Consider the following 56,932-nt stretch of genomic DNA (forward strand, 5'->3'; position numbering starts at 1 on the left):
CCATGCGGGAGGCATCCGCATCCCGTTTGCCCGGTGAGGCCGGCGGGCCCGCCGCCCATAACCATTCCAATCCGGCGGCCCACGCACCGTGGCAATCATCGCTCGTACCCCACAGCGCGCACTATCTGAGCCATATTCGAAGGAGGGTGACATGATTTCACAACACTGGCGTAGGCTCGGCAGCTGGCTGCCGGCGGCGCTGACAGCCGGCCTGATGGCCGCGTGCGGCGGTGGCGGGGGCTCCGACGGCGCCTCGTCGCCGGCCGGCACGGCAAACATTGCCGCCGCGACCATGCGCGTGCATTTCCACCGTACCCAGAACGACACGGCCGACTGGGGTGTGTACTCGTGGAGCGGCCCGCTCGCGCCGAAAACGGCATGGCCCGGCGATCGCATCAAGTTCGCCAGCAGCGACGGCTTCGGCGCCTATGTTGACATCCCGCTCAATGTGTCGGCGGGCAAGCTGGATTTCCTCGTCATCGACGGCAACGGCAACAAGAACTGCGGCAGCGACCAGCACGCGACGTTCAAATCCGACATCGCCAGCAAGGGCCAGGAAGTCTGGATGCTCGAGGGTGACTGCACGGTGTACGACCAGCAGCCGGCGATCAGCGTCGGCAGCCTGGGGCAGGCCAGGGCCATGTGGCTCGATACCACCACCATCGCCTGGCCCAGCGCGCCGGCCAGCGGTGCCAGCTACCAGCTCTATTACGCGGCCAACGGCGGCATCAGCGCGAAGGCCGAAGGCGTCACCGGGGCGGATGGCGCGGTCGCGCTGCAGGTCGCCGGCGGCCTGTCCGACGCGCTCAAGAGCAAGTATCCCTACCTCGCCAGCGCCACCGCGCTGACGCTGGCCGACGGCTCGGCTGCCACGCTGAAGCCGCGCCTCAAGGGCCAGCTCGTCGTCGCCCAGTTCGACGCGAGCGGCAAGGTGGTCCAGGCCACCTCGCTGCAGGCCGCAGGCGTGCTCGACGCGCTCTATGCGACGGCGGCCCGGGGCAAGACGCTGGGCGTGAGCTTCGGCGCCGGCAATGCGCCGACCTTCGCGCTGTGGGCGCCGACGGCCAAGTCGGTCAAGCTCAATGTATTCCCCGAGAGCGGCGCCGCCGTCAGCGTGGACATGGTGGAAGACGGCAGCAGCGGTGTGTGGAGCTACACCGCCGCCGACGCGAGCTGGAGCAACGCGGCCTACTATACCTACACCGTGAACGTGTTCTCGCGCGCCGCCAGCAACACGGTAGTCAGCAACACGGTGACCGACCCGTATTCGCTCAGCCTCAACGCCAACAGCCAGCGGAGCTTCGTCGCCAACTTGGCCGATGCGAGCCTGAAACCCACGGGTTGGGACGGCCATGCGGTGCCGGCGCTCGACGCGCCCGAGGACATCGCGATCTACGAGCTGCACGTGCGCGACTTCAGCATCAACGATGCGACCGTGCCGGCGGCCCATCAGGGCAAGTACCTGGCGTTCACCGACAGCACCAGCAACGGCATGAAGCACCTCAAGCTGCTGCAGCAATCCGGGCTCACGCACGTTCAGCTGTTGCCGGTGTACGACATCGCCTCGGTCAACGAGGCCGGCTGCACCTCGCCCAGCGTGCCCAATGCGGCGGCCGACTCCGACCAGCAGCAGGCCGCCGTCTCGGCCGCCAAGGATACGGACTGCTTCAACTGGGGCTATGACCCGTACCACTACACGGCGCCGGAAGGCAGCTACGCGAGCGATGCCGGCAACGGCCGCGTGCGCGTCAAGGAATTCCGCCAGATGGTGAAGGCGCTGCACGACGCCGGCCTGCGCGTGACGATGGACGTGGTCTACAACCACACCTTCGCCGCCGGCCAGGACGACAAGTCGGTGCTCGACAAGGTGGTGCCGGGCTACTACTACCGCCTCGACAACCAGGGTGCGATCTTCAACTCCACCTGCTGCGCCAATACCGCCGCCGAGAACGCGATGATGGCCAAGCTGATGATCGACTCGGTGAAGACCTGGGCGACGCAATACCAGGTCGACGGCTTCCGTTTCGACATCATGGGCCACCTGCCGCTCGACGCGATGCTGCAATTGCGCAGCGACACCGATGCCGCCGCCGGCCGCTCGCTGTATTACTACGGCGAAGGCTGGAATTTCGGCGAGGTCGCCAACGACGCACGCTTCAAGCATGCGGCGCAGGATAATATGGCCGGCACCGGCTACGGCACCTTCAACGATCGCCTGCGTGACGCGATCCGTGGCGGCGGCTGCTGCGACACCGGGGCCAGCCTGTTCAGGGGCCAGGGCTTCGCCAACGGCGTCTACCTCGACCCGAACGGCCAGAGCACGCAGACCAGGGACGACCTGCTGCACCTGACGGACCTGGTCAAGCTCGGCATGGCCGGCACGCTGCGCGACTACGTGCTGACCGACAAGGACGGCGCCGCGAAGAAGGGCAGCGAGCTTGCCTACTTCGACCTGAAAGCCGGCTACACGGCCGACCCGCAGGAGTCGATCAACTACATCGAGGCGCACGACAACCAGACGCTGTTCGACATCAACGCCTACAAGCTGCCGCAAACCACCAGCAAGGCCGACCGGGTGCGCGTGCAGAACCTCGGCACGGCGATCCTGACGCTGTCGCAAGGCATCCCGTTCTACCATGCCGGGCAGGAGCTGCTGCGCTCGAAATCGCTGGACCGCGACAGCTACAACTCGGGCGACTGGTTCAACCGGCTGTTCTGGGACTATTCCGCCAACAACTTCGGCGTGGGCCTGCCGGTGGCCGACAAGAACAGCGACAGCTGGGACCTGATGCGGCCGCTGCTGACCAACCCGCTGCTGCAGATGGGGGCGGGCGAGATCGTCACCAGCCGCGATGTGTTCCGCGACTTCCTGGCCGTCCGCAAGAGCTCGACGCTGTTCCGCCTGCGTAGCGGCAGCGACGTGATCAACCGTGTCGCGTTCCATAACAACGGCCCGTCGCAGGTGCCCGGCGTGGTGGTCGAAAGCATCGACGGCAGCGGCTACGCCGGCGCCGTCTGGAGCAGCGTGGTGGTGGTTGCCAACGCCGACAAGGCCGCCCACACGCTGAACGTGGATGCGCTGAAGGCCAGGACCTACAGCCTGCACCCGGTGCTGGCAGCCGGCAGCGATGCGGTGGTGAAGGGCGCCAGCCTGAGCAACGGCAGCATCAGCATCCCGGCACGCAGCGTGGCGGTGTTCGTCGCCAACTGATAGCCACTGTTTGATAACCCCTGTCGAGAGGGGCTGGCCAGCGCCAGCCCCGGTCGATCCCGTCTTGACCGCCCCTCGTGGGCGTTTTTTTTTGGGGTAGCGGCGCCAGCCGGGCCACGCGCCTAGAGCTTGTCGAGCGGAATCTTCAGGTAGGCCACGCCATTGGCCTCGGGCAATGGAAAGTGCCCGGCGCGGATATTGATCTGGATCGCCGGCAGCATCAGCACCGGCATGTCGAGCGTACGGTCGCGTGCACTGCGCATGGCGACGAACTCGTCCTCGCCGATGCCGTCACGCAGGTGGATGTTGGCCGCGCGCTGCTCGGCCACCGTGGCCTGCCATTGCGGGCTGCGGCCGTTCGGCGGATAGTCGTGGCACATGTAGAGGCGCGTTTCGGGTGGCAGCGACAGCAGCCGGCGCACCGAGCGGTACAGGGTATGCGCGTTGCCGCCGGGGAAATCGCAGCGGGCCGAGCCGACATCGGGCAGGAACAGCGTATCGCCGATGAACACGGCATCCTCGACCCGGTATGCAACATCGGCGGCGGTATGGCCCGGCACGGCCATCGCCGTGAATTCGAGCTCGCCGACCTGAAACCGCTCATCGTCGTGGAACAGATGATCAAATGCCGAGCCATCTGCGATAAAGTCATCGCCGAGATTGAACAGCGCCTTGAAGGCGCGTTGCACGGTATGGATCGGCTCGCCGATGCCAACGCGGCCACCACGCGGGCCTTGAGCCACTGTGCGGCGGACAGGTGGTCGGCATGCGCATGGGTTTCGAGTATCCAGTCGACCGTGAGGCGCTGCTCGCCGACGGCATCGACGATGCGCTGCGCCATCTCGCTATGCGTGCGGCCCGACTTGGGGTTGTAGTCGAGCACCGGGTCGATCACCGCCGCATGGCCGCCTGGCTGATCGTAGACGAGGTAGCTGATGGTGCAGGTGGCCGGGTCGAAGAAGGCGTCGATATGCGCGGGCATGCTATGTCCTCCGGACTTCAATTTATAATCCAGTGTAATGTCAGCCCACCCTCTCCATCCATCACGCCGCACGCCATCGGGCGCCACGGCCGACGCGCCACCGCGCCGCTAGACCCATGATCCTGCCAAGCTGGTTACGCCATTACCGCCGCGCCGACTGGCCTCACGACCTGGTCGCGAGCGCCACGCTGGTCATTTTCCTGGTGCCGCAGGGGCTCGCTTACGCGCTGCTGGCCGGCCTGCCGGCCCAGGCGGGGCTCTACGCGAGCATCGTGCCGGTGCTGTTCTATGCCTTGCTCGGCACCAGCGCGACGCTCTCGGTCGGGCCCGCAGCCTTGCCCTCGCTGATGACCACGGCCGCGCTGGCCAGCGTCGCCGCGCCCAGTGCGGCCGGCTATGCCGCGCTCGCGGCGGCGATCGCGCTGGTCTCCGGCGTGCTGCGGCTGGCGTTCGGCTGGCTGCGCTTCGGCTTTCTCGCCAACTTCCTGTCGCAATCGGTGGTCGGCGGTTTTGTCAGCGGCTCGGCACTGCTCATCCTGCTGGCGCAGCTGCCGCATCTGCTCGGCGTGGAAAGCCACGCCGCTACCGCCATGGGCATCGTGCAAGGGCTGTGGCGCCATGCCGACGCATTCAACCTGACCGCACTGTGGCTGTCCTTGGCCGCGCTGGCCCTGCTGTATGCCTGCAAGCTCGGGCTCAAGCCGCTGCTGGTACGCGCCGGCCTGTCGCCACAGGTGGCCGATCTGGTCGCCAAGGCGTCGCCGATGGCCGTGGTGGCGCTCGCCGGCGGCGTGGTGGCCTGGTTCGGCCTGCCGGTCAAACAGGTCGGCACGCTGGCGCCGGGGCTGCCGCCGCTGCGCTGGCCGGATGCCGACTGGTCGGCGCTGGCCTCGATCTGGCCTGCCGTGCTGGCGATCAGCGTGGTCGGCTTCATCGATAGCTACTCGATCGCACAGACACTGGCGCTGCGCCGCCGCGAGTCGGTCGATGCCAACCGCGAGCTGCTCGCGCTCGGCCTAGCCAACACCGCAGCCGGGCTGACCGCCGGCTTTCCGGTATCGGCCAGCTTCGGCCGCTCGGCCGCCAACGAGCTGGCCGGCGCCAGAACCCAGCTGGCGGGCATCCTGGCGGCGCTGTGGATGGCGCTGATCCTGCTGCTGGCGACATGGCTGTTCGCCACGCTGCCGCTGGCGGTGCTGGCCTGTACCATCGTGATCGCCGTGCTGCAGCTCATCGACCTGTCCATCCTCAAGCTGGCCTGGCGCTACGATCGGCGCGAGGCGCTGGTGTATGCCGGCACCGGGCTCGGGGTACTGGCCTTCGGCGTCGTCGATGCCCTGCTGCTCGGCGTCGGCCTGTCCTTGCTGCTGTTCATCTGGCGCACCAGCCAGCCGCACCTGGCCGAGCTCGGGCGCGTGCCGGGCAGCGAGCACTACCGCAACATCCTGCGCCATCGCGCGGAGACGACGCCGCAGATCCTGGCGGTGCGCGTGGACGAGAGCCTGTATTTCGCCAATATCGGCATCGTGCGCGCGCAGCTCGCCGCCATGCTCAACGGCCAGCCGCAGGCACGCCATCTGCTGCTGGTGCTGTCGGCGGTCAACACCATCGATATCTCCGCGCTGCAAGGGCTGAGGGAGCTCAACCGGGGCCTGCGCGAGCAAGGCGTGACGCTGAATCTGGCCGAGGTCAAGGGCCCGGTGATGGATCAGCTCAAGCAGAGCGGCTTTCTCGCCGAGCTGGCCGGGCATGCCTTTCTCTCCACCCATGTGGCGATGACCGCGCTCGGCAGTGCGCATCCGCACGATTACGCGATCTGAAGCCGCCCGCTAGCCAAGCTCGCGCGCGACGGCCTGGAAGGCGTTGATCAAGGCCGCATCGAAGCGCGTATCGAGCCCGCCGTTGACCTCGAACACTGCGCGCAGCACGCCCCGCCGATAATCCTCGCCGGCCAGCCCGCTGACCCGCTCGTACACCAGGTCGGCGCAGGCGAGCATCTGCGCGCCGGGATGCAGGGGCCGGCGCTGCGGGTCGGGCGGAAAGCCCTTGCCGTTGGCCCACTGGTGGTGTTGACGCACGATCAGCGCCGCCTCTTCGCAGTCTGGCGCCACGGTCAGCAGCCATTCGGCCGCCCGCGCGGGATGGCCGATGTAGCCGAGCCAGTCGCCGGAGCCGGGCAGCGGCGTGCCGCCGAGCACGCGCTCCGGCGCGGCCAGCAGGCCCACGTCGTGCCAGTGCACAGCGAGCGTCAGCGCATCGGGGTGGCAGGCGCGCCGGTAGCGTTGGTTCAACGCCAGCACCAGCTTGAGCTGATAGGCCACGCGGTCGTGCCAGGCAGGGTGGCGCTCGGCCAGGGCGGCGGCGAGCTGTCGGCCGAGCACCAACGCGCGCGCCTGGCTGTCGGGGAGCGGTGACGCCATCTGCGCCGACTCGTCGGCCAGCCCGAGCCATTCATCGTGGGCGGCCGTGAGTATCTCGCGTGCCGCATCGTCGGCCTCGGGCTGGGCCTTGGCCCGCGCCAGCTGCTCGATCAACTCGATCAGCGCGAGCCGCCGCCCTTCGTCGAAGCTGCGCCGGTCAGCGAGTGCCTGCATCATCTCGCCGACCTGGTCCATGCTCTGCAGCAGCGCCTCCGCCACCAGCGCCGAGCACTCGAAGGTGCGCACGCGCAGGCATTGCAGCACGTCCTCCAGCCGATGCACGAATTCGGCGATGCGGTTGGCGCGGCAGTAGGCGAAATCCCCCTTGATCGTGTGCATGTGGCGGAACGCGCTCGCCACCAGGTCGACGGCACCGGGCAGGCGCACGAGCTGGTGCAGGTCGTGTTCGAGCAGCGGCAGGTGTTCCCTGACCTCGTCTATGGCGTCCGGCAGCAGTTCGTAATCGACGTCTTGGTCTTCCATGTCTGGGCTTTTCAGGCAAAAAACGGTGGTTGGATGCGCCCGCAGTGGCTGGCGGGCAACGCGGCATGGCAAGCCAAGTGCCGTGCCGGCTGGCGCAGCGCCATGCCAGCACGGCGGCGGGCCCGGGCGAAACAGTCTGGGGCGATTTCCATGCATCCTTTCACGCTACGGGTGGCCGGCGGCCGGTTACGGGTTCAGCGCCGGTATCCACATTTCCACGATGCCGGGCGTGGTCTTGTCGGCGAGCCGCTCCAGGCGTTGCACGCGCGGCACGATGCCCTGGCTCTCCAGCTCCTGGCCTAGCCACACCGCCATCGTGCTGGCCGCCTCGCGGTCACTGTCATAGTAGTAGCGCACCTCGGCCGCGCTGACGGGCACCGTCACCTTTTCACTGCCAGGCACCTTGTAGCCCCGCTTGCGCAGCTTGTCGATGATGGCCTTGACGCGCGGCTGGTCGCGCGCTGCCACATATTGCACGTAAACCGTGGTCCTGGCGTTGAGCTGTTCGTCCGACAGCTGGCGGGCCTCCTGCCAGCTCTCGCGCGTCGCGTCCGGCGTCGCGCTGTCGCGCATCAGGCCATCGAGCAGGCGGGCGGAAATCTCCGGCGGAAACGTCGACAGGATCACGGCGCGCATCTGCCGCACATCATGTTCCTCGCTCGAAAAGATCTGCGCCTTGTTCTTCAGCAGGAAATCGCCAAGCCGGAGCTGCCAGTCGCGCTCATCCTTGATGCGTTGCAGCTCCAGCTCCTTGTCCTTCTGCGTCTGTGCCACCGCCTCGGCCTTGGCCTTCTCGATCTCGGCGATCTTGAACTGCGAATAGGAGAACACCGTCGTCATCGCCGATGCCGCAAAGGTCAGGATCGCCGCCGAGTGTTTGGTGAACAGGCCCTCGCGCGGCGCGGGGGATGGGGCATCGTCGCTCACGGCGGTCTCCTTCTTGCGCCGAAATCAACAGGCGGTCGGGCCCGATCGGCACAGGCTCTGATTGAGTTCTAGACCAGATGCCGCCCAGCTGCCCGCCGGCCGCATACGTCATGGCCTATACTGGGGAACCAGCCCGGCGACAGCGCGTCACACCCGTCGTCATGGCCACGGGCAGCCCCGCCGCTGCCCGCCGGCAAGCCCCCTATCCAACAGGAGATTCACCATGTCGCTGACTTTCTACGCGGGCTCGGGCTCGCCCTTTTCCTGGCGCGTGTGGCTGGCGCTGGAGCACAAACGCGTGGCCTACAGCCTGAGCATGCTGAGCTTCTCGGAGGGCGACCTGCAACGACCAAGTTTTCTCGCGCTCAATCCGCGCGGCAAGGTGCCGACCATTGTCGACGGCGATTTCGTGCTGTTCGAATCGGCGGCCATCGTCGAATACCTCGACGAGGCCTACCCCGACACGCCGCTGTTCCCCGGCGACGCTAAGCAGCGCGCCACGGTGCGGCGGCTGGTGCAGGAGGTCGACAACTATCTCGACCAGGCCGTCGAGTCCGTGCTGGGCGAGCTGCTGTGGAAACAGGGGCTGCCCGACCAGGTCAAGGTGGATGCCGGCTGCGCGGCGATACGCAAGGAGCTCGCCTATTTCGAGCGCTGCCTGAGCCAGGACTTCCTCGCCGGCCCCTTGTCGGCGGCTGATTTCGCACTGTATTCGATCCTCGCGCTGGCGCTGCGCGTCGAGCAGAAGCGCCATCCCGACCTCGGCGTGAGCGCGGCCATGGGCCCACGGCTCAAGGCATGGAAGGCGCGCATCGAGGCGCTGCCGTATTTTGCCGCGACCTACCCGCCGCACTGGCGCGAGGCTTGATCATGACCGATGCACAGGCAGTACTCGATTTCTGGTTCGGCCCGGCCGCTGAGCCCGGCTACGGCCAGGCCCGGCCACAGTGGTTCCGCAAGGATGCGGCGTTCGACGCGGAGATCCGCCGCCGCTTCGGCGAGCTGCATCGCCAGGCCGTGGCGGGCGAGCTCGACGGCTGGGAGGCCGGGCCGACAACGCTGTTGGCGCTGATCGTCGTGCTCGACCAGTTCTCGCGCAACCTGTTCCGCGACGATGCGCGGGCCTTCGCCGCCGATGCGGCCGCGCGAGCCGCCGCCGAAAAGATGCTGGAACGGGGCTGGGACAGCGCACTGCTGCCGGTGCAGCGCGCTTTCGTCTACCTGCCTTTCGAGCATGCCGAAGACCTGGCCGCCCAGGCGCGCTCGGTGGCGCTGTTCAGGCAACTGGCGGCCGAGCCGGGCGACGACGGCTACCTCGATTTCGCGCTGCGGCACCAGGCCGTGATCGAGCGTTTTGGCCGCTTCCCGCATCGCAACCACGCCCTGGGCCGGCAATCGAGTGCTACGGAGCTGGCCTTCCTGGCCGAGCCCGGCTCGTCGTTCTGACAGTGCGGCGGTGTCGCATCAGGCCGGGCAGGGCTCCCTGCCATGGCACGCCAGGCGCCGGCTCAAGGCCCGCCAGTGCGCAAGGCGGGTGAGCGCATTTTCGATGCGCTGGACGATACGGCCTGCCGTTACGAAAAGCTGCAATGAGCACCGAAAGGAAAAAGCCGTGCCGCCCAAGACGGGAATCGGGCAGCACGGCTGGGCGACGCACGCCGGGGCGCGTGCGCTTACAACGCTTTGAGGCGCTTGGCCTGGGTCAGGTAGAAATTGCGCAGGTAGTCGTTGGACGTCAGGTTGCGCAGGAAGTCACCGCTGCCGATCACGTCCCAGTGGTCCGCCTGCATGAAGCCCAGGTAGTTCCACTTACCCTTCACCGCCGTACCGTTGTAGTCGACCAGCGGCGCGCCGAATGGCGCTTTCATGCTGTAGGTGTTGACCACGCCATCGTTCTGCAGCCATGCGCTGCCATAGTTGCGGTAGGCGCCCATGCCAGCCGCGAACGGCGCCAGCACAAGGTTGGTGCTCAGGTCCGGCAGCTGGTTGCCGGTGAACAGCTCCCTGAAAGTGGTGCCGCTGGTGTAGGAGAAGTAATAGACCTCGGGCGAGGTTTTCACCCACTGGTTCAGCGCCGCAGCACCCTCCGGGCTCAGGTCGTACAGCGCGACATCCTTGCTGCGCCAGATCGGCGAAGACCACACGCGGTTCCAGTAACTGGCCTGGGTTTCGCCCGGCTGGCGCTTGAGGCCCCACTGATCGAGCTTGAAGTCGTAGGGCAGGCCCTCCGCGCCGGATGCGCCAAGGAAGGCCGCCACGCCCTTGAGCAAGGTCTTGGCGAACTCGTTGAAGTTGGTCAGCCTGCCAAAGGTCGTGCCATTGTTGGCGCCCGCTATCGTGGTGTTCGAGCGGACCCAGTCCTTGCCACCCATGAACAGCTCTGCCGTACCGTTGCCGGTGGCCGTGCGCTCGTCGGCCGAGCCGTTGCGCAGCAGCTCGATCAGCAGATTGGAGGTCTGCGCGCCCTGGCTGTGCGAGATCAGGTGAATGCGGTGGGTGCTGTCCCACTGCGGGTCGAGCGCCGAGTAGCAACGGCCATATCGGGCATGACCATGTTTGGCGGCATGGGCGGCACCGTAGTCCACGCACCCGCCCTTGATCTGATAGTAGGCCTCGACGGCGCGATCCCAGTTCGAGCTGGTCGGGCCCATGGCCACCGTGTAGGTCATGTAACCCTGGCCCTTCAGGTATTCCTGCAGGTCGAGCGTGCCGCCCCAGTGCTTGTAGCCGAACACCTCGTCGCGGCCCCAGCCACCAAAACCGTGCACCAGCACGATGGGATCATCATTTGCCGCCTGCGCCACCGGCACGATCAGCGCGCCCGCCACCAGTAATGCATTCAACCATTTGTTCATGTTCACTCCTCCTGACCTTGATGTGTTCTCTTCGATAATGTTGTTATGACGCTCTCGACTTGCGCGAAAGTGAACACAGCTTAATCAGGTTAGAGTATTAACTCAAGACAAAACGAACAAATATTGACTTTGTTTTCGCTTATTAATCATCGCGTTACGGTGTTTGCATGCGAAATATTACATAAATGTGTCGGCGACCTCTCCCCGTTCGCACTCGGCGCGCTCGGGAAAACCCATTGAATATCAAGCTCATGTTTAGTGCCATTGCTCTAATTTTTTAATGGGAGGCCACCTTCCAGACGTGCCGTCAAACGCATGCCAATCCGTCGCCGTCAGCGCGACAGCCTGCATACGGCAGCCGGATCGTTTTCGCACATCGGGGCCGGCACGGCTTGGCAACCGCCGTGCCTCGACGCACTGGCGTCATATGCATATGCAAAAGCATTCTTTGTTGATGGCGCATGATCGGTTACAGTGGCGGACTGGAAATTTGCGAGGTGTGGCGCTGTCGCACTAAGCACTTGTTAATTTGGACTTAATTGGCGGAACGCTTGCCCCGTATGACCCTGATCAGTGACACGAGGCTGACTCACCTCAAGCAATTGGAAGCAGAGTCGATTCATATCATTCGCGAAGTCGCGGCCGAATTCGAAAACCCAGTGATGCTGTATTCGATCGGCAAGGACTCGGCAGTCATGCTGCACCTCGCGCTCAAGGCCTTCTATCCGGGCAAGCCGCCGTTCCCGCTGATGCACGTGGACACCACCTGGAAGTTCCAGGAGATGATCAAGTTCCGTGACGAAATGGCGAAGAAGCACGACTGGAAGCTGATCGTGCATGTGAACGAAGAAGGCGTGAAGGCCGGCATCAACCCCTTCACCGCCGGCTCCGCCAAGCACACCGACGTGATGAAGACCGAGGGCCTGAAGCAGGCGCTCAACAAGTACAAGTTCGACGCGGCCTTCGGTGGCGCGCGCCGCGACGAGGAAAAGTCACGCGCCAAGGAGCGCGTCTACTCCTTCCGCGACAAGAACCACCGCTGGGACCCGAAAAACCAGCGCCCCGAGCTGTGGAACATCTACAACTCCAAGATCGACAAGGGCGAGAGCATCCGCGTCTTCCCGCTGTCGAACTGGACCGAGCTCGACATCTGGCAATACATCTACCTCGAGAACATCGACATCGTGCCACTGTATTTCTCGGCCGAGCGCCCGGTGATCGAGCGCGATGGCACGCTGATCATGATCGACGACGATCGCATCCTGCAGTACCTGAGCGCGGAAGAAAAAGCCCGCATCCAGAACAAATCGGTGCGCTTCCGCACGCTGGGCTGTTACCCGCTCACCGGCGCCGTCGAATCGACCGCCGCGACGCTGCCCGAGATCATCCAGGAAATGCTGCTGACCAAGACCTCCGAACGCCAGGGCCGCGTGATCGACCACGACTCGGCCGGCTCGATGGAGAAAAAGAAGATGGAAGGCTATTTCTAGCCCAGCGCGGATCGGGCTCTAGCCCGACCCACGGTAGCCCGGATGGCGCGTAGCGGAGTCCGGGTTCGCAAGCAAACAAGTGAGCAATGCCCGGAAGCAAGCCTAGCGCCCCCATCCGGGCACCCCAGCCGGACCAAAGACACATGGCACACCAATCCGACCTGATCGCCAACGACATCCTGGCGTACCTGAAGCAGCACGAGAACAAGGATCTGCTGCGCTTCATCACCTGCGGCAACGTGGACGACGGCAAGTCGACACTGATCGGCCGCATGCTGCACGACTCGAAGCTGATCTTCGAAGACCAGCTCGCCGCGATCCAGCGCGACTCGCAGAAGTACAACACCACCGACGAAGAAATCGACCTGGCCTTGCTGGTGGACGGCCTGCAGGCCGAGCGCGAGCAGGGCATCACGATCGACGTGGCCTACCGCTACTTCTCGACCGACCGCCGCAAGTTCATCATCGCCGACTGCCCGGGCCACGAGCAGTACACGCGCAATATGGCGACCGGCGCCTCGACCAGCAACCTCGCCATCATCCTGATCGACGCGCGCCGTGGCGTGCAGACGCAGACGCGCCGCCACAGCTACATCGTCAGCCTGCTCGGCATCAAGCACGTGATCGTCGCGATCAACAAGATGGATCTGGTCGACTTCAGCGAAGACATCTACAACGCCATCCGCGCCGAGTACCTGCAGTTCGCCGAGCAGCTCGCCATCCCCGACATCCATTTCGTGCCGATCTCGGCGCTGCGCGGCGATAACGTCGTCAATGCGTCGACGCAGGCGCCGTGGTATCAGGGCCCGACGCTGATGTCGCTGCTCGAAACGGTCGAAGTCGACCAGGACGTGCACCTGAACGCCTTCCGCCTGCCGGTGCAGTACGTCAACCGCCCGAACCTCGATTTCCGCGGCTTCTGCGGCACCGTCGCCGCCGGTGAAATCCACCCGGGCGATACCGTGGTGGCGCTGCCCTCGGGCAAGTCGAGCAAGGTCCGCGCCGTGGTCACCGCCGATGGCGAGCTGCCGCGCGCCTTTGTCGGCCAGGCCGTGACGCTGACGCTCGAAGACGAAATCGACGTGTCGCGCGGCGACATGATCGTCAAGGCCAACGAGACGCAGCCCAATGTGTCGAATGCCTTCGACGCTCATATCGTGTGGATGAACGAAACCCCGCTGCAGGTCGGCAAGGAATACGCCTTCAAGCTCGCCGGCAAGCAGGTATTCGGGCGTATCGAGCGCATCCTGCATCGCGTCGACGTCAACTCGCTGGCCGAGTCCGATGCCGAACAGCTCGCGCTCAACGAGATCGGCCTGTGCCGCATCAACGTCAACGCGCCGGTGGTGTTCGACTCCTACCGCGAGAGCCGTGGCACCGGCAGCCTCATCGTGATCGACCGCCTTTCCAATGCCACGGCGGGTGCCGGCATGATCAGCGCCGCCGCGACAGCCACCGCCGCATCGGCCGACCTCGATGAGCTCGCCCGCCTGCGCGCGTTCGAAGTCGAGCTCAATGCCCTGGTACGCAGGTACTTCCCGCACTGGGAGGCAAAGGATATCGCCAAACGGCTGTAAGCCTGTCCCGCCGCACCGACGCCCGCCCGGACAACCGCGCGGGCGTTGGCTTTTGGGCGTTCAGAAACAATTCAGTTTGATTACGGATAATAGGCCCCATACCAACACAACCCTGTCCCGATTTCGACAGGAAGGAGAACAGCATGAACAAGTCAGCCATGATTGGCGCCCTGGTGGGCGCAGGCGTGGTCCTCGCGGGCGGCTCGGTCGCCGGCTACGCGGTGATGAAGCAGGCCGAACCCAAGTTTGCCGATGTCCTGGCCGTTTCCCCGGTCAAGGAAACCGTCAAGACACCGACCGAACAGTGCCGCAACGTCAACGTGACGCACAGGAAGCCGGTCAAGGATGAGAACCGCATCGCCGGCACCGTGCTCGGCGGCGTGCTCGGTGGCGTGCTCGGCCACCAGGTCGGCAACGGCCGCGGCAATGATGTCGCTACCGTCGTCGGTGCGGCGGCAGGCGGCTACGCCGGCAACCAGGTGCAAAAGAACATGCAGCACAACGACACCTACTCGACCAGCGAGAAGCGCTGCAAGACCGTCGATGAAAGCAGCGAGAAGGTCGTCGGCTACAACGTGAAGTACAAGCTCGACGGGCAGATCGACACCATCCACATGGATCACGACCCGGGCAGCCGCATTCCGGTCAAGGATGGCCAGCTGGTACTCAGCAAGAACGAGGCCGAGGTCGTCCAGAAGTAAGATCGAGGCCCCCGCCCACCGCGGTGATGGCCTGCACGCCAATACCGGCGCGCCTTCCCGAGGCGGCGGGAGCCGCGCCGGTATTGCTTTTCAGCGCCGCACGAGCCAGGTCAGCGCGCCCTCGCCAGCCGCCCGGCCGGTTGCGAAACAGGCTGTCAGCAAGTAGCCACCTGTCGGCGCCTCCCAGTCCAGCATTTCACCGGCGCAGAATGTGCCCGGCAGCGCGTTGAGCATCAGCCCGGCATCGAGCGCCTCGAAGCGCACACCGCCGGCGCTGCTGATGGCCTCGTCGAGCGGCCGGGTGGCGCGCAGCGTGACGGGCAGCGCCTTGATCGCGGCCGCCAGGCGCTCGGGGTGGGCAAAATCCTCTTTCGACACACATTCGCGCAGCAGCCCGACCTTCACACCAGTCAGCCCGAGCCGGCTCTGCAAGTGGCTCGCCAGCGAGCGCGAGCCTCGCGGATGAGCGACTTCGGCCAGCACGCGCGCGGCATCCCAGGCCGGCAGCAGGTCGAGCTCGATCGTGGCCGAGCCTTCGGCCGCGATGCGGTCGCGCAGTGCCGCGGAAAAGGCGTAGACCAGGCTGCCCTCGATACCGGTTGCGGTCACCACGAATTCACCCTGGCGGTAGCGACGCTCACCGGCCAGGTCGGGTAAGGCAAGCGCAACATTCTTGAGCGGCGCGCCGGCGAACTTGTCGCAAAAGAAGGGGCTCCAGCCCACATCGAAGCCGCAGTTGGCGGGCATGAGCGGTGCGATGTCGACGCCGCGCGCCGCGAGCAGCGGCACCCAGCCACCGTCGGAGCCCAACTGCCGCCAGCTGCCGCCGCCGAGCGCGAGCACCGTCACATCGGCATGGACAGTCGATTCGCCTTTGCCGGCGGCGAAACGCAGCGCACCGTCGTCGGCCCAGCCCAGCCAGCGGTGCCGCACATGGATACTCACGCCAGCCGTCCGCAGCCGGTGCAGCCAGGCGCGCAGCAGCGGCGCCGCCTTCATCTCGGTCGGGAACACGCGGCCCGATGAGCCGACGAAGGTCTCGATGCCGAGCGCGTGGATCCACGCGCGCAGCCGTTCGGCAGAAAAGCGCTCGAGCAAGGGTGCCAGTTGCGGCGCACGCTCGCCATAGCGGCCGATGAACGGCGCCTGCGGCTCGGCATGCGTGATGTTCATGCCGCCGACACCAGCCATCAGGAACTTGCGCCCGACAGACGGCATGGCGTCGTACACCTCGACCGCTACCCCGCCCTGGCTCAGCACCTCGGCCGCCATCAGGCCGGCCGGCCCGGCGCCGATGACGACGGCGTGCGGACGGGGAGTGGAGTCGCCGCTCATCGTGCGCAAATCAGGCGTTGTAGCCAAGGTTGGGCGCCAGATCGCGCTCGGCCTGCGCCAAGCTGACCTCGCGCCGCTCGGCATACGCCTCGACCTGATCCTTGTCGACCTTGCCGACCGCAAAGTACTGGCTCTGCGGGTGGCTGAAATAGAAGCCGCTGACGGCCGCCGTCGGCAGCATCGCGTAACCTTCGGTCAGCGTCATGCCGATGCTGTTGGCGTCGAGCAGGCGGAATAGATCGCTCTTCGCCGTATGGTCCGGGCAGGCCGGGTAGCCCGGCGCCGGGCGGATGCCGACGTATTTCTCGTCGATCAGCTCGTCATTGCTCAATGTTTCATCGCCGACATAGCCCCACAGCTCGGTGCGCACCTTGGCGTGCATCAGCTCGGCGAACGCCTCGGCGAAACGGTCAGCCAGCGCCTTGCACATGATCGCGCTGTAATCGTCGTTGGCGGCCTCGAAGCGCGCCACGTGCGGCTCGATGCCCAAGCCCGCGGTGACGGCGAAGGCGCCGAGGTAATCCTGCTTGACCGACGATTTCGGTGCGACAAAGTCGGCCAGACACCAGTTCGGCTTACCCTCGGCCTTGGCGTTCTGCTGGCGCAACGTGTGCCAGGTCATCAGCCTGGCACCGGTCGCCGGGTCGTAGACTTCGATGTCTTCACCATGCACCGAATTGGCCGGGAACAGCCCAACCACGCCGTTCGCCGTGAGCCACTTCTCGTCGATGATCTGCTTCAGCATCTTCTGCGCGTCGGCGAACAGGTTGCGCGCCGTCTCGCCGACGATCTCGTCCTGCAGGATGCGCGGGTATTTGCCGAACAGCTCCCAGGCATTGAAGAACGGGCTCCAGTCGATGTAGTCGGCAATTTCGGCCAGCGGATAGTTTTCGAACTTGATCGTGCCGAGCTGCTTCGGCTTCGGCGGCGTGTAGTTCGCCCAATCAACCTTGAACGCATTGTCGCGCGCCTTGTTCAGCGGCAGCAGCGGCGCCTTCTCGCGGTTGGCGTGGATGGTGCGGATGTTTTCGTACTCGGCCGCAACCTTCTTCACGAACTCGGGCTTCAACTCGTCCGACAACAGGTTGGCGCACACGCCAACGGCACGCGACGCATCCGGCACATAGACCGCCGGGCCTTGATAGTTCGGCGCAATCTTCACTGCCGTGTGCACCTTCGAGGTCGTCGCGCCGCCGATCAGCAGCGGGATGTCGAAACCCTGCCGCTCCATCTCCTTCGCCATATGCGCCATTTCTTCGAGCGACGGCGTGATCAGGCCGGAGAGGCCGATGATGTCGGCGTTATGCTCGCGCGCCGCATCGAGAATCTTCTGTGCCGGCACCATGACGCCGAGGTCGAACACCTGGTAGTTGTTGCAACGCAGGACCACTCCGACGATATTCTTGCCGATGTCGTGCACATCGCCCTTCACTGTTGCCATCACGATGCGGCCCTTGGCCGGCGCATCCTTTAGCCCGAGGCGGATCTTCTCTTCCTCGATGAACGGCTCCAGATGCGCCACGGCCGCCTTCATCACGCGCGCCGACTTCACCACCTGCGGCAGGAACATCTTGCCCGAGCCGAACAGGTCGCCGACATGGTTCATGCCGTTCATCAGCGGGCCTTCGATCACATTGATCGGCCGCGGCACGGACAGGCGCGCCTCTTCGGTATCCTCGACGATATAGGTCGTGATGCCTTTCACCAAGGCATGCGTGATGCGCTCCTGCAGCGTGCCCGATCGCCAAGTCAGATCCTCACCTTGAGCTTGCGTCGCATCGCCCTTGAACTTCTCGGCCAATGCGATCAAGTGTTCGGTCGCATCGCTACCATCCTTTGGCGTGCGGTTCAGCACCACATCCTCGATGCGCTCGCGCAGCTCTTCCGGCACTTCCTCGTACACTTCGAGCGCGCCGGCGTTGACGATACCCATCGTCATGCCCTGCTTGATCGCGTGGTACAGGAACACCGCGTGGATCGCCTCGCGCACCTTGTTGTTGCCACGGAACGAGAAGCTCACGTTCGACACACCGCCCGAAATCTTCGCGTGCGGCAGGTTCTGCTTGATCCAGCCCGTCGCGCGGATGAAGTCGAGGCCGTACAGCGCGTGCTCCTCGATGCCGGTGGCGATCGCGAACACGTTCGGGTCGAAGATGATGTCTTCCGGTGGGAAGCCGACTTCGTTGACGAGGATGTCGTAAGAGCGCTTGCAGATCTCGGTCTTGCGCTCGTAGGTGTCGGCCTGGCCCGTCTCGTCGAAGGCCATCACGATCACCGCCGCGCCGTAGCGGCGCACCAGCCTGGCTTGATGCACGAAGGCGTCCTTGCCTTCCTTGAGCGAGATCGAGTTGACGATGCCCTTGCCCTGCACGCACTTGAGGCCGGCTTCGATCACGCTCCACTTCGAGCTGTCGATCATGATCGGCACGCGCGAAATATCCGGCTCGGCGGCGATCAGGTTCAGGAACGTCACCATGGCCTTGTGGGCGTCGAGCATGCCCTCATCCATATTGATGTCGATCACCTGTGCGCCGTTCTCGACCTGCTGCCGCGCCACTTCGAGCGCAGCCGGGTAGTCACCAGCCAGGATCAGCTTGGCAAACGCACGCGAGCCCGTCACGTTGGTACGCTCGCCGACGTTCACGAACAGGTCGCCATCGCCGATATTGAACGGCTCCAGGCCGGACAGGCGCGCCTTGTGCTCGATTGCCGGCAGCTGGCGCGGCGAGATCATCGCCAGCGTGTCGGCCATCGCGCGGATGTGGTCCGGCGTGGTGCCGCAGCAGCCGCCGACGATGTTGACGAAGCCGGACTCGGCCCATTCCTTCACCTGCACCGCCATATCCTGTGGCGTCAGGTCATAGCCGCCGAAGGCGTTCGGCAGGCCCGCGTTGGCGTGAACCGACACAAAAGCGCTGGAAACGCGCGCGATTTCCTCAACGTAAGGGCGCAGCAGATCCGGCCCCAGCGCGCAGTTCAGGCCCATCGACAGCGGCTCGGCGTGCGACAGCGAGTTGTAGAAGGCTTCGGTCGTCTGGCCCGTCAGCGTGCGGCCCGATTGGTCGGTAATTGTGCCCGAGATCATGATCGGCAGCTCGATACCGTGATCGTCGAAATACTGCTTGATCGCGAACACGGCCGCCTTGGCGTTCAAGGTGTCGAAAATTGTCTCGACCAGCAGCAGGTCGGCGCCGCCATCGACCAGGCCGCGAATCGCTTCGGTGTAGGCCGTCACCAGCTCATCGAAGCTGATGTTGCGGAAGCCGGGGTCGTTGACATCGGGGCTGATCGAGCAGGTGCGGTTGGTCGGCCCAAGCACGCCGGCGCAGAAGCGCGGCTTCGATGGATTCTTTGCTGTTTCCGCCTCGCACAGCTGCTTCACCAGCTTCGCCGATTCGAAATTCAGCTCGTAGACCAGTTCCTCCATGTCGTAATCGGCCATTGCGACCGATGTACCGTTGAAGGAGTTGGTTTCGATGATGTCCGCGCCCGCATCGAGATAGGCCTGGTGGATCTCGGCGATGATCTTGGGCTGCGTCAGCACCAGCAGATCGTTGTTGCCCTTGAGGTCGGAGGGCCAGTCCTTGAAGCGCTCGCCGCGGTAGGCCGCCTCGTCCAGCCTGTAGCGCTGGATCATCGTGCCCATGCCACCATCGAGGATCAGGATGCGGTCGGCAAGCAGGTGTTTCAGTTCAACAGTGCGGTTCACGGGCATGGCGGCGGGCTCGAGTGTTGCAAATGGATGAAAGCCGATGATTTTAGCATGTGGCGGCACGTCCCTGCCGCGATCGCGGCCCGGCGCCCGCCAACCAGTCGGACAATATCGTTTCGATACCGCTCAACTCCGCGCCGGGCGCCGATAAGCGGCAATTGACAGGGGGGGGCCCGTGTACCATGCTTTTAGCAAAGAAGGCCTATTGGAGATCGATCATGGAACTGTACGGCCAATGGCCCTGGCTGGCTGCCACGCTTTGCCTGCTGCTGATTGTCGGGCTGCTCTACCGCAAGCGTCGGGGACAGGGCGATCACTATGGCGCCATGAGCAAACTCGATCTGGTGGCCGAGGCCGAGATCCTGCTCCACTACCAACGCTATGCCGAGGCCGGCAAGCTGCTCAAGGTCGAAATCGACAAGCACCCAGGCAATCTCGATGCCAAGCTGCTGATGCTCAAGGTACTGGCCAAGCAGAACATGCGCATCGAATTCGAATTGCTGGCCCGCGATGTCTATCCGCAGCTGATCGAATCGAACCTGCTCGCCTGGGAAAAAGTCGCCAAGCGCGGGCGCAAGCTCGACCCGGCCAACCCGCTGTACCAGCCGCACGCCATCGAACAGCACGCATGATCGTCTACCTGCATGGCTTCATGTCCGGGCCCGGCTCGTACAAGGCCATGCAGTTTCGTGACTACATGCGCCAGCAGGCGCGGGAACACGAATACGCCTGCCCCAAGCTGCCGCCCTACCCGGGCCAGGCCATCCAACAGCTCGAGGGCTGGCTCGCCACGCTGGCGGCGCCTCTCTGCCTGATCGGCAGCTCGCTCGGCGGCTACTACGCGCTCTGGCTGGCAGAAAAATTCGCCTGCAGGGCCGTGCTGGTCAACCCGGCCATCCGCCCCTACGACGATCTCGCCCGCTACCTGGGCCCGCAGGTCAGCCCCTACACCGACGAGGCCTTCACGCTGGCACCGTGCCACATCGACGAACTGAAGGCGATCGACGTGCCGCACATCACGCATCCCGAGCGCTACTGGCTGCTCAGCCAGACCGGGGATGAGGTGCTCGACTATCGTCTGGGCGTGGAAAAGCTCGCGGGCGCTCGGCAAACCGTCATCGACGACGGCGACCACAGCTTTCAAGGGTTTGAGGCATTCATTCCCGCGATTGACGCCTTCGCCCACACCTAAGCGATTGATCTTGCATGAAACCTGGCCCTTGCACTATTCATAAGAAAACCATCATGTAAGTGCATGAGCCGCGGATGGAGTGGCGAGGTATGGCAGACAATCAAGTACAGGTCGATGTCTCGGTGTTCATGGCATCGTCCATCCATGACATGAAGAATTCGCTGAGCCTGCTCAGCGGCATGCTGGAGAAGTTTCTCGGTGATCTGTCACCGCAGACCTTCGACGGATATTCGCAGATGGCGCAGATGCTGTACGAGGTCCAGCGCGTCAACGGCAACCTGATCCAGCTGCTCACGCTCTACAAGCTCGGCAATGAGCTCTACCCATTCGATGCCGCCCCGCACGAGATGTCGGGTTTCGTTGCCGACGTGGTGGCGCAGAACGAGGCGCTGTTTGCATCGAAGTCGATCACCCTGACGATCGATGTCCCCGAGGAGCTCGTCTGGCACTTCGACGAAGACCTGGTCGCCGGCGCCATCAACCAGGCCATGAACAACGCGGCCAACTATACGCATGACCGCATCGCCCTGATCGTGCGCCAGTCCGGCGACGATATCGAAATACGCGTCGAGGACAACGGCAAGGGCTACCCCGCCGCGATTCTCGCCGCACCCGACGCACTCGCGCGCGGCGTCAATTTCGCCACTGGCAGCACCGGGCTCGGCCTGCACTTCGCCCATGTCATCGCCAGCCTGCACCGTAACTGCGGCCGCCATGGCACGGTACATCTCGAAAATGGCGGCAGCCTGGGCGGCGGCTGTTTTGTCCTGACCCTGCCCTGAGCCCCCCAACCGTGTGAGGTTGAAGCATGTCCCACGCTGGATTGCCCAATTTTGCCGACCTCCGCTTCCTGATCGTCGATGACTTCCATGGCATGCGCAGCATGCTGCGCGACATGCTGCGCGACGCTGAGGCGAAGCACATCGACACCGCCATGCACGGCACCGAAGCGATCGGTCTGCTGCGCAATCACAAATACGATGTGGTGCTGTGCGACTTCAACCTCGGTGATGGTAAGAACGGCCAGCAACTGCTCGAAGAGGCCAAGATCACCCATCTGATCGGCCCCGCCTGCGCCTGGATTATGATCACAGCGGAAAAGACCACCGAAGCCGTGATGGGCGCCGTCGAATACCAGCCGGACGGCTACCTGCTCAAGCCGATCACGGCGGCACAACTGCAGACGCGGCTCGAAAAGATCTGGGTGAAGAAGCGCGCCTTCCAGGAAATCGACCGTGCGCTCTCCGCCAAGGACTACCTGGCGGCAATCCACCAGTGCGATCAGCGCATCGCCATCGACAAGGTCAATGCGTCGGAACTGATGCGGCTGAAGAGCCAGCTGCTGCTCACCATCGGCGACACCGACCGGGCGCGCGCGCTGTACGAGCAGGTGCTGGCGCAGCGCGACCTGCCCTGGGCCAGGACCGGCTTGGCCAAGGTACATTTCCAGGCGGGCGAATACGATCAGGCAGCCGGCCTGTTGCGCCAGGTCATCGACGAGAACCGTGCCTACCTAGAGGCCTACGACTGGCTCGCGCGCACGCTGCAGAAGCAGGGCGACGTGCAGGAAGCAGCGCAGGTGCTGGAGCGCGCCGCCAAGCTCTCGCCGAATTCACCCGAGCGGCAGAAGAACCTGGGCGAGCTCGCGCTGCTGCGTGGCGACGTCGAGGCAGCGGAAAAGGCCTTCCGCAAGAGCATGGTGGTTGGCGAGCACTCGGTGCTGAAAACGCCGGATGCCTATCTCGGCTATGCGCGCGTCTGCAGCAAGAAGCAGCAGCCGGGTGACGCGGTCAAGGCGCTGGGCGTGCTGCAGAAGCATTTCGACAGCGATGAGGTGAGGCTGCGCGCCAAGGCGACCGAAGGCATGGTCTATCGCGACAACCACGACGAGGCCAAGGCCCGCCAGGTCGCGCAGGAAGTCGTTACGCTGCTGGAGAACAGCGAAGGCAAGGCGTCAGGCAAGGCTGGTCTGGAGGCAGCGGAACTGCTGCTGGCGACCGGCAACAAGGACGCAGCCGTGTCGCTGCTGCAATCGGTCGTCCGCAACAATCACGACGACCAGGACCTCGTCGGCAAGGTGCAACAGGCCTTTGACAGCGCGGGCATGGCGGAAGAGGGCGCGCGGCTGGTCGCCAGCTCACGCAAGGAAGCAGTCGACATGATGAATACCGGCGTGTTGCTGGCGCGCGAGGGCAAGCTAGGCGAGGCCGTCGAGTGGATGCGCAATGCACGCGCAGCCATGCCGTCGAATGTGCGTGTCCTGTTCAATTTCGCCCACGTGGCGCTGATGTCGCTGCAGAAGCAGGGGCATGACGAAGCGCTGGTGCGCGAGGTCAGGCTCGCGCTGAGCCAGGCCAACAAGCTGGCACCGGGCGACAAGCGCCATGCCCAGCTATCGAGCCAGCTGGCCAGTCTGGGTTAGGTGGCAGCACCTGGTATGGCGGCGCGCATTGCCTCGGGCACCGGCACGCTGCCGCCATTCACGTAATCCACCCACACCAGCACGGCGTGGCCGGTGGCGTAGAGCGTCTCGGTGTCGCCCTGCACGCGGAACTCGTGATCGATCTTCATGCTGCTGCGCCCGATATGGGTAACGAAAGTGTGGACCTCGACGACAGCCGGGTACACGATCTCTTTCTTGAAGTCACAGCTGATATGCGCGATCACCGGGCCGGTGGCTTGCGGGTTGATGCCGCAGCCGTGGCTGTCGAGCCAGTCGAGGCGGGCCTGCTCCATGTAACGGAAGTAATAGGTGTTGTTGAGATGCCCGAGTGCATCCATATCCCCCCAGCGCATGGTGATATGGGCGATATGGGCGGGGATACGGTTGGCGTGTGTCATTGATAGGTCCTGGGTCTCGGCTCGGCAACGAGTGTAACCGAATTCACCGTCGCCTTGCTGCGGTGCGCCATCGGCTTTCGCAAGCGTCGCGCGGCCCAAGTCGGCTATAATTTGCCGCTTTTGTTCAAACAGTTGGGCTCGATGAACGTATTTTACGAAGAAGACGGCGGCTTCAAGGTCGGTAGCGTGATGCAGGCAGCCGAAGCGTCCTACCAGGTCGAGGCAGTCAGCGGCAAGCGCTCGAAGATCAAGGCAGCCAACGTGCTGCTCAAGTTCGAACGCCAGGCACTGGCCGAATTCCTGCCGCAGGCCGAGGCCGCCGCAGACGACATCGATAGCCAGTTCCTATGGGAATGCTGCGGGCCCGACGAATTCGCATTCGACGCCCTGGCCGAAGAGTATTTCGGCCACGCGCCCAGCGCCACCGAGGCCGCCGCCGTGGCCATCCGCCTGCATTCGGCCCCGATGTACTTCTACAAGAAGGGTAAGGGCCGCTACAAGGCAGCACCGGAAGAATCGCTCAAGGCTGCGCTCGCTGGCATGGAGAAGAAACGTCTGCAGGCCGAGCAAATTGCCCGCCAGGCCGAGCAGCTGGCGCGTTTCGAGTTGCCCGATGGCTTCCAGCCGCTCGTCATGCAGCTGCTCTACAAGCCGGACAAGAACAGTCTCGAATACAAGTCGCTCGATCAGGCCTGCCAGCAGCTGCAGCTGTCGCCCTTGCGTCTGATGGAAAAGTGCGGCGCGCTGCCGAGCGCGCACGACTACCACCTGCAACTGTTCCTGCTCGAATACTTCCCCAAGGGCATCGGCTTCCCCGATATCCCGCCGGCACCGGTCGCCGACGAATTGACGCTGGCTGATGCGGAAGCGTTCAGCCTCGACGACTCGAGCACAACCGAGATCGACGATGCATTCACCGTCAAGCGGCTGGACAACGGCCATTGGCGCATCGGCGTCCATATCGCCGCGCCCAGCCTTGGCATCCTGCCGGAGACACCGCTCGACCAGCTGGTGATGAACCGCCTGTCGACCGTCTATTTCCCCGGCAACAAGTACACGATGCTGCCCGACGAGGTGGTCGGCCACTTCACGCTGCAGGAAGGCACGACCTGCCCGGCGGTATCAATGTATATCGAAATCGACGATGCCTTCGAGGTCATCGCCACCGAGAGTCGCGTCGAACAGGTCAAGATCGCCGCCAACCTGCGCAACGACGTGCTCGAAGCGCACTTCAACGACGAGACGTTGGCCAACGGTAGCGACGGCGACTACGCATTCAAGGCTGAACTGCGCCTGCTGTGGCAATTCGCCTGCGCGCTGGAGAAACGCCGCGGCAAGTACGACCCAACCCGCCCGCCGCAGGTCGATTACAACTTCCACGTCGAGGACGACCGCATCCGCATCACCACGCGCAAGCGCGGCGCGCCGATCGACAAGCTGGTGTCGGAGATGATGATCTTCGTCAATTGCGAGTGGGGGGCATTGCTCGGCGCCAAGAAGGTCCCTGGCATTTACCGCGCTCAGCAGAACGGCCGCGTGCGTATGACCACGAGCCCCGCACCGCACCAGGGGCTCGGCGTGCCGCAATACGCCTGGTCCAGCTCGCCGCTGCGCCGCGCGGTCGACCTGATCAACCAGCGCCAGATCGTGTCGGTGCTGCGCGACGAGCCGCCGGTCTACCCCAAGGGCAGCGCAGTGCTGTTCGAGGCGATGCGCGACTTCGACGCCACCTACAACGCCTACCTCGACTTTCAGGACCGCATGGAGCGCTACTGGTGCCTGCGCTGGCTCAAGCAGGAAAACGTCGTCGAACTGGGCGGCACGGTGCTGCGCGACGGCCAGACGGTACGCCTCAACGGCCTGCCGCTGACCACCAAGGTAGCGGCCATGCCGGAGCTCGGCCCCGGTACGCGCGTGGACCTGCTGATCGGCGAGCCCGACTACCTGAGCCTGGAGCTCGACTGCAAGTTCAAGCAGGTGCAGGCCGCCCCAGCCGAGGCGCTGGTGGAAGAAATCGACGACGAGCACGCGCACATCGATGCGGATGATCTCAGCGATGGCGAAATCGAAGCGCCCACCGAGGCAGCCTCATCCGATCAGGCGACGGAAGGCGAGGCGAGCGTGTGACAAGCGCTCGCTTTTTGCCTAGAATCGTTCGTTTAGGACAATGTCTTTAGATTGTTTGCTACCGTGCTGAATACGCTTCGCCTGCCCGAAGGGCCCGACCGCTCCGGCTTTTACCTGAAAGTCGCGCTGGGGGTATCGATCGCGGCCCATGCCGTGCTGCTGTCGGTAAAATTCGTCTACCCCGAGCTGAAAAAGCTGTCCAGCACCATGCCGCTCGACATCATCCTGGTGAACAGCAAGAGCCAGTCGGCACCGCTCGACCCGCAGGTGCTGGCACAGGCCAATCTCGACGGCGGCGGCAACACCGACGAGAACCGCCGCATCAAAACGCCGCTGCCGCTGCAGAAGGATGCCGACATGGCGCAGGAGCAGCAGCTCGAACAAAGCGTCAAGAAAGAGCGCCAGCTCGAAACCGAGGCGCAGAAGCTGATGACGCAGATGCGTTCCAAGCAGGCGATGCCTCAGCCCGACCAGAAAACGCGCCCGCAGCAGGAGCAAAGCGAAGGCCAGGATACGCAGGAGCTGGTACAGAAGAGCCTGGCCATGGCCCGCCTCGAAGGCCAGATCAGCAAGGATTGGGACTCCTACCAGCAGCGGCCGCGCAAGATGTTCATCGGTGCGCGCGCACGCGAGACCTATCAGGCACGCTATGTCGAAGACTGGCGCATGAAGATCGAGCGCATCGGCACCAACCTGTTCCCGGAAGAAGCCAAGCGCCGCAAGATCTACGGCTCACTGCAGATGACGGTCGAGATTCGTGCCGACGGCAGCATCGCCAATGTCGAGGTCAACCGCAGCTCAGGCCACAAGGTGCTCGATGAGGCGGCCAAGCGTATCGTCTTCCAGGCCGCACCGTATGCGACCTTCCCGCCCGAGCTGCGCAAGCAGGGCGACATCATCAGCATTACGCGCACCTGGAGCTTTACCACCGCCGATCAGCTGGTCGGTGGTGACTAGGCACAGGCTACGGCATGCAACCATGAAAAAACCCGTCACCTTGGTGACGGGTTTTTCTTTACCGGCCAGCGTGGCCGACTGCCGACAATCAGCCCTGGAGCTTCTTCTTCAACAGTTCGTTGACTTGGGCCGGGTTGGCCTTGCCCTTGCCGGCCTTCATCACCTGCCCCACGAGCGAGCCGAACACCTTCTCCTTACCGCCGCGGTATTCCTCGACCATGGCCGGGTTGGCCGCCAGCACCGAATCGACGATGGCTTCGATCGCACCACTGTCGACCTGCTTCAGGTCGAGCTCGTCGATCAGCAGGTCGGCCGACTTGTCGGACTCCCACATCGCCTTCATCACATCCTTGGCACCCTTGTTGTTGATGGTGCTGTCGGTGATGCGCTTGATCAGGCCAGCCAGGCGCTCGCTCGACACCGGGCTCTCGGTGATGTCCTTTTCCTCGCGGTTCAGCGCCGCCGACACATCGCCCATGATCCAGTTGGCTGCAAGCTTGGCATCGGCGCCAGCCGCCACAGTGGCTTCATAGTAGGCCGCCAGCGCCTTGGTCGCGGTCAGCGTGCGTGCGTCGTATTCCGTCAGGCCGTATTGCTCGACGAAGCGCTGCTTCATCGCAGCCGGCAGCTCGGGCATCTCGCCCTTGACCCGTGTAATCCAGTCGTTGTCGATATACAGCGGCAGCAGGTCCGGGTCGGGGAAGTAGCGATAGTCGTGCGCGTCTTCCTTGGTGCGCATCATGCGGGTCTCGCCGGTATCCGGGTTGAACAGCACGGTGGCCTGCACGATCTTGTTGCCGTCCTCGATCTGCTCGATCTGCCACTGCACCTCGTAGTCGATCGCCTGTTGCAGGAACTTGAAGCTGTTGAGGTTCTTGATCTCGCGCCGCGTGCCGAATTCCTTCTGCCCCTCGGGGCGGACGGAGACGTTGGCATCGACGCGGAAGCTGCCCTCCTGCATATTGCCGTCGCAGATGCCGAGCCAGGTCACCAGGCTGTGCAACGCCTTGGCATAGGCAACCGCTTCGGCCGACGAGCGCATTTCGGGCTCGGACACGATCTCGAGCAGAGGCGTGCCGGCGCGGTTGAGGTCGATGCCGGACATGCCGTGGAAGTCTTCATGAAGGCTCTTGCCGGCATCTTCCTCGAGGTGGGCACGGGTCAGATTGATCACCTTCTCGTGCTCGCCGACCTGGATCGCGATCGTGCCGCCCTCGATCACCGGCAGCTCAAACTGGCTGATCTGATAGCCCTTGGGCAGGTCGGGGTAGAAGTAATTCTTGCGCGCGAAGATCGATTTCTGGTTGATCTTCGCGCCGATGGCGAGGCCGAACTTGATCGCGCGCTCGACCGCGCCACGGTTCATCACCGGCAGCACGCCGGGTAGCGCGATGTCCACCGCGCAGGCCTGGCGGTTAGGCTCGGCGCCGAAGGCAGTCGAGGCGCCCGAAAAGATCTTCGATTGGGTCGATAGCTGGGTATGCACTTCCAGGCCGATGACGACTTCCCACTTCATGTCTGTATTCTCTCTCGCAACAATTATTCGGCGCTGCGCTTGAACGTCGCCAGCAGCGCCCCGGCACCCACGAACAGGCTGCCGAAAGTCCGGTTCATCCATTTGATATGGTGCGCCTCGCGCAGGGCGCTCAGCACGCGGCTCGCCAGCAGCGTGTAGCCGCTCATCACTACCACATCGGTAAACATCAGTGTGCCGGCGCAGATCAGGTATTGCTGCGCCTGCGCCGCATGGGGGTTGATGAACTGTGGCAACACGGCCAGCATGAACACGATCCCCTTGGGGTTGCTGGCGTTGACCAGAAACCCTTCCACCACCAGCTGCCGGGGCGTATGCCCGCCCTCGTCATGAAACTCGATCGGCTGCGGCTCCGCGCGCCATTGCTGGATGCCGAGCCAGACCAGATAGACCACGCCCAGCCACTTGATCACCATGAACGCATGCTGGCTCGCCGCCAGCACCGCCCCCAGGCCCGCCGCCACGATCGCGATCAGGAAGATCACACCGAGCTGCAGGCCGAAGATATTCCACAGGCCCTTGCGGTAGCCGTAGCGCATGCCCGTGCTCATCGACTTGATGGCGCCCGCGCCGGGCGACAGGCTGATGAGCCAGCTCGCGACGAAGAAGGCGATCCAGGTTTGCTGCGTCATGCTGTCTCCGATCCGTCCGCTGCGGCGCGGTACCAATAGCGATAATGGGTGTCGAAGCCAAAGCTACGATACAAGGCCACGGCCGGTGCATTCGCCACCACCACCTGCAGGTAGCCATGGTGTGCGCCGCGCTGCGCGGCCCAGCCCAACATCGCAGCTACCACCCGTCGACCTAGCCCCCGGCGGCGCAGCGCAGGATCGGTCACGACATCGAACAAACCCACCCAGCCGTGCTGGATCACCGCCAGCCCGATCGCCACGACCTGCCCCGCCTCGCTCAATGCGAAACCGCTGCTGGCCACGGGCAGACGCGACAACATGTCGCGCACGATGCCCAGTTCAACATCGGACTCGCCCATCAGGCGCTGCCGCGCACGCAACCAGTCTTCGTCGAGCGCCGGCATGGCCGCCACCTCGGTCGACAGTCCGAACTCGGCCGGTAAAGCCGCGACCTGCACCAGCGTCGGGTCAAGCACACGATACCCACGCGCCGCCAACAGCGGGTCCAGCTGCGGCGGCGCCACCTGCTCGGCCAGCTTGAACAGCGGCCTCAATCCCCAGTCCCGATAAACCGCCTCGCAGGCGACTACGGTCAATTCCATCTCCTGCACGCCCGTGTACAGGGGCAGCACCGAGTTGGCATGCTTGCGTAGCCCTGGCTATGCCTCAGCACCCAGCCGTCGACCAGCCTGCAATCGAGCGCAGGCAGCGCATTGGCCGACCACTCCTCGATGTCGCGCGGTGAAGGCAGCCTTTGCGAGCTCAGATGGCCGGCTTCCGCTCATGCCAGTCTGTCACCTTTTGGAACTGGTGTGCCACATTGAGCATGCGCGCTTCCGCGAAATAGTTGCCGACGATCTGCATGCCCACCGGCCGGGCATTGGCGCCGAAGCCCACCGGCACGCTCATGCCGGGCAGGCCGGCGAGGTTGATCGCCAGCGTGTAAATGTCGGCGAGATACATCGCCACCGGGTCGTCGGCCTTCTCGCCGAGATTCCATGCCACGGTCGGCGCTACCGGCCCCATGATCACGTCGCACTGCTTGAACGCCTCCTGGAAATCCTGGGCGATCAGGCGGCGCAGCTGCTGGGCCTTGATGTAATAGGCGTCGTAGTAGCCATGCGACAGTACATAGGTGCCGACCATGATGCGGCGCTTGACCTCGGTGCCGAATCCCTCGGCCCGCGTCTTCATGTACATGTCCTTGAGGTCGCCATACTCGGCGGCGCGGCGGCCATAGCGCACGCCGTCGAAGCGCGACAGATTGCTCGATGCTTCGGCGGGCGCGATCACGTAGTAGGAGGCGATGGCCAGGCGGCTGCGCGGCAGGCTGACCTCGACCACTTCGGCACCGAGCTTCCTGTACTCGGCCACGGCGGCGTCGATCGCGCTGGCTACGTCGCCTGCCAGGCCATCGCCGAAGTATTCCTTGGGCAGGCCGATGCGCAGGCCGTTCAGTGGTTGTTCAAGTTCGCGCGTGTAGTCTTCGGCGGGCTTTTCCAGGCTGGTCGAATCGCGGCAGTCGAAACCGGCCATGGTGTTGAGCAGCAAGGCACAATCTTCCGCCGTCCTGGCCATCGGGCCGCCCTGATCGAGGCTCGACGCATAGGCGATCATGCCGTAACGCGAGACGCGGCCGTAGGTCGGCTTGATGCCGGTGATGCCGCAGAACGCGGCCGGCTGGCGGATCGAGCCGCCGGTGTCGGTGCCGGTCGCAGCGGGTGCCAGGCGGGCCGCCACGGCAGCCGCCGAGCCGCCCGAGCTGCCGCCGGGCACCGCGCCGAGGTCCCACGGGTTCCTGGCCGCGCCGTAGGCACTGTTCTCGTTGGTCGAGCCCATGGCGAACTCGTCCATGTTCGCCTTGCCGAGTATCACGCTGCCAGCGACATTGAATTGTTCGATGACATGCGCGTCATAGGGAGAGACGAAATTCGACAGGATCTTCGAGCCAGCCGTGGTCAACCAGCCCTTGGCGCAGAAAATATCCTTGTGCGCAATCGGGATGCCCGTCAGCGGCCCGGCCTGGCCCGCGGCAATGCGCGCGTCCGCCTGGCGCGCCTGCGCCAGCGACTGCTCGGCGTCGATGGTGATGAAGGCATTGAGCTGCGGATTGAGGGCCGCGATACGGCCGAGATAGGTTTGCGTCAGCTCGACGCTCGATACCTGCTTGGCCGCGAGTGCGGCCGACAATTGTTTCAGGCTGGATTCGATCATTTGGCAATACGTGATGGATGGCGCAGGGGCAGACGACCGGTCTCGATCGCCAGCGGGAATCGCTTATTCGATGACTTTCGGGACCAGATACAGGCCGGTTTCGACCTGCGGCGCCACGGCTTGGAAGGCCTCGCGCCGGTCGGTTTCGGTGACCAGGTCGTCGCGCAGCCGCAGGTAGACATCCTGTGCGTGGCTCATGGGTTCGACCCCGGTCGTATCGACGGCCTGCATCTCCTCGATCAGGCCGAAAATACCATTCAACTTGCCAAGCACCTGCTCGGCCTCCGACTCGTTCACCTGAAGGCGCGCCAGCACGGCAATGCGCTTCACGTCATCGATGGAAAGGGACATAAATTCCTCTTATGACAGCTTTAATAGTGCAATGCCAATAAGGTATCATACACCGTTTGATTGACCCAAGCGCCGCCACGCCACGAGCCCAGCGCTCGCCCCGATGCCGCAAGAGACGCCTACGCGCAGACCGGCACACTCATCCAGGCTTGGCGGACCCAGTGTCACCATCATTTTGGAACAATTCGACCGGCATCGAGCCCAAGCACAGACCATGGCCCTCGGTGCCCTGTTTAGTCTCACGATCAGATTTCAGCGGAAAATTCTCACATGCTTCGTTCCCTCAGCGGTTACTTCTCGAATGACCTGGCCATTGACCTTGGCACGGCCAATACCCTGATCTACGTTCTCAGCAAGGGCATCGTGCTCGACGAGCCATCCGTCGTATCCATCCTGCAGGAAGGCGGCCCGAGCGCCAAGAAACACATCCTCGCCGTCGGCCTTGAGGCCAAGAAGATGCTGGGCCGTACACCAGGCTCGATTTCGGCGATTCGCCCAATGAAGGACGGCGTGATCGCCGACTTCACCATCACCGAGCAGATGCTCAAGCAATTCATCCGCAAGGTCAGCCCGTCGCGCCTGTTCTCGCCCAGCCCGCGCATCGTCATCTGCGTGCCGTGCGGCTCCACCCAGGTGGAACGTCGCGCGATCAAGGAATCGGCACTCGGCGCCGGTGCCCGCAAGGTGGCGCTGATCGAGGAGCCGATGGCCGCGGCCATGGGCGCGGGCCTGCCGGTCGAAGAAGCCACCGGCTCGATGGTAGTGGACATCGGCGGCGGCACCACCGAAGTCGGCGTGATCTCGCTGGGAGGCATCGTTTACAGCAGCTCGGTGCGTGTCGGCGGCGACAAGTTCGACGAATCGATCATCAACTACATTCGCCGTAATTACGGCATGCTGATCGGCGAAACCACCGCAGAAGAAATCAAGAAGCGCATCGGCTCGGCCTTCCCCGGCGCCGAGGTGCGCGAGATGGAAGTGAAGGGCCGCAATCTGGCCGAGGGTATTCCACGCTCGTTCACGATCTCGTCCAACGAAATCCTCGAGGCATTGACCGAGCCGCTCAACCAGATCGTCTCGGCAGTGAAACAGGCACTGGAACAAACCCCGCCGGAGCTGGGTGCGGACATCGCGGAAAAGGGCATGGTACTGACCGGTGGCGGCGCGTTGTTGCGCGACATCGATCGCCTACTGATGGAAGAAACCGGGTTGCCCGTGATTGTCGCGGACGACCCGCTGACCTGCGTGGTGCGCGGCTCGGGTAAGGCACTGGAGAAGATGGACACGGTCGGCAGCATCTTCACCAACGACTAAGCGTTCATTTCAATACAATAAGCCCGCCGGCCTGCTGGCCGCGCGGGCATTCCACATTCAAGGCAGCAGCGACGGCCAATGGAACATCAAGCGCCATCGTTTTTCATTCGCGGGATCAGTCCGAAAGCCAAGCTCGGCTTTTACGGTCTGGTGTCGCTCGCCCTTCTGGTTGTCGACAGCCATTACCGCATCCTCGACGTGGTGCGGGATAAGGTGTCGATCGCGCTCTACCCGCTACAGGTTGTCGCGACTGCGCCGATCACGGCAACCCAGAAGGTCTCAGACTTCCTCACCAGCCAGGCCAAGCTGCTGATGGAGAACGAGCAACTGCACAACCAGCAGCTGGAGGCCAACGCCCAGCTGCTGCGGATGCGCGAACTGCAGACGGAGAACGACCGTCTGCGTGGCCTGCTCGGCGCGGCGCATCAGCTGCCGGGCCAGACCATGTTTGCCGAGATACTGTACGCCGGGCGCGACCCGTTCACCCGCAAGGTGATCGTCAACCGCGGCGCGCACGACAGCGTCGAGGCCGGCCAGCCGGTGATCGACGACTCCGGCGTGTTGGGGCAGGTCACACGCGTTCACGAGCTGCTCAGCGAGGTCACGCTGCTGACCGACAAGGGACAGCCGGTCCCGGTCCAAGTCCAGCGCAACGGCCTGCGCGCCGTGGTGTTCGGCACCGGTGAGGCCAATCAGCTGGAAATCCGCTTCATGCCCTATAACGCCGACATCCAGGTGGGTGACACATTGGTGACCTCGGGTATCGACGGCACTTACCCGCCCGGTCTGCCCGTCGCCACCGTCACGCTGGTGGACAAGAGCGGCGTGCTGAATTTCGCCCGCATCGTCTGCAAGCCGTCCGGCAGTGTCGACAAGCACCGCTACCTGCTGATCCTGCAGGAAAAACGCGAGCTACCGCCGGCGCCGGCGCCCGAGCCGACGCCCGAGAACAAACAGAAGAAGCGCCGCAGAGGGAGCGACTGATGCCGGTTTCGATGACGCCTCGGCAGATCCTGCGCCCGGTCAGCAATGGCTGGATCCTGCTGTCCTTCCTGATTGGCTTCACGCTGAACTTCATCCCCTGGGGCAGCCATGCCATCACCGTGCAGCCGGACTTCGTCCTGCTGCTGCTGCTGTTCTGGTGCACGCATCAGCCGCGCAAGATCGGCATGAGCTTTGCGTTCTTTTTTGGCCTGGTCATGGATATCGCCGACGCCAACGTGTTCGGCCAGCATGCGCTTTCCTATCTGCTGATCAGCTATCTGGCTGTCTTCATCTCGCGTCGCCTGCTGATGCAGACGCTGTGGCAACAGTCGGTGCACATCTTCGGCCTCTTGCTGCTGGGCCAGTTCATCATGGTCTTTGCCCGCCTGCTGGGCGGCGCCAACTTCATCGGCCTAGGCTACTTCGTCGCCAGTCTCACCGGCGCGCTGCTGTGGCCACTCCTCTCCGAACTGTTGCAGGCACCCCAGCGCCAGGCCATCAAGACGCGGTATGAATCGTCCAACGGCCCTTAAAGACAGCGCGCGCGAGCTGTACAGCTTTCAAACCCGCCTGCTCACCGCCAGCCTTGTGGTACTGGTGGCGTTTGGCGGCCTGGTGGCGCGTTTCGTCTGGCTGCAAGTGAATCAGCACGACCACTACCAGACACTGGCCGAGTCGAACCGCATTTCCATCGTACCGGTCACCCCCAACCGGGGCCTGATTCTCGACCGCAACGGCGTGGTGCTGGCCAACAACTTCTCGGCCTACACGCTGGAAATCACGCCGAGCAAGACACGCGGGCTCGAAGAGACGATCGACGACCTGTCCAAGCTGATCGACATCACCCCCAAGGATCGCAAGCGCTTCAAGAAGCTGCTCGAGGAAAGCAAGAATTTCGAGAGCCTGCCGATCAAGACCCGGCTCAGCGACGAGGAAGTGGCCAAGTTCGCGGCCAACCGCTACCGTTTCCCCGGCGTCGAGATCAATGCCCGGCTGTTCCGTCACTATCCGCTCAACGAGATCGCGTCGCACCTGATCGGCTACATCGGCCGCATCAACGACAAGGATCTGGCGGACATCGAGGCGCGCGACGAGACGACGAACTACAAGGGTACCGACCACATCGGCAAGACGGGCCTGGAGCAAAGCTATGAGCACGAGCTGCACGGCACCACCGGCTATGCCGAGGTGGAAACCGATGCTGGCGGCCGCGCGGTGCGCACACTGCGGGTCAAGCCGCCGATTGCCGGCAACAACCTGATCCTGTCCGTCGATATCGAGCTGCAGAAGGTCGTCGAGAATGCGTTTGGCGACCGCCGCGGCGCGCTGGTTGCGATCGAGCCTAACACCGGCGGCGTGCTGGCCTTCGTCTCCAAACCAGGCTTCGACCCCAATCTCTTCGTCGACGGCATCGACCCGCAAAGCTGGAAGGAGCTCAACGAGTCGCCCGACAAGCCGCTCAACAACCGGGCATTGCAAGGCACCTACCCTCCCGGCTCGACCTTCAAGCCCTTCATGGCGCTGGCGGCCCTCGAATATGGCAAGCGCACGCCGCAGCAGGCCATCGCCGATCCGGGCTTCTTCAACTTCGGCGGCCACCGTTTCCGTGACGACAAACCGGGCGGCCACGGCTATGTGGACATGTACCGCTCGATCGTCGTGTCGTGCGACACCTACTACTACATGTTGGCCAACGATCTTGGCATCGACAGCATCGCGCGCTTCATGAAGGCGTTCGGCTTTGGCCAGCTCTCGGGCATCGACATCGACGGCGAAAAGACCGGCGTGCTGCCGTCACCGGAATGGAAGCGCAAGCGCTTCAAGAAACCCGAAATGCAGAAGTGGTATCTGGGTGAGACGGTGAGCGTCGCCATCGGCCAGGGCTACAACGCCTACACGCCGATGCAGATGGCGCACGCGGTATCGACGCTGGCCAACGATGGCGTGATGTTCAAGCCGCACACGGTCAAGTTCATCGAGAACAGCGTGAACGAAGTGCGTACTCTGATCGAGCCCAAACCGATTGCCACGTTGCCGCTCAAGCAGAGCAACATCGACGTGATCAAGCGCGCGATGGTCGGCGTGAACATCGAAGGAACCGGCGCCGGGGTGTTCCGCAACGCGCCCTATCTCGCCGCGGGCAAGACCGGGACGGCACAGGTGTTCAGCCTCAAGGGCGCCAAGTACAGCGCCCACGGCACCAAGGAGCATCTGCGCGATCACGCCTGGTATATCGTGTTCGCACCGGCGGACAAACCGAAGATCGCACTCGCGGTGCTGGTGGAAAACGGCGGTTTCGGCGCCCAGGCGGCGGCACCCATCGCGCGCCTGGTGCTCGACTACTATCTGGCCGGCAAGAAGCCGGATCAGCCGGCCGCCGAATCGACAGAAATCAACGGCGATTGAGGATGTTATGAAGATCGACGCACGTCGCCTGATCGGCCTGCTTTACAAGAATCTCGACGGCCCATTGCTGCTGCTTGCCGCCTGCCTGATGGCGGCCAATCTGGCCGTGCTGTACTCGGCATCGAACCAGAGCATGGACAAGATCATGTCGCAGCTGATCAATATGTCGGTCGCGGCCGGCATCATGTGGATCGCCGCCAATATCTCGCCGCAGCGCATGATGATGCTCGGGCCGCCGCTCTATCTGATTGGCTTCGTGCTGCTGATAGGCGTCGCGCTGACCGGCGACGTGGTCAACGGCGCCCGGCGCTGGCTGCATATCGGCGTCACACGTATCCAGCCCTCGGAGATCATGAAGATCGCGCTGCCGATGATGTTGGCCTGGTACTTCCAGCGCCAGGAAGCGGTCCTGAAGTTGCGTGATTTCGCGATCGCCACGCTGATCATGCTGCTGCCGCTGGGTCTGATCCTCAAGCAGCCCGACCTCGGCACTGCCATCCTGGTGAGCGCAGCGAGCTTCTACATCCTGTTTCTGGCCGGCCTGCCCTGGTACATCGTCGGGACACTGGTGCTGGCCGGCATCGGCGGCATCTACTTCGTCACGAACTGGGACCTGTGCATCAAGATATTCCACGACTACCAGTGCCGGCGCGTGGCCACCATGCTCGACCCGATGCAGGACCCGCTCGGCGCGGGCTATCACACGATCCAGGGCACCATCGCGATCGGCTCGGGCGGCGTGCTCGGCAAGGGCTGGCTCAACGGTACGCAGACCCACCTCGACTTCATTCCCGAACGCACCACCGACTTCATCTTCGCGGTGTTCGCCGAGGAATTCGGCCTGCTCGGCAACTGCCTGCTGCTGGTGCTCTACCTGCTGGTGATCGCCCGTGGTCTGTTCATCTCGTCGCGCGCCAGCAGCTTCTTCGGCCGTCTGCTGGCAGGCTCGATCACGCTGTCTTTCTTCACCTACGCCTTCGTCAACATGGGCATGGTATCGGGCATCCTGCCCGTGGTCGGCGTACCCTTGCCGCTGATCAGTTATGGCGGCACCGCACTCGTCACCCTGAGCCTCGGGTTCGGAATTCTGATGAGTATTCATGCACATAGAAAACTGGTGCAAACCTGATATTGGAGTAGGGTCTTGAACGGCGCGCAATGCCGCGCCAGTCGTATATTTCGGGGCAAATTTAGACTTTCCTGATAAATCAGACACTTGCCGATTTCATGACCTTGTGAAACAATCGGCTCGTCTTCAATTCATTGACGCAGTTCAATGCCCCTGAGCGACGACGCAAGGTCGCCTTAAAGACCAGACGTTCAGGGTTTCATGCTGTACCCGTTGCGCGCCCTGCGCGCAGCCCGGACACTCCGTCCACATCGCCAACCCCAGGTGCTTGCCCAGTTCACGAGCTTGCTCGACTGGTCGCCTGCGCCGCTTTGACGAATGGAGGATTAGCGTGCCTGCGCGGACCCTTTTCCCTAGCAATCCCCGTACGCCGATCTCATACTGGCTCGCGTACGCTGTCGTTGGCAGCCTGCCCCTGATGCTGCAGGCCTGTGCCACTTATCCATCTGCTCCCGCTGCGGCCAAGCCCAGCGTGACGGCGCCCACCGTTGTCGGCAAGGCCGGCGAAGAGCGCAAGACCACGCCGGCAATCAAGCCCGGCAAGAATGGCGGCGCGTTCTGGCTGGACGATGGCCCTCCCGAGAGCGTGCCGGTCGACCTAAGCAAGGTGACCGAGCCCGAGCCCAGGATCGAGCCGCTGAACAAATTCGCCAACAATCCGTATAGCCGCTTCGGCGAGGATTACGTGCCGTCCAAGGAACTCAAACCCTACCAGGGCGAAGGTATCGCGTCGTGGTATGGCAAGAAGTTCCACGGCCAGAAAACATCGTCGGGCGAACGCTATGACATGTTCGCAATGACGGCCGCTCACGCGACGCTGCCGATCCCGAGCTATGCCCGCGTCACCAATATGGAGAACGGCAAGTCGGTGATCGTGCGCATCAACGATCGTGGCCCGTTCCACAAGAATCGCGTGATGGATTTGTCCTATGCGGCGGCCTACAAGCTCGATTATGTCGCCAAGGGCAGTGCGCGCATCTCGATCGAGGCCATTACGGCCGATGAAATCGCGCAGATGAAACAGCAGGGTGGGCTGCTCGAACGCATCGCACCGCCCAAGCTGGCCAAGGCCAAGTCCGTCGAGAAACCAGTGGCGGATGACAAGCCTGTCGCCGTGGTCGCCTCGGCCGTCAGCACCGAGCCCAAGGTGGTCAGTGAAGTACTGGCCCCCGCCGCCAGCGTTACCAATGCTGCGGCCGACTCGATCAGCAGCGATACCGTTGGCAATGGTGTCTACCTGCAGGTCGGCGCCTTCCGCAGCAAGGACAACGCCGAGTCGCTGCGTGACCGTCTGGTCCGTGGCGGCGCCGAGCTTGCCCACGAGATGGTGAACGTGGTCACCAGGCAAGGCGTATCCCGCATCCACATTGGCCCCTATGCGACCGAAGCCGCTGCTCGCCTGGCAGCCGGAAAACTCCGCGACGTGCTGGCATTGAATTCGGTAGTCGTACGCTGATGCCGCGCCGCATGACTCACCCGGCCCGCTGGCCGGGTGGAGGCGCTTTGCATGCCGCACGCGAAGCGTTCCGCAACGGCGGGGTGCTCGCCTATGCCACCGAATCCTGCTTTGGCCTGGGTTGCGACCCGCGCGACATGCGCGCGGTAAGCCGGGTGTTGCAGCTCAAGCGGCGACCCAGCCACAAGGGCGTGATCCTGGTGGCCGCCAGCCTGCGCCAGTTGCGGCCCTTCATCGCCCCGCTCAGCGCGCGCGAACGGGCGCTGGTGCAGCAATACTGGCCCGGCCCCTACACCTTCGTCATGCGTGCCTCGCGTTTCGCTCACCCCTTGCTGACGGGCAAGCACGGCACGATCGCGGTGCGCATCAGCGCCCACCCGGAAACCGCCGGGCTGTGCCGGGCACTCGGTTCCGCACTGGTATCGACCAGCGCCAACCTGGCCGGCCAGGTGTCGCTGAAAACGGCAGCAGCCTGCCGCCGCACCTTCGGCGACCAGGTGGTCACCGTCCCCGGCCGCATCGGCCGCCGCCGCAAGCCGTCGACAATCATCGAGCTGGCGACAGGCCGCGTGTTGCGCTGATCCGGACCCGTGCCTGGCCATCCTCCCAAAGGACTAGGCCAAGCATCGGTTTTGGCTGATATTCACGCATCGGTTAGAATACGAGAATCTGTCCGCCTTGTTTTCGTGCATGCATCTCTTTGCCTTCGGCCTCAACCACCATACAGCCCCGCTCGCGATGCGGGAGAAGGTGGCGTTTCCCGCCGAAACCATGGGCACGGCACTGCACGATCTGTTGTCCTGTAGCAAGGCCGCCGAGGCGGCCATCGTATCGACCTGTAATCGTACCGAGATCTACTGCAACACGCAGGACCCGAGCGCCGTCATCGAATGGCTGGCGACCTATCATCAGCTCCCGGTCAACAAGGTCGAGCCTTTCCTTTACCGGCTGCCGGAAGACCAGGCCGTGCGCCACGCTTTCCGCGTCGCCAGCGGGCTCGATTCGATGGTGCTGGGCGAGGCACAGATCCTCGGCCAGCTCAAGGACGCGGTACGCACGGCCGAGCAGGCCGGTACGCTGGGCACACTGCTCAACAACCTGTTCCAGCGCACCTTTTCGGTCGCCAAGGAAGTCCGCACGCGTACCGAGATCGGCGCCAACTCGGTGTCGATGTCCGCTGCGGCCGTGCGGCTGGCAGAACGCATCTTCCCGAGCGTGGCCGACACGCGCGTGCTGTTTATCGGCGCCGGCGAGATGATCGATCTGTGCGCGACCTATTTCGCCGCCCAGCATCCGAAAAGCATCACCGTTGCCAACCGCACGCTCGAACGCGGCCAGGCGCTGGCTTCGCGCCTGAACGGCCAGGCCGTGCTGCTGGCCGACCTACCGCAGGTGCTGCCGCAGCACGACATCGTCGTCACCTCGACGGCAAGCCAGCTGCCCATCCTCGGCAAGGGCATGGTCGAGCGCGCGATCAAGGCCCGCCGCCACCGGCCGATGTTCATGGTGGACCTGGCGGTGCCGCGCGACGTCGAAGCCGAAGTCGGCGATCTCGACGACGTCTACCTCTACACCGTGGACGATCTGGCCAGCGTGGTGCAGGAAGGGCGCGAGCGGCGCCAGACAGCCGTGGTCGAGGCCGAGACGATCATCGATAGCAAGGTCGGCGAGTTCATGCACTGGCTCAGTGCGCGCGAGGCCGTGCCGGTGATCCGCAACCTGCGCGACAAGGCCGAGCGTCTGCGTCGCCATGAGCTCGAACGCGCGCTGAAACTGCTGGAAAAGGGCGAGTCGCCTGCCCAGGTGCTCGAAGCGCTGTCGCATGCGCTGACCAACAAGTTCACCCACGCGCCGACCCAGGCGCTGCACAACGCCCAGCCGCCCGAGCGCGAGCAGACGCTGGCGCTGATCAGCCGCATCTACGGCGCCCACGACAACGAATAGCCCGCCGCCCGGCGGCAATGTTCAGCCGTCGGCTTTCGTTGCATAATTCCGCCCTTCGTCCGCCGTATTGATTCGATCCATGAAACCCAGCATTGCCGCCAAACTCGCTCAGCTCGTCGACCGCCAGGAAGAGGTCAGCCACCTGCTCGCCAGCGAAGAGGCAACGCGCGACATGGACAACTACCGCAAGCTCACGCGCGAGCACGCCGAGATCACGCCGGTGGTCGAGCTGTACCAGGCCTATCGGCAGTGCGAGCAGGACATCGTCACCGCGCAGGAGATGCTGGCCGACCCGGAGATGAAGGAGTTCGCCGAGATCGAGATCCAGGAGAACAAGCAGAAGCTCGACACGCTCGCGCTCGACCTGCAGAAGCTGCTGTTGCCGCGCGACCCTAACGACGAGCGCAACATCTTCCTCGAAATCCGCGCCGGCACCGGCGGCGACGAATCGGCGCTGTTCGCCGCCGACCTGTTCCGCATGTATTCGCGCTTTGCCGAGCGCAACCGCTGGCAGGTGGAGATCGTCTCGGCCAGCGAGTCGGACCTCGGTGGCTACAAGGAAATCATCGCGCGCATCGTCGGCTTCGGCGCCTATTCCAAGCTCAAGTTCGAATCGGGCGGCCACCGCGTGCAGCGCGTGCCGGCCACCGAGACGCAGGGCCGCATCCATACCTCGGCCTGCACCGTCGCCGTCATGCCTGAGGCGGACGAGCTGGCCGAGGTGGAAATCCGCAACGAGGATATCCGCGTCGACACTTTCCGCGCGTCCGGCGCGGGTGGCCAGCACATCAACAAGACCGATTCGGCGGTGCGCATTACCCACCTGCCGACCGGCATCGTGGTCGAATGTCAGGACGATCGCTCGCAGCACAAGAACAAGGCCCGTGCGCTGTCGGTGCTGGCCGCGCGCATCAACGACGCCCAGCTGCGTGAGCGCCAGGCCAAGGAGGCCGCGACGCGCAAGAGCCTGGTTGGCTCGGGCGACCGCTCGGAGCGCATCCGCACCTACAACTTCCCGCAGGGCCGGATGACTGACCACCGCATCAACCTGACCCTGTACAAGCTCGACCAGATCATGGACGGCGATCTGTTCGAACTGACCCAGTCCCTCGTCAACGAGCACCAGGCCGAACTGCTCGCCGCCATGGGCGAGGACTGATCGCTCAACCCAGCTTCTTCTCCAGGAACAAGGCGCGCCCCATGCGCGGATCGAGCTCGTAGGGCAGGAAGCCGGCGCGCCGGTAGACCGACATGGCGCCGTGGTTGCCTTCGAGCACCTCCAGCGTGAGCTTGCAGCAGTCGCGCTCGCGGGCCAGCGCCTCCGCCCCCTGCAGCAGAAGCAGGCCGATGCCCTGGCCGCGGAAATCGCCGTGTACGACGAGGTCGTGCACATTGAGCAGGGGCCTGGCGGCGAAGGTGGAAAATCCTTCCATACAGTTGATCAGGCCGGCGGGCCGATCACCCCGATAAGCCATCAGCGCAACAAAACCGGGGCGCGACCTCAGCCGCTCCACGAGATGCGCCCTGGCATAGGCGGACAAGCCCGAGCCCCCTCCCATCGGGTCCTGCGCATAGTGGTCGAGCAGGGCGAGAAAATCGGCGGCCATCGCATCATCGTCGAAATCGACGTGGCGTAGCGTGGCAGCAGGAGACGAGATGGCGTGCATGGCAGGGCGGGCAAGTTGGGATGCGCCATTCTAACCCGTGCCGCGTGCCGTACCGGCGCAAAAAAGCCACCGTCAGGCGGTGGCTTGGGGCGGGCGGGATGCCTCGCTCAGAACAGCAGGAACTTCACCACCCACAGCCCGGCGATTGCCACGACGGTCATGCTCAGGTCACGGGTGCGGCCCGCCAGCAGCTTGATCGCCGCATAGCTGACGAAGCCGAAGGCGATACCGTCGGCAATCGAGAACGTGAACGGCATGCACAGTGCCGTGACGACGGCCGGCGTGCACTCGGTCAGGTCGTCCCAGTCGATCTCGGACAGGCCGCGCGCCATCAGCACCGCCACATAGAGCAGGGCCGGCGCCGTGGCGTAGGCCGGCACCGTGCCGGCAAGCGGCGACAGCCACAGTGCGGCGAGGAACAGGATGGCCACCACCACGGCGGTGAGGCCGGTACGCCCGCCGACGGCAGTGCCGGCGGCCGACTCGATGTAGGCTGTGGTACTCGACGTGCCCAGCGCAGCGCCCACCACGATCGCGCTGGAATCGGCCAGCAGCGCGCGTTTCAGGCGTGGCAGCTTGCCATGCTTGTCGAGCAGGCCGGCGCGGTGCGATACGCCGATCAGCGTGCCCGAGGTATCGAACAGGTCGACGAAGAAGAACACGAACACCACGCCCAGCAGGCCGGCGTTCAGCGCCCCGTGGACATCCATCTGCAGTAGCGTCGGCGCGATGCTCGGCGGCGGCGCGAACACGCCCTTGAACGATTCAAGCCCGAACCAGATCGACAACAGCGTGGTCAGCAGGATGCCGATGATCACCGAGCCGGTGACCTTGCGGTATTCGAGCCCGACGATCAGCAGAAAGCCGAAGACCGCCAGCAGCACCTTGGGGTCGTGCAGATTGCCGAGCGTGACCAGCGTCACCGGGTGGCCGACGACAAGGCCGGCATTCTTCAGCGCGATGATACCGAGGAACAGCCCCACCCCGGCCGAGATCGCCAGTTTGAGCGAATGCGGGATGGCATTGACGATCAGCTCGCGCAGCTTGAACAGGCTGACGAAGATGAACAGCACACCGGACAGAAACACCGCACCCAGCGCCACCTGCCAGCTCACCCCCATGCCCTTGACCACGCTGAAGGTGAAATAGGCATTGAGGCCCATGCCGGGCGCCAGCGCGATCGGGTAGTTGGCGACCAGCCCCATCACCGCCGAACCAAGCGCCGCCGCGATGCAGGTGGCGACGAACACAGCCTGGAAATCCATGCCGGTGGTCGACAGGATCGACGGGTTGACGAAGATGATGTAGGCCATCGTGAGGAAGGTCGTCACGCCGGCGATGATCTCGGTGCGCACCGAGGTGTTGTGCTCTTTCAGTTTGAACAGGGCGTCGAGCATGGGGACTCCAGCGAAATCAGGAGGTTGGAAAGGTTGCGGATTCTAGCGCAATTCGCTGCCGGCAGCCTGCCGGGCTGCTGCAATCGTTGCGAGCCGGGCGGGAGGGCGAGTGCTGCGTTGCCCGCTGCCGAGGCCGCAGGGTGGGCCTATGCAGCGGGAAAACGAGCAGGCATGGGCCATCATCCCTCACACCGGTACCGCAGCTTGGCTTCAAGCCCGGCAGGCCGCCAGCCATGCTTTCCAGTGTAGGTAAGCGAAGAGGATTCGCCAAAGGAGATGCGCGTACAGCAGTGGGTGTCACCCCGCCATGAGTGAATGGCGGGCGCCGGCGATACGTGGGTTTACCAGATCACGAACAGCAGCGCCCAGGCCCAGACCACGGCCGCCAGCGCCGGCACCAGCAGCACCGCGCCTGCCAGCGCGCGCAGCGGCCCCTGCGGCTGCATCTGGCGCCAGGCCAGCCACCACGACCAGAGTGCGGCCAGGGTAAGCAGCGTCATGCGCGCCTGTGCGATCCAGTGGAAGGTCAGGCCTTCCGCCTTGAGGATGGACACCGTCAGCGCTGACAGGCCGAGGAACACGCCACAGCCGGCCAGCGGCGTGAGCGCATAGGATAGCTTGATGGTATTGGCGCGCCAGCTGCCGGGCAGCACCCGCGCCGATGCGGCGAGCCAGGCCAGGACCCAGGTCCCGAGCAGTACGGCAACGCTGCCGATATAGGCGACGATCATCGCGCCATCGAGCCAGGTGAACACATCGCTGTTCTCGGGGTAGTGGGTCAAGAGCCACCATGGCGCGTTGTCGGACAGCGGCCAGAGGATGTCGCGCTCGATCAGCCATTCGGCAGCCGTCTGCTTGGCGCTGATGAACCACGGGCTCGACGTCCACTGGAACGCGCCGACGGCCACGCCCATCAGGCCGTAGACCAGCAGCAGCAGATCCCAGCCGCTGCCCTGCTCGGCACGCAGCTGCGCGATCTCGCGATTGGGCGCGCGCGCCGCCAGCTGCACGGCACCGCGATGATCGGCACAGCGGCCGCACATATGGCATTCGGACGGCCCTTCCATGCGGCGGATATCGACGAGCGGCGCGCAGTTGATCGGGATCACCTTGCGCCCCGGCTCCACCGCCCAGCGCTTGCGGTCCACCTGCATGTAGAACGGCGACAGGCGCGACAGCAGCCCGAACACCCCGTTCACCGGGCACAGGTGGCGACACCACACGCGCTTGCCCTTGCCGTACAGATAGCCGATGACCATGGCGCCAACGGTCGAGCCGCCAAGGATCAGCAACACTGCCTTGGGATATTGATAGACGCTGACCAGCTGGCCGAAGACCGTGGTCAGGCAGAACGCGACGAAGGGCCAGCCGCCCCACTTGGCCCAGCGCGGCACTGGCGCACCGCGCCCATGGCGGCTCGCCCACTCGCTGAGCGCGCCCTCGGGGCAGAACACACCGCACCAGGTGCGGCCGACGAGGATCATCGACAGCAGCACGAACGGCCACCAGATGCCCCAGAACAGGAACTGCGAGAACACCGTGACGTTGTTGAGAATGCGCGACTCGTTGCCGGGCAGCGGCAGGAAGGCCGGCAGCGCCACCAGCACTAGGTAGAACACGACCACGCACCACTGGGTCAGCCGCAGGGCGCGCTGGTGGTCGCGCATCCAATTGCCGAGCGCCGCCAGGCGGGCGGTAGTGGGGGAAGCAGGGCGGTCGAGGGTGCAATCGGTCACGCAGAAACTCCAGGCCCGGCGCCTGCGCCGGGCCGGCAAGACATCAGAACAGGATCAACGCGGGGCGCGTTTCATCAACGCCCACACCGACAGCCAGTAGGCGCCGTAGGCCAGCAACAGCATTAGAGCGGGATGCGAGCGGTAACCGGTGAGCGCGGCGATCAGGCCGCCAGTGCGCGTGCTGTCGTCGAGCAGTGGCGAGCTGTCCCACACCGGGTCGACCAGTGGCGGCAGCCAGCCGAAATTCATCATCTTCTCGATGCCAGTCATCAACAAGGCAGACGCCAGCAGCAACAGCAGGATTTCGGAGAAGCGGAAGAAAGTACGCCACGACAGGTAGCGCCCGCCCTGCTGCAGCGCCCAGAATGTCAGGTAGGCTAGGCCGAGGCCGAGTGCGACCACGCCCAGCGTTTCGAGCAGTGGGTGCTGCTCGAGCCCCAGGCCGTACAGGAATACCACGGTCTCGGCGCTCTCACGGCCGACGGCGAGCATGACCACGGTCAGCATGCCCCACCAGTTCGCCGTTTCGAGATTCTTCTGCATGCCCGATTCGAGTTCCTTCTTCAGCGTGCGGCCGTGCTTGCGCATCCAGAACACCATCTGCACGATCAGGCCGGCGGCGACCAGCACCATGCCGAGCTGGAAATACTCCATCGCATCGGGTGACAGCACCTGCGCCATGCCCAGCATCACCCCGGCCAGCAGCAGCGCGAGGCCGACCCCGGCGGCCACGCCGCCCCACAGGTAGCGCATGCCGACCGCCGCATCGGGCTGCTTCTTCAGCCATGCGTAGAGGATACCGACGACCAGCATGGCCTCGGCCGACTCGCGCCAGATGATGAAAAGTGCGTTACCCATGATGACTCCTGCGTGGGGCTCGGTCGGTTGTGTTGATATTTACTTGACGATGATCTGGCCCTGGCCAGTCGTCTCGTGGTACTCGTCGAAGAACTTGTAGGTGCCGGCCTTGATGCCGTTGATCACGACAAAGGACTTGGCGCCTGGCGCCAGCACCTTTTCCTGGCGTAGCGGCTTGCTCTCGAATTCGATGGCGCTGGTGCCCTGGTTTTCGATCTCGATCTTGAAGCGCTTGCCGGCCGGTGCCTCGATCGTGTTCGGCGTGAACTTGCCGTCCTTGGCCACCAGCTTGAATACCGGCATGTCTTCGGCACATACGGTCGCTGCGAACAGCGAGGCGGCGGTCAAAACGATCAGGCCTTTCATCATCACTTCTCCAGAGTCAGACGGGGCGATGCCGCCCCGGGATCAATCAGTAACCGCCCTTTTTGCCGATGCCGGCGTAGGCGAAGTCATATTCCACGGTGAACGGCTTGAACCAGGGGGCGACACCGGTTTCCTTGTCGGTGTGGCGGCCGAAGTGGCTGTGCGGGTTGGTATCCGGGCCGGCGATGGTCAGCCTGAGCTTGTACTTGCCCGGGCCCTTGAGCTTGACGTTGTCGCCGTAGTGCGGGCCGTCGTTGGCCACCATCGGCATGAAGTCGCCGGCGATCTTGTCGGCGCCGCCTTGCTTGGTGATCTCGTACTTGATGTTGAGGTAGGGCACCCAGCTGCCTTCGGGGAAGCCGTTCGGATTGTCGCCGAGCGCCTTGATGTCGGCCTCGAGATGCACGTCGGATTCCTCGGCCTTGCGCATCATGCCGTCGGGCTCCATCTTCACCGGTTGCAGGTAGACGGCGGCGATTTCCAGGCCGTTCTTTTGTTGCGGCTTGCCGACCGGGTATTCCTTGGCAAACGCGGTGGCGGAAACGAGCATGGCGGCGAGGCAGCCGATTTGCAGCAAACGAGATGGCATAACGAACGTCCTTATCGAGGCCTTGTTGTCGGATTGAGGTAGTATTGTGAACCATTCTCAATTCATTTCACAACAAGAATTATTCGCATTTTCGATGTATTGTGCAATGGCTATATGCGGGCGGGCTTGATCCGCATCAAGTTTTGGTGATGTTACAGCCCGGCCGATCGCCGGGGCGGTGGTGCTCAGCGCGGGATGGCGCCCTGCGCTTGCCAGTCCGCGGTGGCTTCGCGCCGTTCCGCTTCACTCAGTGCGAGCGGCTGCGCCTGACCGCTCGTGGCGGAGGCCATGGCAGCCTCGATCACCGCCATGACGGCGAGCGCCTGCATCGGCGTCACCGGGTTGGCGGCACCGTGGCCGATCGCATCGCGCACCGCCGCGTAATATCGGCCATAGTCGCCGGCTGGCACGGCGATCGGCTCGATGACGCCGGTGTCGCCGACGTAGAGCGTCGCCGGCTCGGCATCCTGGCCCCAGCCGGGCGCACCGGGCTGCATGCCGGCCTTGAGCTGGGCTTCCTGCTGGTCGAGCCCGTATTTGATCCAGCTGCCGGCCGTGCCATGCACGGCAAACCTGGGCACGCCACCGGCGACCAGCACCGAGGCGTGCAATACCGCCTGGCGCCGCCCATAGTCGAGCACCACATGCGCCCAGTCGGGCGAGCAGGTACCCTGGCGCTGGCTCGCGATATGGCCCGAGACGCGCTGCGGCAGCCCGAACAGGGTCAAGGCCTGGTCCACCAGGTGCGGGCCGAGGTCATACCAGATGCCGGCACCGGGGCCGTCGCCTTCGCGCCAGCGCGCCTGCACCACCGGGCGGAAGCGGTCGAACTGCGATTCGAAATGTACTACCTCGCCGAGCCGGCCCTGCCGTAGCAGCGCCTGCAGCGCGAGGAAATCGCTGTCCCAGCGGCGGTTCTGGAATACCGACAGCAGCTTGCCCGTGTCCCGCGCCAGCCCGGCCAGCTCGCGGGCCTGGGCCAGGTCGAGCGTGAACGGCTTGTCCACCACCACGTGCTTGCCGGCGCGCAGTGCGGCGGCAGCAAGTGGCGCATGGGTGTCGTTGGGGCTGGCGATCACCACCAGATCGATGTCGCTTGCACTGACCGCCGCGGCCATGTTCGCTTCCACGCGCATGCCCGGCAGGTCGCGCTGGACCTTGGCCGCATCGCTCGACCCGATCAGCGAGAGCTCCAGGCCCGGCGTGGCGCGGATCAACGGCGCATGAAAGGTCTTGCCGACATAGCCATAGCCGATCAGGGCAATGCGAAGCGGAGCGGTTTGCATGGAAGTCTCGCAGAAGGAGTGGATTCGATGGCGCAGCCTAAACCAAGGCGGCCCGCCACCATATCGGGATTGTCCCGCTCATGCCGGCAGCGGCGGCTTGCGCAGCAGGCATTGCTGGTAGCGGCCATCGACACGCTGTGCGAACCACTCGGTGGTCAGCTTGCGCGTGATCTTCGGGCTATTGAGGCGGATCTGCGGCATCGCGGCGCGCGGCAGCTTGCGCCCCGCCTGTTGTTCGGCCAGGGCAAACACGCGCTGGTACAACACGCTCTGTTCGAAGCTTGCCGATTTCTCGTTTGCCAGGTCCCGCCGGATGTCGCTGGCCGACAGGCCGAGCTTGCCGCTCTGCGACAGCAGCAGCTTTTCGGTCTCGCTCTGTGTCGTCGATGGCGCGCCATCGCTGTAGCGCAGCAAGTCGCCGTCCGGCGCCACCTTGCGCTTGGCGAGCCGCCCCAGCGCCAGCTGGAATGCCGCGTTGCGGCTGGAGTAGCGGCCGGCGTTGAAATCCGCGAAGCGGTAGATCATCTCGGAATAGTTGACGCGGTAGTGCAACAGGTTGGCGATGCCGAAGTAAACGCCGCCGCGCCGGCTGAACACCTCATGGCGGATGCTGTCCTTCACCGGGTAGGGATAGGGCCAGGCGCGCGCATGGCCCTGCGCGAAGTCGACGCTGACCTGCATCGGCCCGCCGGTGCGGATCGGGTTCTTCATGCTGATCGGCAGGCCGATGCGCGCGGCCTCGCCGGACAGCTCCTCGAACACCTCGTTCATCTGTTTTTCGGTCTGCAGCCCGTCGATGCGCGCCTTGTAGCTGTGGCCGTCGGGCGATGGCTTGAGTAGCGCCGCCTGCACCGCGAACAGCGGCACATGGTACTGGCTCGCGCGTTTGTCGATCTCCTTCCACACCATCTTGCCCAACCCCGGCACCGGCGGGTCGCCCTGCCAGCTCGACTCCTGCTCGATCACGGCCATCGACGCACACAGGTATTCGGCGGTGAACGGGATCTTGAGCGTGTCAAATGCGGTCTGAATGTCGCCGGCCCAGCCGTTGCGGTCCTTGATCTGGCGCGGCAGCAGGCGGTCGACCAGCTCGCGGTTCTGCTGGGCGCTGGGTGCGGGCGGTGGCAGCGGCAGCGGTAGCGGCTTCGGCAATGCCGTACCATTGGGGGCAGGCACCACGGCCAATGGCGTGACCGTGGCGGGTGGCGCCGCCGGCACCACGGGCGGCGCGACGGCAGCGATCGGCTCAGCCTGGGGCGCGGCGGGGCCCGGCTCGCGCCCCTCGACGATCGGCGCGCGTGCTGCCGTGCTCGCACAGCCCGCCACCAAAGCCGCCACCAGGGCGCCCAGCGGTATTGCCTGCATCCGCTTCATCGACGCCTCCTCAGGCCGGCCAGCAGCGCGCCGCGGCGAGATCGACATTGACGGTCTCGCTGCCATCGGTCAGCAGCACCTGCTCTTCCTGGATCGTGCATTGCAGCTGCATGGTGCGCTGCGCAAGCTTGGCGAGCTCGGCGGCGGTCTCGGCCGGCAGTTTGTACACGGTCAGGTTGTTGAGCCGGCTCAGGCTGCCGCGCAGCTGCTCCCACCAGATATTGGCGCTGTTGCCGCTGTAGCTGTACACGATGACGCGCTCGGCACGGCTGCAGGCCTTCTTCAGACGCTTTTCGTCGGGTTGGCCGAGCTCGATCCACAGCCTGGTGGCGCCGGTCAGGTCGTTGAGCCAGATATCGGGCTCCTCGTCGTCACACAGCCCGGCGCCAAAGCTCAGCGCCTCATCGGCATTCACGGCGAACGCGAGCAGACGCACCATCATGCGTTCGTCGCTTTCGGACGGATGGCGCGCCAGCGTGACTGAGTGGTCCTGATAGTGATGCCGATCCATGTCGGCGATCTGCAGCGATGCTTTGAAAATGGTGGCCTTGAGCGCCATGATCAGGCCTCCGCTGCCGGCTCGAAGCGCTCGCCGATGCGGGCCGCCGCGTACCAGTCCATGAGCTCGTCGGCGGCGTCGCCGGCAGCCGGCGACCATGCGGCGAAATCGGCATCGGTGATGGCCTGGTAGGGGCCATGCTTGACCTCGAAGATCACACCGCCCTCGTCGAGCGACAGCACCGCGTGCCAAGTGCCGGCGGGGGTTTCGAGCACGGCCGTGCCGTCACCGAGGATGGCGCGCCCGGTGACCGTGCCCTGCTCGTCGAAATGCAGCACGAGAAAACGCCCGCGCAAGGAGTAGAGCAGCTCCCAGGTGTGGGGGTGACGATGCGGGCGGACGTAGGTATCGGGCTCCATGGCAATGGCCAGGCGCTGGATCGGGTCGGCGAGCTCGGTGTGCAGATTGTGGTTCGCGCGGCGGCGCGGCGATTGCTGCGCCTGCTGCGCCAGGGTGTCGAGCAGGGCGGTGTCGATGGTTTTCAAGTACTTACCTCGGTGATGGCGGCAAGGCGCGCGAGGGCTGCCGCCAGGGCTGGAACAGGGCTGACGCGGATAGTACTACCGCGCGTTGTGCCTTGCATGCTTTGCACGCAATGCAGCAGCCCGGCCTGCCCATGCCATGTCGGGAATCTTTACGCCGAACGGGGATACGTCGGCCGCAAAAATTCAAGCGGTTGATTTATATGGCTACATCGCGATTGGTGTATAAATTGCTTGTCTCTACCGGCTCGTAAACGAGCCCACAAAAACATAGAGGAGACGTCATGAATCAAGCTAACACCCGCATCACCCGGCTACTTGCCGGCACCTGTCTGGCCGCCGCAATGCTGCTGCCGAACACCGCCTCGGCCACGATCTGGCGCACCGACCAGGGCGTGCAGCTATCCGGCCTGTATGTGTTCGGCGACAGCCTGTCGGACAGCGGCAATATCGCGATCGCGACCGGCGGTGCCGTCCCAAGCGCGGCGGCCGGCTACTACGCCGGACGCTTCAGCAACGGCCCGATCTACCTCGATTACATCGCCAACGCCTTCAACCTGCACAATACCGCAGCCCTTGCCGGCGGCACCAACTTTGCCTTCGGCGGTGCCAAGATCGATGCCGCCACCTTGCCGAACCCGCCCGGCCTGCTTGCCCAGGGCCAGCTCTACCTGCAGCAGCTGGCCGGCCACGCAGCCGACCCGAACGCGCTGTACGTGGTCTACGGCGGCGGCAACGACATCAACGATCCGAACGTCAGCCTGAGCACGTCGATCTCCAACCTGAGCCTGCTGATCGGCGCGCTGATCAACCAGGGTGCGCGCAATATCGTCGTCCCCAACGCACCCGATCTCGGCCGCACGCCCGGCAACAACGGCAACCCGGCCACCGCGGCGCTCAAGCACAACCGCAGCGTGGCCTTCAATACCATGCTCGGCGGTGCCATCGCCGGGCTGGAGTCGGCGTTCAACATCGACATCATCGAGGCGGACGTGTTCGGTCTGAGCAGCCATATCCTCGACAACCCGGGGCTCTATGGCCTGAGCGACGTCACCGATGCCTGCCTGAGCGCTGGCGGCGCCTGTGCGAATCCCTCGCAGTATTTCTATTGGGACAGCATCCACCCGACCGCCGGCATGCATCAGCTGTTCGGCGAATCGATCATCGCGCAGATCGACGCTGCAGCGGTGCCCGTGCCGCCGACCAGCTGGCTGATATCCTTCGGCCTGGTCGGCCTGTGGCAGCTGCGCCGCTACCGCCGCAGCTGAACCTGGCCCCGTCACGTGCCGGCGCATAGCCGTCGGCGTGGTTGGGTCTGGCTAGGTGTGCGTGGCGAGAAAGCGATCGAGCCGGTTGGCGAAGGCCTGCCGGTCGGCATGGCTGAAGGCAGCCGGCCCGCCGGTCTCGATCCCGCTCGACCGCAGCGTATCCATGAAATTGCGCATGTCGAGCAGCTCGCGGATGTTCTCGGCGCTGTACAGCTCGCCGCGTGGGTTCAGCGCATAGCCGCCCTTGTCGACGACGGCAGCGGCCAGCGGGATGTCTGCCGTGATCACCAGGTCGCCCGGCTGCACGCGGCTCGCGATGTGGTGATCGGCCACGTCGAAGCCCTTGGGCACTTGGATCGCCCGGATATGTGGCGAATTGGGCACCCGCAACGGCTGGTTGGCCACCAGCACCAGCATCAGGCCGGTGCGCTGCGCGGCACGGTAGAGGATGTCCTTGATCACCGCCGGGCAGGCATCGGCGTCGACCCAGATCTGCAAGGCGCTCAATTATTGCGCAACGGCGTGATCACCGGCGCACCGCGCAGGTCACCGGCCTGGCTGTAGAGATCGCCCGGCACCAGCGCGTAGACCGCCGCATCGATGGGCTGGCCCTGCTCGCGCAGGCGATTGCGCGCCACCGTCTCGAACAGGGCGCCGGCATCCTCGGCTGCCGCACGCGCCGGCGAATTGCCGGTCTGGATCGCGAACTCGATGCGCGACAGCGCCAGCACGTCGAAGGCAAAGCCGGCCACCAGCTTGATTGCGGTACAGCCGATGCCGTGGCCGTGGGCATCGTTGCGCACCCAGTAGCCGATCTGCGCATAGCGCAGCGACTGCTGCACCGCGCTGAGCCCGGCCGAGCCGATCAGCTCGCCATCCTCGACCCGTTCGATCACGAATTCGAATGCCTGGCCGCTATGCCAGGCGCCCAGCCGGCTCAACACCCAGGTGCGCGCATCATCCAGCGTGTAGCGCTCGCTGAATTGCGGCATCCAGCCCTGGATATCCTGCCGGGACGACATGGCCGCCCAGAAGAACGGCGTGGCGTCATCGAGCCGGTAGGGGCGGATGCGGATACCGTCGCGCTGGGCGAAATAGGGCGGAATCGATGGGGCATCGGCGGGCATGGCGGACCTCGGAGAATGAAAACCTGGCTCGGCGTGCAATGCGCCGGTGATCACACCATAGCGGCTAAAAACGGCGGCGGCAAATCGGGCCGTGCCAGGCCCGTCACCATCCCGGCCATCGCCCTGAAACAGGTTGCGCCACGCGCCGGAACAGGCCCGCGCGTGCGAGCTTGCTTGTGTTCCACGCCAGATTTGCTAAAAGTGATGTTATACCGAATTGCCAAGTTGGCAGAAGCGCATTAGCCTTCGCCCTTTTTTCAAACAGTTGAAGCTCTATGTCGGTGAATCTGGAAGAAATTCAGCGGGCCTATGACGAGGCGGACTGCCTGGTGGCGCCGGAACAGATCGAGGCCGCGCTCGATAATATGGCCGAGGCCATCACCGCACGCCTGGCGCGTGCCAACCCGCTCGTCTACTGCGTGATGAACGGCGGCCTGATCGTTGCCGGGCGTCTGCTGGCCAAACTCAATTTCCCGCTCGAAGTCGCCTACCTGCATGCGACCCGCTACGGGCACGAGCTCAGCGGCACCCTGCTCGACTGGCGCGTGCGCCCGACGCAGGACCTGCGCGGCCGCTCGGTGCTGGTGATCGACGACATCCTCGATGTCGGCACCACGCTCGCCGCCGTCATCGACCATTGCTACGAGGAGGGCGCCAAGGACGTGCTGTCCGCCGTGCTCGTCAACAAGCTGCACGACCGCAAGGCGCGCGCGGACTTCAAGGCGGATTTCGTCGGTGTCGACGTCGAGGATCGCTTCCTGTTCGGCTGCGGCATGGACTACAAGGGCTACTGGCGCAACGCCCCGGGGATCTACGCGATCAAGGGCTGCTGAGCCGCCCGTACGACTTGGCCCGTAAAACAAACGCCCCGTCTCAAGCGGGGCGTTTGTCATGCATCGGTGGCTGATCGGCTAGCTTGCGCCGACACCATAGGAAGCCCTGATCGTATCCGTTCGTCGTTGCGCCCAGATCAGGTTCTGCTGACCAATGACGATCGACTCCCCGCAACAACCGCAGTCAAAGCTGTGGTCGGGCTCCAGCCCTTTCAGGTGCTTGCGCGTCTCGTGGCCGCAAGTCCCGCAGGCGACGACCAGCGTCGCATTGTTGTGTTTGTCGAAATCCAGATCGTAGGCTGCTTGCTTCATCGGAACATCCTCTTATCGGTTGAACGACACATTGCCCGACGCGGCAGACACCTCCACTGAGCGGGCGATGCAGCAGGCCTGCAAGCACGAACCGTTGGGAGGGGAGGAATCGTCGGACACATCGGCGCAATGAACACCACGTATATACGCGGCAACCTTCATTCTAGGGAGCAGCCCGCGAAAGTTAAGAAAAAATTTCCTAGAGATGACAAGCGTTCAATAGGGGTCAGCAGCGGCGGGCCCTGGCGGGCAGATGGCGCAGGCACCGGCGAAAAAACGGCTATCGGGGCAAAAAAAGACGGCCCCATGGACAGGGCCGTTTCGAAGGACGGGAACAACAAGGTTGTATCGGAGGAGACCAATACGGCGCCCGGTTCGGCGGGCCCTACCGGCGCGGACTGCCAGCAAGGCCTACCCGGGCGGGCGCGCCCGTGTGCAATTCAGTATCGACTGCGATCAGTCGTCGTCGCGATCATGGCGGCGATGGTGCCAGCCGCGATCCCAGTCATGCTCGCGCCAGCCGCGGTGCCAGCCGTTGTCATGGCGCCAGTAGGGGCGCTCCGGTTCGCGCACGACGATCACGCGCTCGCGCGGCGGTGCGTAGTAGTAACGCGGCTCATCGCGGATCACCTCGATGCGTTCCGGCTCGCGGCGTACGTAGCGGTCCCGGCGGTAGTTGTCGCTGCCGATCGCGGCACCGGTGGCGCCGCCGATGGCTGCACCGACGATGGCGCCGTCGCGGCCGTCGATATTGTGGCCGATGGCCGCGCCGACCGCGCCGCCGAGGGTCGCGCCGAGGATTGTGTCGTCATTCCAGCCGCCGGCATGCGCAGCCGTGGCCGCAGCCAGGCTGGAGATCAGTGCCAGGCCGGCGAGTAGCGTTTTGCTGGTGTTCATGGCCAGCTCCTTTCCTGTGATCGGCGAATCATGCCGCCTGTTGCTTGCCCACAGTATCGGCCGGCGTGGCTGAACGCAGCCTGAATCGGCAGCACGCCCTGCTCAGCCATGCCGGATGTCGAGCAGGCGTGCGCCCAGGCGGCGCGCCAGGGCATGGCCGCCTTGCTCCATCAGCCAGTCGTGGTTCCAGCGGAAGGCGCGCCTGAGCAGCGGGGCGAGCCAGTTCATCCAAGGCTTGGTGGTGGTGACGCGCCACTCGTAATGCACCGAGGTGATGCCGTCGTGCTCGCTGAAGGTCCAGGTGCCGATGCCATCGACCTCGCCACGCGCCTCGCCCTGCAGCATGTGGTTCGGCTCCTGACGCAGCACGCGGGCATCGAAGCGGATGCGGTAGGGCAGCCGGCTCTTCCAGCAGTAGTGACGGATCGCGCCGATCCCGGCCGCATCGCCGGTGGCGGTTTCGACCACCGCCTCGACGCCCGGCCACCACAGCGGCCACTCCAGCGAATCGCGGATGGCTGCGAATACCAGTTCCAGCGGCGCCTGCAGCCGCCAGTCGGTGATGAAGACATAACTTGCCACGCTGGCTCCTCGAATCAAGCGGTCACGCTATTTACGTTATCGCAGCGGGCGTGGATGTACGCCAGCCGAATCGGCGGCGGTACAATTGCTGATCGGCCCGCCCGCCCAGGACACCATGACGACCCCCACGCGCTACATCGACCTCACCTTTCTGTTCGCCGAGCCCGACGAAGCCGAAGCCTTCATCGACGACTGCAGCGAGCTCGACTACCAGACCGAGCTCGGCGAATACGATGGTGACGATGAGCGTTACCGCTGGCGCGTCAACGTCACGCACCGGCTGGACCCGCAATCGGCGGCCATGACCTCGCTCGAGCTGACCTTGCGCAGCCTGGCATTACGGCGCGGCGGCCGCTACGCCGGCTGGGCCTGAGCATGGCGGAGCTCGACGCGCTGCTGGCCGATATCCGTGCCTGCCGGCTGTGCGAGGGCAAGCTGCTGCTCGGCCCGCGCCCGGTGTTGCGCGCCAGCCCGTCGGCGCGGCTGCTGATCGTGGGCCAGGCGCCGGGCACCAAGGTGCACGCCAGCGGCATCCCCTGGGACGACGCCAGTGGCGAGCGCCTGCGCGACTGGCTGCAGATCGATCGCGAGACCTTCTACGACGAGCGGCGCATCGCCGTCGTGCCGATGGGCCTGTGCTACCCCGGACGCGGGAAGAGCGGCGACCTGCCGCCACGCCCGGAATGCGCGGCAACCTGGCATCCCCGCCTGTTGCCGCTGCTGACTGAGGTCGAGTGCGTGTTGCTGGTGGGGCAGTATGCGCAGCGTTACCTGCTGGGCAAGCGCTGCGGCGCCACGCTGACCGATACCGTGCGCCATTGGCGC

53 protein-coding genes and 1 pseudogene (1 of these 54 only partly in view) are annotated in these 56,932 nt (G+C 64.5%); 27 read left to right on the forward strand and 27 right to left on the reverse strand.

The features are described 5' to 3' along the window. The first annotated feature begins 151 nt into the window (after positions 1–151). A complete protein-coding gene (gene pulA, locus ABWL39_RS13300) occupies positions 152–3,211 on the forward strand; it encodes a pullulanase-type alpha-1,6-glucosidase (protein ID WP_367791863.1) in 3,060 nt (1,019 codons plus the stop codon). A gap of 122 nt (positions 3,212–3,333) precedes the next feature. Here pulA and ABWL39_RS13305 read toward each other — a convergent pair. Continuing rightward, positions 3,334–4,193, reverse strand: a pseudogene (locus ABWL39_RS13305) (MBL fold metallo-hydrolase). Between the two features lie 116 nt (positions 4,194–4,309). On the opposite strand from ABWL39_RS13305, the gene ABWL39_RS13310 reads away from it, so the two are divergent. Then, positions 4,310–6,013 carry a SulP family inorganic anion transporter gene (locus ABWL39_RS13310; protein ID WP_367791865.1) on the forward strand — a complete coding sequence of 568 codons (1,704 nt, stop codon included), beginning with the start codon at positions 4,310–4,312 and terminating at the stop codon, positions 6,011–6,013. 9 nt (positions 6,014–6,022) lie between these two features. On the opposite strand, the gene ABWL39_RS13315 is transcribed toward ABWL39_RS13310, so the two are convergent. Together ABWL39_RS13315 and ABWL39_RS13320 are read right to left on the reverse strand one after the other, a co-directional pair. After that, complete coding sequence (locus tag ABWL39_RS13315; protein WP_367791868.1) at positions 6,023–7,096, reverse strand: Hpt domain-containing protein; 1,074 nt, start codon at positions 7,094–7,096, stop codon at positions 6,023–6,025. A 186-nt stretch (positions 7,097–7,282) separates the two neighbouring features. Then, positions 7,283–8,023, reverse strand: a complete 741-nt coding sequence (locus ABWL39_RS13320) for a hypothetical protein (RefSeq protein WP_367791871.1) — start codon at positions 8,021–8,023, stop codon at positions 7,283–7,285. A 223-nt stretch (positions 8,024–8,246) separates the two neighbouring features. Here ABWL39_RS13320 and ABWL39_RS13325 point away from each other — a divergent pair, with 223 nt between their 5' ends. Further along, positions 8,247–8,891, forward strand: coding sequence for a glutathione S-transferase family protein (locus ABWL39_RS13325; protein ID WP_367791874.1), 645 nt, complete (start codon positions 8,247–8,249; stop codon positions 8,889–8,891). 2 nt (positions 8,892–8,893) lie between these two features. Continuing rightward, entirely contained in the window at positions 8,894–9,469 is a 576-nt protein-coding gene (locus ABWL39_RS13330; protein WP_367791877.1) for a DUF924 family protein, read from the forward strand. Positions 9,470–9,696: 227 nt separating this feature from the next. Here ABWL39_RS13330 and ABWL39_RS13335 read toward each other — a convergent pair whose 3' ends face one another. Continuing rightward, positions 9,697–10,878 carry an esterase/lipase family protein gene (locus tag ABWL39_RS13335; protein WP_367791881.1) on the reverse strand — a complete coding sequence of 394 codons (1,182 nt, stop codon included), beginning with the start codon at positions 10,876–10,878 and terminating at the stop codon, positions 9,697–9,699. A 560-nt stretch (positions 10,879–11,438) separates the two neighbouring features. Between ABWL39_RS13335 and cysD the strand changes: the two genes are divergently transcribed. The 3 genes from cysD (at position 11,439) to ABWL39_RS13350 (ending at position 14,646) form a co-directional block, all read left to right on the forward strand. After that, complete coding sequence (cysD, locus tag ABWL39_RS13340) at positions 11,439–12,368, forward strand: sulfate adenylyltransferase subunit CysD (protein WP_367791884.1); 930 nt, start codon at positions 11,439–11,441, stop codon at positions 12,366–12,368. A gap of 143 nt (positions 12,369–12,511) precedes the next feature. Next, a complete protein-coding gene (gene cysN / locus ABWL39_RS13345) occupies positions 12,512–13,945 on the forward strand; it encodes a sulfate adenylyltransferase subunit CysN (RefSeq protein ID WP_367791887.1) in 1,434 nt (477 codons plus the stop codon). A 143-nt stretch (positions 13,946–14,088) separates the two neighbouring features. After that, positions 14,089–14,646, forward strand: a complete 558-nt coding sequence (locus ABWL39_RS13350) for a glycine zipper 2TM domain-containing protein (protein WP_367791890.1) — start codon at positions 14,089–14,091, stop codon at positions 14,644–14,646. Positions 14,647–14,736: 90 nt separating this feature from the next. Here ABWL39_RS13350 and ABWL39_RS13355 read toward each other — a convergent pair whose 3' ends face one another. Together ABWL39_RS13355 and metH are read right to left on the reverse strand one after the other, a co-directional pair. Then, the gene (locus tag ABWL39_RS13355) at positions 14,737–15,981 is read right to left on the reverse strand and encodes a TIGR03862 family flavoprotein (protein ID WP_367791893.1); all 1,245 of its coding nucleotides are present in this window, start codon (positions 15,979–15,981) and stop codon (positions 14,737–14,739) included. Between the two features lie 10 nt (positions 15,982–15,991). After that, on the reverse strand, positions 15,992–19,696 hold the full coding sequence (metH, locus tag ABWL39_RS13360) for a methionine synthase (RefSeq protein WP_367791896.1): 3,705 nt from the start codon (positions 19,694–19,696) through the stop codon (positions 15,992–15,994). Positions 19,697–19,911: 215 nt separating this feature from the next. Here metH and ABWL39_RS13365 point away from each other — a divergent pair, with 215 nt between their 5' ends. The 4 genes from ABWL39_RS13365 to ABWL39_RS13380 all read left to right on the forward strand — a co-directional run bounded on the left by ABWL39_RS13365 (position 19,912) and on the right by ABWL39_RS13380 (position 23,307). Then, a complete protein-coding gene (locus ABWL39_RS13365; RefSeq protein WP_367791899.1) occupies positions 19,912–20,325 on the forward strand; it encodes a FimV family protein in 414 nt (137 codons plus the stop codon). Further along, on the forward strand, positions 20,322–20,885 hold the full coding sequence (locus tag ABWL39_RS13370; RefSeq protein WP_367791902.1) for a YqiA/YcfP family alpha/beta fold hydrolase: 564 nt from the start codon (positions 20,322–20,324) through the stop codon (positions 20,883–20,885). Before ABWL39_RS13365 ends, ABWL39_RS13370 begins: the two co-directional genes overlap by 4 nt. Before the next feature lie 89 nt (positions 20,886–20,974). After that, complete coding sequence (locus tag ABWL39_RS13375) at positions 20,975–21,667, forward strand: sensor histidine kinase (protein ID WP_367791905.1); 693 nt, start codon at positions 20,975–20,977, stop codon at positions 21,665–21,667. A 26-nt stretch (positions 21,668–21,693) separates the two neighbouring features. Next, a complete protein-coding gene (locus ABWL39_RS13380) occupies positions 21,694–23,307 on the forward strand; it encodes a tetratricopeptide repeat protein (protein WP_367791908.1) in 1,614 nt (537 codons plus the stop codon). Here the strand turns inward: ABWL39_RS13380 and ABWL39_RS13385 are convergent. After that, positions 23,304–23,726 (reverse strand): acyl-CoA thioesterase, encoded by a 423-nt coding sequence (locus tag ABWL39_RS13385; RefSeq protein ID WP_367791912.1) that lies wholly within the window; start codon positions 23,724–23,726, stop codon positions 23,304–23,306. The genes ABWL39_RS13380 and ABWL39_RS13385 overlap by 4 nt on opposite strands. A 141-nt stretch (positions 23,727–23,867) precedes the next feature. Between ABWL39_RS13385 and ABWL39_RS13390 the strand changes: the two genes are divergently transcribed. After that, entirely contained in the window at positions 23,868–25,853 is a 1,986-nt protein-coding gene (locus tag ABWL39_RS13390; protein ID WP_367791915.1) for a ribonuclease catalytic domain-containing protein, read from the forward strand. 63 nt (positions 25,854–25,916) lie between these two features. Then, a complete protein-coding gene (locus tag ABWL39_RS13395) occupies positions 25,917–26,810 on the forward strand; it encodes a TonB family protein (protein ID WP_367791918.1) in 894 nt (297 codons plus the stop codon). Between the two features lie 88 nt (positions 26,811–26,898). Here the strand turns inward: ABWL39_RS13395 and gatB are convergent, their stop codons facing one another. From gatB to gatC, 5 genes are all read right to left on the reverse strand, one after another. Further along, positions 26,899–28,326 (reverse strand): Asp-tRNA(Asn)/Glu-tRNA(Gln) amidotransferase subunit GatB, encoded by a 1,428-nt coding sequence (gatB, locus tag ABWL39_RS13400; protein WP_367791921.1) that lies wholly within the window; start codon positions 28,324–28,326, stop codon positions 26,899–26,901. A 23-nt stretch (positions 28,327–28,349) separates the two neighbouring features. Further along, positions 28,350–28,976, reverse strand: coding sequence for a homoserine/homoserine lactone efflux protein (gene rhtB / locus ABWL39_RS13405; protein WP_367791924.1), 627 nt, complete (start codon positions 28,974–28,976; stop codon positions 28,350–28,352). Beyond that, complete coding sequence (locus tag ABWL39_RS13410; protein ID WP_367791927.1) at positions 28,973–29,578, reverse strand: GNAT family N-acetyltransferase; 606 nt, start codon at positions 29,576–29,578, stop codon at positions 28,973–28,975. The genes rhtB and ABWL39_RS13410 overlap by 4 nt, the downstream gene beginning before the upstream one ends. Before the next feature lie 160 nt (positions 29,579–29,738). Next, positions 29,739–31,190: an Asp-tRNA(Asn)/Glu-tRNA(Gln) amidotransferase subunit GatA gene (gene gatA, locus ABWL39_RS13415; RefSeq protein ID WP_367791930.1), complete on the reverse strand. Its 1,452-nt coding sequence runs from the start codon at positions 31,188–31,190 to the stop codon at positions 29,739–29,741. 63 nt (positions 31,191–31,253) lie between these two features. Next, a complete protein-coding gene (gatC, locus tag ABWL39_RS13420; protein ID WP_367791933.1) occupies positions 31,254–31,541 on the reverse strand; it encodes an Asp-tRNA(Asn)/Glu-tRNA(Gln) amidotransferase subunit GatC in 288 nt (95 codons plus the stop codon). Positions 31,542–31,811: 270 nt separating this feature from the next. Here gatC and ABWL39_RS13425 point away from each other — a divergent pair, with 270 nt between their 5' ends. From ABWL39_RS13425 to prfA, 9 genes are all read left to right on the forward strand, one after another. Further along, positions 31,812–32,855, forward strand: coding sequence for a rod shape-determining protein (locus tag ABWL39_RS13425; protein ID WP_367791936.1), 1,044 nt, complete (start codon positions 31,812–31,814; stop codon positions 32,853–32,855). A gap of 78 nt (positions 32,856–32,933) precedes the next feature. After that, positions 32,934–33,839 carry a rod shape-determining protein MreC gene (gene mreC, locus ABWL39_RS13430; RefSeq protein ID WP_367791938.1) on the forward strand — a complete coding sequence of 302 codons (906 nt, stop codon included), beginning with the start codon at positions 32,934–32,936 and terminating at the stop codon, positions 33,837–33,839. Beyond that, the gene (mreD, locus tag ABWL39_RS13435; protein ID WP_367791941.1) at positions 33,839–34,372 is read left to right on the forward strand and encodes a rod shape-determining protein MreD; all 534 of its coding nucleotides are present in this window, start codon (positions 33,839–33,841) and stop codon (positions 34,370–34,372) included. The genes mreC and mreD overlap by 1 nt, the downstream gene beginning before the upstream one ends. Next, positions 34,350–36,245 carry a penicillin-binding protein 2 gene (mrdA, locus tag ABWL39_RS13440; protein ID WP_367791943.1) on the forward strand — a complete coding sequence of 632 codons (1,896 nt, stop codon included), beginning with the start codon at positions 34,350–34,352 and terminating at the stop codon, positions 36,243–36,245. Before mreD ends, mrdA begins: the two co-directional genes overlap by 23 nt. A 7-nt stretch (positions 36,246–36,252) precedes the next feature. Next, positions 36,253–37,374 (forward strand): rod shape-determining protein RodA, encoded by a 1,122-nt coding sequence (gene rodA / locus ABWL39_RS13445; RefSeq protein WP_367791946.1) that lies wholly within the window; start codon positions 36,253–36,255, stop codon positions 37,372–37,374. Positions 37,375–37,846: 472 nt separating this feature from the next. Beyond that, positions 37,847–38,830 (forward strand): septal ring lytic transglycosylase RlpA family protein, encoded by a 984-nt coding sequence (locus ABWL39_RS13450; protein ID WP_367791950.1) that lies wholly within the window; start codon positions 37,847–37,849, stop codon positions 38,828–38,830. An 11-nt stretch (positions 38,831–38,841) separates the two neighbouring features. Continuing rightward, a complete protein-coding gene (locus ABWL39_RS13455) occupies positions 38,842–39,411 on the forward strand; it encodes an L-threonylcarbamoyladenylate synthase (RefSeq protein WP_367791953.1) in 570 nt (189 codons plus the stop codon). A gap of 109 nt (positions 39,412–39,520) precedes the next feature. Further along, a complete protein-coding gene (gene hemA, locus ABWL39_RS13460) occupies positions 39,521–40,774 on the forward strand; it encodes a glutamyl-tRNA reductase (RefSeq protein ID WP_367791956.1) in 1,254 nt (417 codons plus the stop codon). A gap of 79 nt (positions 40,775–40,853) precedes the next feature. Next, positions 40,854–41,933 carry a peptide chain release factor 1 gene (gene prfA / locus ABWL39_RS13465; RefSeq protein ID WP_367791959.1) on the forward strand — a complete coding sequence of 360 codons (1,080 nt, stop codon included), beginning with the start codon at positions 40,854–40,856 and terminating at the stop codon, positions 41,931–41,933. A gap of 4 nt (positions 41,934–41,937) precedes the next feature. On the opposite strand, the gene ABWL39_RS13470 is transcribed toward prfA, so the two are convergent. The 10 genes from ABWL39_RS13470 to ABWL39_RS13515 form a co-directional block, all read right to left on the reverse strand. Beyond that, the gene (locus ABWL39_RS13470; RefSeq protein ID WP_367792073.1) at positions 41,938–42,381 is read right to left on the reverse strand and encodes a GNAT family N-acetyltransferase; all 444 of its coding nucleotides are present in this window, start codon (positions 42,379–42,381) and stop codon (positions 41,938–41,940) included. Between the two features lie 167 nt (positions 42,382–42,548). Further along, positions 42,549–43,838 (reverse strand): NCS2 family permease, encoded by a 1,290-nt coding sequence (locus ABWL39_RS13475; protein WP_367791962.1) that lies wholly within the window; start codon positions 43,836–43,838, stop codon positions 42,549–42,551. A gap of 341 nt (positions 43,839–44,179) precedes the next feature. Then, the gene (locus ABWL39_RS13480) at positions 44,180–45,574 is read right to left on the reverse strand and encodes a 4Fe-4S binding protein (RefSeq protein ID WP_367791965.1); all 1,395 of its coding nucleotides are present in this window, start codon (positions 45,572–45,574) and stop codon (positions 44,180–44,182) included. Between the two features lie 54 nt (positions 45,575–45,628). Further along, the gene (locus ABWL39_RS13485; RefSeq protein WP_367791968.1) at positions 45,629–46,432 is read right to left on the reverse strand and encodes an FTR1 family protein; all 804 of its coding nucleotides are present in this window, start codon (positions 46,430–46,432) and stop codon (positions 45,629–45,631) included. 39 nt (positions 46,433–46,471) lie between these two features. Next, positions 46,472–46,801, reverse strand: coding sequence for a cupredoxin domain-containing protein (locus ABWL39_RS13490; RefSeq protein ID WP_367791971.1), 330 nt, complete (start codon positions 46,799–46,801; stop codon positions 46,472–46,474). 43 nt (positions 46,802–46,844) lie between these two features. After that, positions 46,845–47,387, reverse strand: coding sequence for an iron transporter (locus ABWL39_RS13495; protein ID WP_367791974.1), 543 nt, complete (start codon positions 47,385–47,387; stop codon positions 46,845–46,847). A gap of 185 nt (positions 47,388–47,572) precedes the next feature. Further along, complete coding sequence (locus ABWL39_RS13500; RefSeq protein WP_367791976.1) at positions 47,573–48,673, reverse strand: oxidoreductase; 1,101 nt, start codon at positions 48,671–48,673, stop codon at positions 47,573–47,575. Positions 48,674–48,751: 78 nt separating this feature from the next. Further along, entirely contained in the window at positions 48,752–50,047 is a 1,296-nt protein-coding gene (locus tag ABWL39_RS13505; protein WP_367791979.1) for a DUF1615 domain-containing protein, read from the reverse strand. 10 nt (positions 50,048–50,057) lie between these two features. Next, the gene (locus ABWL39_RS13510; RefSeq protein WP_367791982.1) at positions 50,058–50,606 is read right to left on the reverse strand and encodes a YaeQ family protein; all 549 of its coding nucleotides are present in this window, start codon (positions 50,604–50,606) and stop codon (positions 50,058–50,060) included. A 2-nt stretch (positions 50,607–50,608) separates the two neighbouring features. After that, the gene (locus ABWL39_RS13515) at positions 50,609–51,091 is read right to left on the reverse strand and encodes a WbuC family cupin fold metalloprotein (protein ID WP_367791985.1); all 483 of its coding nucleotides are present in this window, start codon (positions 51,089–51,091) and stop codon (positions 50,609–50,611) included. 281 nt (positions 51,092–51,372) lie between these two features. Here ABWL39_RS13515 and ABWL39_RS13520 point away from each other — a divergent pair, with 281 nt between their 5' ends. Further along, the gene (locus ABWL39_RS13520; protein ID WP_367791987.1) at positions 51,373–52,356 is read left to right on the forward strand and encodes an SGNH/GDSL hydrolase family protein; all 984 of its coding nucleotides are present in this window, start codon (positions 51,373–51,375) and stop codon (positions 52,354–52,356) included. A gap of 51 nt (positions 52,357–52,407) precedes the next feature. Here the strand turns inward: ABWL39_RS13520 and ABWL39_RS13525 are convergent, their stop codons facing one another. Beyond that, positions 52,408–52,854, reverse strand: a complete 447-nt coding sequence (locus ABWL39_RS13525) for a YaiI/YqxD family protein (protein WP_367792076.1) — start codon at positions 52,852–52,854, stop codon at positions 52,408–52,410. Between the two features lie 5 nt (positions 52,855–52,859). Next, positions 52,860–53,483: a GNAT family N-acetyltransferase gene (locus ABWL39_RS13530; protein WP_367791990.1), complete on the reverse strand. Its 624-nt coding sequence runs from the start codon at positions 53,481–53,483 to the stop codon at positions 52,860–52,862. Positions 53,484–53,498: 15 nt separating this feature from the next. On the opposite strand from ABWL39_RS13530, the gene ABWL39_RS13535 reads away from it, so the two are divergent. Beyond that, complete coding sequence (locus tag ABWL39_RS13535; RefSeq protein WP_367791993.1) at positions 53,499–53,726, forward strand: hypothetical protein; 228 nt, start codon at positions 53,499–53,501, stop codon at positions 53,724–53,726. A gap of 32 nt (positions 53,727–53,758) precedes the next feature. After that, a complete protein-coding gene (locus ABWL39_RS13540) occupies positions 53,759–54,316 on the forward strand; it encodes a hypoxanthine-guanine phosphoribosyltransferase (protein WP_367791997.1) in 558 nt (185 codons plus the stop codon). A gap of 78 nt (positions 54,317–54,394) precedes the next feature. On the opposite strand, the gene ABWL39_RS13545 is transcribed toward ABWL39_RS13540, so the two are convergent. The 3 genes from ABWL39_RS13545 to ABWL39_RS13555 form a co-directional block, all read right to left on the reverse strand. Then, positions 54,395–54,628 carry a hypothetical protein gene (locus ABWL39_RS13545; RefSeq protein ID WP_367792000.1) on the reverse strand — a complete coding sequence of 78 codons (234 nt, stop codon included), beginning with the start codon at positions 54,626–54,628 and terminating at the stop codon, positions 54,395–54,397. A 456-nt stretch (positions 54,629–55,084) separates the two neighbouring features. Beyond that, positions 55,085–55,525 carry a YMGG-like glycine zipper-containing protein gene (locus tag ABWL39_RS13550; protein WP_367792002.1) on the reverse strand — a complete coding sequence of 147 codons (441 nt, stop codon included), beginning with the start codon at positions 55,523–55,525 and terminating at the stop codon, positions 55,085–55,087. Between the two features lie 102 nt (positions 55,526–55,627). Continuing rightward, a complete protein-coding gene (locus ABWL39_RS13555; RefSeq protein WP_367792005.1) occupies positions 55,628–56,107 on the reverse strand; it encodes an SRPBCC family protein in 480 nt (159 codons plus the stop codon). 115 nt (positions 56,108–56,222) lie between these two features. On the opposite strand from ABWL39_RS13555, the gene ABWL39_RS13560 reads away from it, so the two are divergent. Continuing rightward, a complete protein-coding gene (locus tag ABWL39_RS13560; protein ID WP_367792008.1) occupies positions 56,223–56,480 on the forward strand; it encodes a ribonuclease E inhibitor RraB in 258 nt (85 codons plus the stop codon). 2 nt (positions 56,481–56,482) lie between these two features. Then, positions 56,483–56,932 carry the 5' portion of a uracil-DNA glycosylase family protein gene (locus tag ABWL39_RS13565; RefSeq protein WP_367792011.1) on the forward strand. The gene runs 132 nt beyond the window's last position, so the window shows 450 of its 582 coding nt (coding positions 1–450); the start codon lies at positions 56,483–56,485; its stop codon lies beyond the right edge, outside the window.

The organism is Chitinivorax sp. PXF-14, assembly GCF_040812015.1.
Lineage (GTDB): Bacteria > Pseudomonadota > Gammaproteobacteria > Burkholderiales > SCOH01 > JBFNXJ01.

Bases quoted from the DNA above. Each gene is read 5' to 3' on its own strand.
- ABWL39_RS13365 (WP_367791899.1), top strand. From the start codon at position 19,912: ATGGAACTGTACGGCCAATGGCCCTGGCTGGCTGCCACGCTTTGCCTG.
- ABWL39_RS13545 (WP_367792000.1), bottom strand. From the start codon at position 54,628: ATGAAGCAAGCAGCCTACGATCTGGATTTCGACAAACACAACAATGCG.
- ABWL39_RS13550 (WP_367792002.1), bottom strand. From the start codon at position 55,525: ATGAACACCAGCAAAACGCTACTCGCCGGCCTGGCACTGATCTCCAGC.
- cysD (WP_367791884.1), top strand. From the start codon at position 11,439: ATGACCCTGATCAGTGACACGAGGCTGACTCACCTCAAGCAATTGGAA.
- ABWL39_RS13370 (WP_367791902.1), top strand. From the start codon at position 20,322: ATGATCGTCTACCTGCATGGCTTCATGTCCGGGCCCGGCTCGTACAAG.
- ABWL39_RS13375 (WP_367791905.1), top strand. From the start codon at position 20,975: ATGGCAGACAATCAAGTACAGGTCGATGTCTCGGTGTTCATGGCATCG.
- ABWL39_RS13490 (WP_367791971.1), bottom strand. From the start codon at position 46,801: ATGATGAAAGGCCTGATCGTTTTGACCGCCGCCTCGCTGTTCGCAGCG.
- metH (WP_367791896.1), bottom strand. From the start codon at position 19,696: ATGCCCGTGAACCGCACTGTTGAACTGAAACACCTGCTTGCCGACCGC.
- ABWL39_RS13350 (WP_367791890.1), top strand. From the start codon at position 14,089: ATGAACAAGTCAGCCATGATTGGCGCCCTGGTGGGCGCAGGCGTGGTC.
- ABWL39_RS13335 (WP_367791881.1), bottom strand. From the start codon at position 10,878: ATGAACAAATGGTTGAATGCATTACTGGTGGCGGGCGCGCTGATCGTG.
- ABWL39_RS13315 (WP_367791868.1), bottom strand. From the start codon at position 7,096: ATGGAAGACCAAGACGTCGATTACGAACTGCTGCCGGACGCCATAGAC.
- mreC (WP_367791938.1), top strand. From the start codon at position 32,934: ATGGAACATCAAGCGCCATCGTTTTTCATTCGCGGGATCAGTCCGAAA.
- ABWL39_RS13470 (WP_367792073.1), bottom strand. From the start codon at position 42,381: ATGGCCGCCGATTTTCTCGCCCTGCTCGACCACTATGCGCAGGACCCG.
- mrdA (WP_367791943.1), top strand. From the start codon at position 34,350: ATGAATCGTCCAACGGCCCTTAAAGACAGCGCGCGCGAGCTGTACAGC.
- ABWL39_RS13485 (WP_367791968.1), bottom strand. From the start codon at position 46,432: ATGGGTAACGCACTTTTCATCATCTGGCGCGAGTCGGCCGAGGCCATG.
- ABWL39_RS13540 (WP_367791997.1), top strand. From the start codon at position 53,759: ATGTCGGTGAATCTGGAAGAAATTCAGCGGGCCTATGACGAGGCGGAC.
- ABWL39_RS13355 (WP_367791893.1), bottom strand. From the start codon at position 15,981: ATGAGCGGCGACTCCACTCCCCGTCCGCACGCCGTCGTCATCGGCGCC.
- gatA (WP_367791930.1), bottom strand. From the start codon at position 31,190: ATGATCGAATCCAGCCTGAAACAATTGTCGGCCGCACTCGCGGCCAAG.
- ABWL39_RS13380 (WP_367791908.1), top strand. From the start codon at position 21,694: ATGTCCCACGCTGGATTGCCCAATTTTGCCGACCTCCGCTTCCTGATC.
- ABWL39_RS13560 (WP_367792008.1), top strand. From the start codon at position 56,223: ATGACGACCCCCACGCGCTACATCGACCTCACCTTTCTGTTCGCCGAG.
- ABWL39_RS13505 (WP_367791979.1), bottom strand. From the start codon at position 50,047: ATGAAGCGGATGCAGGCAATACCGCTGGGCGCCCTGGTGGCGGCTTTG.
- ABWL39_RS13520 (WP_367791987.1), top strand. From the start codon at position 51,373: ATGAATCAAGCTAACACCCGCATCACCCGGCTACTTGCCGGCACCTGT.
- ABWL39_RS13535 (WP_367791993.1), top strand. From the start codon at position 53,499: ATGAAAACCTGGCTCGGCGTGCAATGCGCCGGTGATCACACCATAGCG.
- ABWL39_RS13410 (WP_367791927.1), bottom strand. From the start codon at position 29,578: ATGGAATTGACCGTAGTCGCCTGCGAGGCGGTTTATCGGGACTGGGGA.
- ABWL39_RS13455 (WP_367791953.1), top strand. From the start codon at position 38,842: ATGACTCACCCGGCCCGCTGGCCGGGTGGAGGCGCTTTGCATGCCGCA.
- ABWL39_RS13530 (WP_367791990.1), bottom strand. From the start codon at position 53,483: ATGCCCGCCGATGCCCCATCGATTCCGCCCTATTTCGCCCAGCGCGAC.
- mreD (WP_367791941.1), top strand. From the start codon at position 33,839: ATGCCGGTTTCGATGACGCCTCGGCAGATCCTGCGCCCGGTCAGCAAT.
- gatC (WP_367791933.1), bottom strand. From the start codon at position 31,541: ATGTCCCTTTCCATCGATGACGTGAAGCGCATTGCCGTGCTGGCGCGC.
- pulA (WP_367791863.1), top strand. From the start codon at position 152: ATGATTTCACAACACTGGCGTAGGCTCGGCAGCTGGCTGCCGGCGGCG.
- prfA (WP_367791959.1), top strand. From the start codon at position 40,854: ATGAAACCCAGCATTGCCGCCAAACTCGCTCAGCTCGTCGACCGCCAG.
- ABWL39_RS13325 (WP_367791874.1), top strand. From the start codon at position 8,247: ATGTCGCTGACTTTCTACGCGGGCTCGGGCTCGCCCTTTTCCTGGCGC.
- ABWL39_RS13425 (WP_367791936.1), top strand. From the start codon at position 31,812: ATGCTTCGTTCCCTCAGCGGTTACTTCTCGAATGACCTGGCCATTGAC.
- rhtB (WP_367791924.1), bottom strand. From the start codon at position 28,976: ATGACGCAGCAAACCTGGATCGCCTTCTTCGTCGCGAGCTGGCTCATC.
- ABWL39_RS13390 (WP_367791915.1), top strand. From the start codon at position 23,868: ATGAACGTATTTTACGAAGAAGACGGCGGCTTCAAGGTCGGTAGCGTG.
- ABWL39_RS13310 (WP_367791865.1), top strand. From the start codon at position 4,310: ATGATCCTGCCAAGCTGGTTACGCCATTACCGCCGCGCCGACTGGCCT.
- rodA (WP_367791946.1), top strand. From the start codon at position 36,253: ATGAAGATCGACGCACGTCGCCTGATCGGCCTGCTTTACAAGAATCTC.
- cysN (WP_367791887.1), top strand. From the start codon at position 12,512: ATGGCACACCAATCCGACCTGATCGCCAACGACATCCTGGCGTACCTG.
- ABWL39_RS13385 (WP_367791912.1), bottom strand. From the start codon at position 23,726: ATGACACACGCCAACCGTATCCCCGCCCATATCGCCCATATCACCATG.
- ABWL39_RS13510 (WP_367791982.1), bottom strand. From the start codon at position 50,606: ATGGCGCTCAAGGCCACCATTTTCAAAGCATCGCTGCAGATCGCCGAC.
- ABWL39_RS13495 (WP_367791974.1), bottom strand. From the start codon at position 47,387: ATGCCATCTCGTTTGCTGCAAATCGGCTGCCTCGCCGCCATGCTCGTT.
- ABWL39_RS13500 (WP_367791976.1), bottom strand. From the start codon at position 48,673: ATGCAAACCGCTCCGCTTCGCATTGCCCTGATCGGCTATGGCTATGTC.
- hemA (WP_367791956.1), top strand. From the start codon at position 39,521: ATGCATCTCTTTGCCTTCGGCCTCAACCACCATACAGCCCCGCTCGCG.
- ABWL39_RS13475 (WP_367791962.1), bottom strand. From the start codon at position 43,838: ATGCTCGACGCCCTGTTCAAACTGAAAGAGCACAACACCTCGGTGCGC.
- ABWL39_RS13330 (WP_367791877.1), top strand. From the start codon at position 8,894: ATGACCGATGCACAGGCAGTACTCGATTTCTGGTTCGGCCCGGCCGCT.
- gatB (WP_367791921.1), bottom strand. From the start codon at position 28,326: ATGAAGTGGGAAGTCGTCATCGGCCTGGAAGTGCATACCCAGCTATCG.